This is a genomic window from Streptomyces sp. NPDC060194 (assembly GCF_042728285.1).
GTDB lineage: Bacteria > Actinomycetota > Actinomycetes > Streptomycetales > Streptomycetaceae > Streptomyces.
Genome location: NZ_JBHWZH010000041.1, coordinates 1 through 44,894, shown reverse-complemented (window position 1 = coordinate 44,894; position 44,894 = coordinate 1). Strand labels below are relative to the sequence as shown.

The window sequence follows — 44,894 nt, the reverse complement described above, 5'->3', positions numbered from 1 at the left end:
GATCTCGGCTGAGCGGGCGCGCGGCCCTCCGCAGCCTGTCGGCGATCTCTAGGTGTTGGTGCCCCACTCGTCCGTGCCGCGGTGGGCGCTGCGCTCCCGGAGCGACCGGACGCGTCCGGCCACGGACTCCGGCAGCCGGTCGCCCACCTTGTCGCTGACGACGCCGTACGCCTTGCCGGCCACCTGCCGGCCGTTCTGCGCCGCCGACTCGGCGGCGTTGCGCACGGCAGGGTTCTGCGCGACCTGCCGCGCGGACTTCCGGATCTGCTCGTAGCGCTCACGGCCGGCCTTCGTGCCGAGCACGTAGCCCAGGGCCAGTCCGACGACGAACGAAAGTCGGTACCGCATGCCTGCCACCCTTCGGTTCTTCTCCAGCGATCGTCTGCGGGTGCCGCCTACCCCCCCGGACACGAGATCACCCCTGTCCGGGGCGGCTCTCCGAGAGCCCGCGGCCCGCAGCGATACCGATTGGCGAAGCACCCCCCTGCTTGCGCTAATGTATGTGTCGCAGCCGCAGCACGCCGCCCGGGTTCACCCAGGCAGGTGTGTACCGGCCGCACCGCAGCAATCCCCTGTAGCTCAATTGGCAGAGCAGCCGGCTGTTAACCGGCAGGTTACTGGTTCGAGTCCAGTCGGGGGAGCGCGATCCTCTGTAGCTCAATTGGCAGAGCAGCCGGCTGTTAACCGGCAGGTTACTGGTTCGAGTCCAGTCGGAGGAGCAGAAACGGGAGGGCCCCCGCGGGGGCCCTCTTCTCGTGCCCCCGTTCGTCCCCGTTCGTGTGACTTCCGCCCCGCCCGGAACCACCCGCCCGCCCCCGCAGTCCTCCTGGTCATGGCGATGTCGACCATCCGAGGCAACAGATCGTATGAACGGCTATGCTGCGGCAGACGGCGCGCACATATGTACGCGCCACGCCGACACGGGGCGGTAGCTCAGCCGGTTAGAGCAGCGGACTCATAATCCGTCGGCCGTGGGTTCGAGTCCCACCCGCCCCACCCATGCAGAATCGATCTGACCTGCGAAAACAGGTCGTATCGAGGCATGCCTCCAGTGGTTTCGCCACACATTCGCCACACCGGCCCCCTCCTACGATGCTCGGTATGGCTTCGATCAAGACCTACAGCCGGGCCGACGGCGGCCTCACGTACTCGATCATCTGGCGCTCCGGCGGCTCCCGCACAGGGGACTGGCAGCGTGAGAGCTTCGATGACGAGGCGTCCGCCAAGCGCTTCCGCGACCTCGTCAACGGTCACGGACAGCAATGGCCGCCGGGGTGGGTCAAGGGCAAGGGCTTCGTCACGGCGGACGAGCCTCCGCTCCCGGACGCCGAGCGCTTCCCGGTCTTCGCCCACGCCTACGTGGACCTGCTGACCGATATATCGGAGCACACGCGGATCAACTACACGCGCTTCATTGACAACCACATGATCCCGTGGTTCGGCGAGCTTTCCGTCTCCGACCGAGGGGCCAAGCTCGGCCGTGACCACGTCAGCCGGTGGATCCGGGACCTGCAGAACGGGATACCCGGCCCAGGTCACCCGGTGGGTACGAAGCGACGGCCGTACGCCCCGAAGACGATCGCCAACCTCCACGGCCTGCTGTTCAGCATCCTGCAGTCGGCCGTCACCGCCGACCCCGCCCTGCGCGACGCGAACCCCTGCGCACACACCAGGCTGCCGAAGGGCAACGACACCGAGGACGACGAGGTGTTCCTCGAGCCGGAGGAGTACGCAGTCCTCCGGCAGCACGTGCGCGCGGACGCCGTCGACATCGTCGACGCGCTGGTGAGCACGGGGCTCCGCTGGGGCGAGGTCACCGCGTTGCAGCCGCGGGACTTCACCTTCGTCTCGAAGCGGCCGACCCTGCGCGTCCAGCGCGCCTGGAAGCGCCGCGGTGAGGGCGGCGGCACGTTCCTGGGCTCCCCGAAGACCAAGAAGTCTCGCCGCACCCTCGTCCTCACCCCCGAGCAGGTCCAACTCTTCCAACGCCGCTGCCTCGGCAAGCAGCCGACCGACCTGCTCTTCACCGCCCCCGAGGGCGGCGCCTGGCACTCCGGCGTCTTCTTCGCCCACCGCTGGAAGCCCGCCCTCGACGCCGCCAACACCGCCGGCCTGACCAAGCGCCCCCGCATCCACGACCTCCGCCACACGCACGCCTCGTGGCTCATCGCCGGGAAAGTCCCCCTGCCCGTCATTCAGGCCCGCCTGGGCCACGAGTCGATCACGACGACCGTCGACCGGTACGGGCACCTGTTGGAGTCCTCGGACGACGAGGTTGTGGCGGCTGTGAAGTGGGCGATGGGGGCGGCGGAGCCGCAGCGTGCCCTCTCCGAGGCGGCCTGACGGCCGGATTGTTCGTGGGCGGGTCTCACGGCGTTCAGCACTGAGCTGGGCAGTGCCGGGGTAGGCCGCTTCCATCAGAGCGGGGGAGGCGCGAAGTGGACGCGAGCATTGCAGCAATACTCGGTGCCGCGATCGGTGCGGTAGGCGGTCTCGGGGGAGGTCTTCTCACCGTCAGAGCGCAGCTTCGAACTGTTGCTGCCCAGCATCGTGCTGACGAGAAGCGCTGGCTCGCAGACGTGCGGCGCGGGACGTACACGGACTTCGTGACGTGCACGAAGCAGTTGTCCAACGCGATCTGGAAGGCGTCCGACTCGCTCCACGGAGATGAGGCGCCTGAAGCCTGGGAGGACAGCTTCCGCAGCGTGCACGATGCCTGGACGCAGTTCAGCGCGGCGTCTGCCGCCGTCACGATGGCCGGCCCCCATGCGGTATCGGCTGCTGCTGAGGAACTGCGTCGGTCCATGAGGAACTGGGAGATGCTGACCGGGTCCTGGATCCGCGCCTCGGTCGGACAGGGCATCGGGCAACTCGAGCACTACGACGAGCGGTTCATGGCGGCCTTCGAAGCAAAGAGGCCCCTGGAGGAGGCGTTCCAGTTGGCTGCGCGGCGGGCTCTCGGAACCGAAGGGGATGCCGTCACCACAGGCTGAGCGGTCGCCCGTCGGCGACGGCGGCGCTGACACGATCTGCCGTCTGCGTACTTGACTCGCTCCTAGCCAATCCGGCGCGGATGGCGGCACCGATCGTGCGGGATCGCCCGGCTGGGCCGCGCAGGTCGGCGAGGGGGCTGTTCGGGTCGCGGCGGCGGGTGAGCCATTCGGCGCGGTTATCCGCTGGTGTGCCGAGGCGGAGGTGGGTGGGCTGTTGGCAGGAGTGGTTGTCGCAGGTGTGGCAGACGGTGGGGTGATCGGTGCCCCAGCCGAGGCGGGGAATGATGCCGTGGGCGAGTTGGTAGCCGTAGAGGTGGTCGGGGACGGTACCGCGGCGGGTGCGGCCGGGGCGGGAGGCGGCGCGGAAGCTGGCGTGGCCGGTGCTGGAGATCGCGCCGAGGAAGAACCAACAGTCGTCCGGTGACGAGGTGCGGTAGACCTTGGCCCAGTAGCGGGCGCGGACGGAGTTGTCGGCCAGCCCGGCGGCCCATTCGACGGCCGGTATGCGCAACGGGGTTGGCTCGCCGATGAGGGCGAGCTGTTCGTCCACGGGATCGGAGCCCGTCACCACCACAAGCGGGAAGAGTCCAGGGCTCAGCTCGTCAGCCGGCATCGGCAGGGGGGCCGTCGGGCGTGAAGTCCGGGCGCTTCGATGGCGAAGGTGGCGCCGCCGCTCGTAGGGTGCGGGTGCGGGCAGGGCGGGGGCGCTCGACGCGAGTCCGGAGCGTCTCGATCGCCTCCTTCGCGCGGGCGGCGGTAACAGACTTCGCCTCGCGTTCGAGCTCCTCGGTCGGCACGCCCAGGAGTTCCGAGACCAGAGCGGCGTCGTTGCCGAACAGTCGCAGCGCCACGGCGGTGGCTTCCCGGGCCGCGACGTCCGCCGCTTCCTTCGCGCGCGCCGCCTTCGCCGCTGCCTTCCGCGTGGTCAGCACGTTCGCCGCCGCCGCCTCCCGGGTCTTCGCCTGGAGCGCTTCGACCGCGCGTACCCGCCGTCGGAGCTCTGCAGCGCTCACCGTTGCTGCCGGAGTTGTGCCCACCTGGGCCCCCAGTCTTGTCCATGATCGGTGTTTGTCGCGCGCACCATACGCACAAGTCCGCGGACATCTCGAATCGAGGGATTCCTCGTGGACTTGCGATCCGGACAGACGCTGGGCGGCTTGTCCGCTCAGCCTTCGATTTAGTGGGCGTACGCCGCGATTTTTCCCAAGAACGGCCAGTCCGCTAAGGCTTGAGAAGGGTCTCGACGTCGGTGAATGTGAAGTCAGTCAGATACTCGCCCGGGTAGACCGTCAGAGCCATCTCTTTGCTCTCCTCCGGAACAATGAATGTGCTGTACCAAATCACCTTGTTTCCTGGAGCTACCCGCGTCGGGGCATTTTCACTGGTCTCTGTGCACATCTCTATTTCACCACCGCTGAACCCGCAGTCTGTCTCGGTGGCTTCACGATTCGGGCCTACGAAGAGCTCGGGGCTGGGTCCTGTGACTTCAAGAGGTAGTGGTGCGGATTCCTCTGCCATCTCCATCGAAACGCCCACCCGTATTAGTTCGTGCCCCGCAATGACCCCCGGCTGGCAGTCGCCGTCATCTGTGCATGTCACGCCTGCAGAGTCTGGGAGACGCTCTACTTTATGTATGCGAACCGTCAGGCCGTCAGGATAGCGAACGAATGATTCATCCTTCGTCTTAACCGACCCTTCGTAGTCAATGTCCTCTTCAGTTGTCGGCATGTCATATCCGGGCTCGCTGGGGTCGGCGGCATTCAGGGAAATATGCTGCCTTGCAGCCGCCCCTTGAGAGCGGGACTGTTCCCTTTCGCTGGTTGCGGAGCAGGTAAGCAGGACGCCTAGCGCGGCTCCCGCAGAAATGACGGCGGCTCGATGGTGGCGATGCGAACTCACGAGCTTCTCCTGTCGGAAACAGATCCCCTTCCAGCGTGCATCCGATCCCCGATGCTCGCGATGCCAGGGATCGACCTTGAGGCGTGTGGCTGCTCTATCCCCGCCCCCCGGGTAGTCGCGGACCGCATACCTCCCCTGTGTTGGACACGCCTCCGGCGGGTCCTCCCTCGGAGGGGGCGGGGGCGGCTTGTTCGGGTGCGGGCGCGTCGTGGGCGCGGGTGGGGCGGAGTTCCCTCCTCGGCCGGACACCCAGGGGGCGTACCAGGAACCCGGGCGCGGCGTCCAGGCCGAGCCGCTGCGCGGTCGCTGCGCGAGCCAGGACACCGCGCCCGGAACCCTGGTACGGCGGAGCTGTCCGACCGAGGAGGGAACCCCGCCCGGCGTCGTGGTGGGCGCGGCCCGGCCGAGCGGGTGCGGGTCGTACGGGGAAAGTCGCAGGTCATAGGCGGTGAGAGGTTGCAACGCACGTCATAACATGGTTTAATTAAACATGTCGAGAGGGGAGGGCAACCCCCGACCGACACGGGCGGGCCGACCGGCCGCCGACAACCTCTCACCAGGAGAACGCGCATGGGCACCACACAGACGTCCGCGAAGCTCGAAACGATCCGCGCCCTTCTCGCCAAGGCCGAGGACCCGCGCGCCCCCGAGGCGGAAGCCGAACTCGCCCGCAAGCGCGCGTTCGAGATGATGGCGAAGTACGGCGTCGAACAGGCGATGGTCGGCGACGCGAACCCGTCCGGCGACGTGCCGACCGACCGCAAGATCGTGCTGGACAACCCCTGGGCCATGGAGCGGGTCCGGCTCATCCACCGCATCGCGACCGCGCTCGGCTGCGAGATGATCCACCTCGGGCGGAACGGCGACGGCCCGGCCCGCAGCGTCCACGTCTTCGGGTACGAGAGCGACCTCCAGCGCGTCGAGCTGCTCTACACCTCGCTCCTGCTCCAAATGAACGGCGGCCTCGCCGCCCAGACCGTCCCGCCGGGCCAGGGGGCCCGCGCATGGCGCCGTTCCTGGCTCCTCGGCTTCGTCAACCGGGTGGGCGACCGCATCGAGGAGGCCGAGCGCGGCGCCCGGGAGGCGGCGCGCGGCGCGACGACCGCGACCGGCCGCAGCGCGGCCCTGGTCCTCGCCGACCGCAAGGCCGTCGTCTCCCGCAACTACCACCAGGCGTACCCGCGTTCGCGGAAGAGCGGTAGCACCACGGTCACAGGCAACGGGTACGGGGCCGGGTGGTCCGCCGGTGGCCGCGCCGACATCGGCGGCAAGCGGATCGGCCGTACGGCGAGGTCCATCACCGCGTAGTCGCACACAGGCCGGGGGCAGCCGTCGCGCCGCCCCCGGCCAGCGAGCGCGCGAGTCGGAGGGGCGGCAGCTTCCCCTCCCCGGGCCGTAGCCGGCCCCCACCCCGGCCGTACGCGGAGGGCAACCCGCGCGGCCGGGCCCGCATCTCTCACCAGCAGGAGCACCCGCGATGACCAGCGCAGCCATGCAGTTTTCCGTCCCCGCCACGGCGGAGTCCCACGTCCGGCGGCTCGTCGAGGCGGCCAACGCCCGCGCCGCCGTCCACCACCTCAGCGCGTACGCGCTCGACGTCTCCGAGCCGTTCCTCTCCGACTACCGCGACGTTGACGGCCGTCTGATCGGGCAGCGTCCCACCGTCACCGTGACGATCGCCGGTGACGTTCCGCGTCACGACGGCTGGACCGTCGTCGCCCGGCTCGACCATGACGACGAGGGCGAGACGATCACCAGCCTGTTCCCTGGTCTGTCCGAGCGGGACGCCGAGGCCGCGAGCCGGTACCGCGCCGTCGCGAACCTCTGCCATGGGTGCGCCGTCGCCCGCCACCGCACCGCGACCTACCTCGCGCGCCACGAGAGCGGCGAGATGGCGCAGTTGGGCACGACGTGCGTCGAGCCGTACACCGGGCTGCCGATCAAGGGCCTTGAGGCGCTGTGGCGGTTCGGCAGGCTGAAGGACGCCGACTGGGACGAGGACGGCGGCGAGGGCGGTTATCCCGCCGACCTGCGGGTCGCCGTGCTCGAGGTGCTGCGGGTGACCGCCGCCATCGTGAAGGCCGAGGGCCGCTTCTACGCCCGCTCGGAGGAGTGGACGCACGCCATGCCGACCGCCGACGGCGTCGAGGCGTACTTCTTCGACCGCAAGGCGCCGCAGGAGTGGCGCGACGGACTCGACGCCGACCAGGACGCCCCGCGGACCGCTGCTGCGGTGAGGGCGTGGGCGGTCGAGGGGTACGGCAGCCTCTCCGACTACCGCCACAAGGTCGGCCAGCTGACCAAGGACGAGACCGTCGCCCCGCGCCACCTCCCGACCCTGGTGTCGGCCATCGCCGGGTGGCGCCGCGACCAGGGCAGGGAGGCCGCCGAGCAGGCGGCCCGGAGCAGCCGACCGCAGGGTGCGGTGGGGGAACGGCTTACCAGGAACGCGACTGTCACGACCGTGATCGAGTTGGAGGGCCGCACGTACGGCTACCAGTCGCAGCGGCGTCGGCTGGTGAAGTTCCAGGACGGCGACGGGAACGTGTTCATTTGGTTCAGCAGTGCCGCCGATGTTCCCGACCAGGGTGACGAGGTCGAGTTGACCGGCACGGTCAAGGACCACGGCGTGTACGGCGAGACGGCGCAGACCTTCCTTACCCGATGCCGCGTTGCCGAGCGCGGGCCGGTAGCGGCGTGAGGTGACGGTGGGGTGGCTGGGGAGTGCCCGGCCGCCCCACCGGCCGAGAGGCGCGTCGGCCGAGCCGCGGATGCGAGCCCCGGTGCTGACGTCGCGCATTGCCGGTTCGTGCATAACATGGTTTAATTAAATATGCCGGACGGGGAGGGTAATGCCCCGGACGGTCTCGAAGATCCATCTCTCACCAGGAGGGTGCAGCATGCCCCGCAAGCTGAAAATGACCGACGAAGAGCGCCGCGCCTACAGCGCCAGGATGCGCGGTGAGCTGGAAATGGTGATGGACCGCGCGTACGGCGCGATGGTCGCGAGCGAAGAGTTCTGGACGGGCGTGATGCGCACCGCCGCGACCCTGGCCGACCGGAGCGCCGTCAACTGCGTCGTCATCGCCGCGCAGTTGCCTGACGCCACGGACGTGCGGTCGTCCGGAGAGTGGCGCAAGGCCGGCCGATTCCCCGCGAAGGGGTCTACGTCCATCCGTATCTGGACGCCGATTCGGCGAAGGTCGGAAGCCGACCAGGCCGCGACGGCTGCGGGCGACGGCCGCCAGCAGTCGCAGCCCGAGGCCGCGCCCGTGGACGGTGAGCGCGAGGGTCGGCGGGTCTCCGGCTTCAAGGCCGGGCCCGTGTTCGACGTAAGCCAGACCGACGGCGAGGCGTACGAGCAGCCCGCTGCCGTCCCGCACGCGGCGGAGGTCGTGCGTGACCTCCTGGTCGACCAGTACCGGGAGGCGTACGGCGAGGACCCCGAGCGCTCCGGCGGGTACGACTTCGACCGTGTGACCGCGGAACACGCCGCGCGCGTCCTGCTGTACGGGCACGCGTGGCGGCGCATCGACGAGGAGGACGCCCTGATTCCCGGGCAGCGGGCCGCCGAGGTCGCCTCGGCGGCGCACGTTGCCGCGCTCATGCTCGGCGTCACGCCCGGTCCGGCCGACGTGCCGCAGTTGGCGGGCGTCGTCGCCGCGGGCAAGAAGCCCCCGATCCATGAATCCGCCGTGCGGGTCATCGAGGCGGGCCGGGACATCGCCCGGGTCGTGCTCGCAGCTGCGGAGCGTCGGGGTGAAGCTGTCGGCGCTTCCCCCGTCAGCTAAAACGTGGCTTAATTAATAGTGCCGCAAGGGGAGGGCAACCCCTGATCGGCGCGCCGCCGGGGTCGACCGGCCCCGGCGGAACTCTCACCAGACAGGACGCGAGATGTTCGGCATGCGCGAGACCCCCACCGTCAAGGACTTCACCACCGCCACGCTCGTCGTGGCCGGCCCGTGGCTCCGAGGCCGCCAACTCGACGCCCGCCCCGGGGTCGTCGTCGGCCCGTTCGGCGGGCCGGAGTCCGCGGACGAGGCCACCATGGCGCTCGTCTGGTACTTCACCCTCGGCGCACCGGAGCCGGGCGACACGGTCCAGGCGATGCTGCCGACCGAGTTGACCCTGCTGGACGACACGCTCGCCACGATGCACCCGGACGCGTTCCGGGACCTCGCCCGCGATCTGCGCCGCGGGTGGTTCGTCGGCGAGGACGGGGACGCGCTCCGGGGCGCCGTGCGGCGGGCCTGGCGGGAGCGTGCCGGGCTGGCCGAGGCGGACCCGGCCGGGCGCCACACGCTTCATCGCGGGTGATCATGAGGCCGCCGGTCCGGGGGGCAGAGGCTTCCCCCGGGCCGGCGGTGGGCGCCGCATCGACGCGAAGCGGGCCAGGTGCGCTCATCGCAGCCGGCCCCGATATCGACGGGTGGCCGCTGAGGACGCGCCCCGCGGGGGCGCGGCAGCCCATGTCGTCGCGCAGGCGCGACGACCCGCGAGCCGCTCGTCCCTCACGACCCGCGCCCGTGGTGCGGCCGCGTTGTCGAAGCGCGGACCGTCCTTTGGGCGGGTCCCGAGCCTGCTTCGGCGAGGACGGGTCTCGCGACCAGCGTGATCGTTCGTTCCGCTGAGAAAGTCCTGATCACAGGACACCGTCGACCACCGTCTGCTGCAATGGGCTCTGTAGTTGAGTTGTGTACTACGCATCAATCGGGGGGACGGATGCGCAACAGGGGATGTAGCCGTGCAGGCTGCGGAAACTCGCCGAAGAGGAAGCCGTTCGATGAGGGGGTCTTCTGCGGCCCATGCCATCGGGAGCTGCACGGCTCACCCTCGGCGCGAAGCTTCAGCGGCCATGTCGAGCGGCTGAAGGCCCAGATGAAGCGAGAGGCCGAGTGGAGGCCTCGACTTGGACCGGTCTCGCAGAAGACGGCGGACGCTGTCCGGAAGGGCACGGCACTGAAGTCGCCAGCCCCACTTCCGGGCCGAAGTGCCGCCTGGTGGGAGTTCGACGCCTGACCCTGGAATGTCAGGTTTGCTGGAGGCACTCGCCGAGTAGCGAAGTGGGACGCGCAGATCGGGAGCAAAGTGGTTTAATTAAAACCAAGGCAGGATGACGGCCAGCGCGCAAGGGGCAACAAGGCGCTGGCCGTCCGTGTTCTCTCACCAGAAAGAACATGTCCCATGCTACGACCGGTACGCAGCCAGCCGGGTCGTCGCGTCTGGAGACCTCGCGGTGCTCCATCGAGTGATCAGCACCCTAAACAGGAGTCGACCGTGGCCAGCGATGCCGACCGCACGCTCTACTCGAGAGCCGACCTGCGCAAGGTCCACGCGCTCAGCGAACCCACCCTCCAGAACCTCTGGAGCGACCGGGCGAACAACGGGCATCCGCCCGTCGCGAAGACCGTCAACGGCGTCATGCACTGGGACGCCGACGCCTGGGCGACCTGGCACCACGAACTCCAGCGCCGCCGCGCCGCCGCGAACACCACCAACCCGCCGAAGCTCGACGGCGACCCCGACGAGCTCGTCGGGCCGGCCGAAGCGGCGAAGGTCTGCGGTTTCGCCAACTCCGCCACTGTCTCCCACTACGTGCAGAACCCGCCCGAGGGCTGGCCCGAGCCCGACGACTGGGACGAGCTCCCCACCCGCCGGCGCCCGAAGTGGAAGCGCTGGCGGCTGTGGCGGTATGTGGCGGAGCGCAAGGGCCGCGGCCACGCCGGCGGCAGGCCTGCGGGCCGACGCGGGGTGGCCTACCCCTACCAGGGAGACGAGCGCTTGACCCTCGCACGGCAGGCGATCGCGGCGAACCCGGGTGCGACGAACGCCGAGCTGATCCCCCAGCTCCAGGAGCAGGCTGAGAAGGCCTACTCCCGGCCGACCTGGAACCTGATCCTCAAGTCTGCGCGTCAGCATCCTGACGGCTGATTGCGTGCTGCATCCGCACAGCAGTCAGCTCGTGCCCTCTCGCGAGCCTGTCTCATAAGAGAAGCGCGAGCAGGCCCGCCACGAACAGCAACACCACTCCGGCCAGTATGAAGTTCACGGCGATGCGGAGTTTTCGGAACTTGGCTTTCACGGCACGGGCTAGGAACGCGACACGCTCGGCCCGGAGATCGATGCGCATATGAGCTCGCAAAGCGGCGGGTTGCATGACCGCCCAGCGCGACCAGCCCTCGGCCGAGACATCGTCGATGTGCACAGGGCGGACCGTCATGAGCAGCACCACACTGGCGACCATCAGGCATGTGGCGCCGAGCGCTCCAATGATGAGCACGGCGAGAGCCTGATCGCTGTGGTCCCGAGTGACGACGAAACCCAGGCCGACGCTACTCAAAGCGAGGGCGATGTTCGCTTTCGCGTCGGCCCGAACCAGCTCACTGGTGACTGTTCCAAGAGCGTCGTTCAAATTTTCCGAGGTGCGATCGACAGCGCCGTTGGGCTCTCCGGTCATACGACCCCCGTTCGTCGTAGGTGAGACGTTCGAGAGCTCCTTGCGGTTCTACATGGAGAGCCATGCTGCGCGGAGACCGCAATTCAAGGACCAAGGTATCGTCACTTCGTGACGATACAATCGGCCAAGCTGGCTGAAACCAGTCCTCGTTGTGCGGGAGGTGCGCGGGCCTTTGGGCTGGGTGACCATGATCGGTCCGTCCGACGAGCAGGTTGAGTACCGCCTGACCGGCGGCCACGGCTGTGGGAAGCACACGACGGTCGACGTGGCCCCGCTCGTCGCAGCCGTCGAAGTCCAGGCCGAAGCGGCTGGTACGCCCGTCGCCACCTTGCTCGGCTCGCGCGAGGCCAAGCGCGCCTTCTTCCGCGCTCGTGGGCTCACCCGCAGCGCCGGCTCGGCGAGGCTCGCAGGGTTCGACGCCGTCGAGGTTGCCGCAGCGGCGGGGCTCGACGCCCGCGAGCTGTACGGCGAGCAGACGCTTCCGCGGGCGTCCGTTGACGGCCAGGTCGACTACCACCTGGACGCCGGCGAACGCCCCCTCGTATGGATCGGCGGCGGCCTCACCGAGTTCGGCATCGAGCCCGGAAGCCTCCTCGCCCCCGAGCAGTTCCAGGCCGCCCGTCGCATCATGCACGGCGAGGCCCCCCGAACCGGCCAGACCCTCGTCGAGCCCAAGCTCGCCATCGCGTCGGCCGCGAAGCTCCCCGCGGCCCCGATGGTCCGCGCGATTCGTCGCGCTGCCGCCGAGCGCAGCGTGGACCCCGCGTCGCTGCTGGACTCCCAGCGCAAGCGGGACGCGTTCCGGCGGATGGAAGGCCAGCTGAAGCGGTTCGGGGAGTCGCATCGCGTCCCGGCGTCCACGCTGCTCAAGCTCGCCGACGCCGTCGAAATCGATGCCGTCGACCTGTACGGCGAGGACGCGGTGGAGAAGGCCATGACCGCCGAGGCGGGTGGCCGCCTAGACGCGCGCCCACTCCTCCGAGCGATCGGGGATCGCGTCGCAGAGACCGGCCGAGAGCCCGCTGACCTGTTCGCCTCGGCGTCCATGAAGCGGCGCTACACCCAGACCACGCGCGAGGGCGAACGCCGCCTTCGCGACCTGCCCATGGACGTACGCGAGGCCGTCGCCATGGCCACCGCGGCCGGGCTCGTACCTGGGGACGTGTGGGACGCCGAGGAGATCAAGGCCGCCCTCCTCGAAGGCCGCGTCCAGGTCGGCAACCTCGGCGCCGACGTCACCCTGGACCTCGCGAAGTCGAAGTCCGCGTTCCTCGCCTACGCGCCGGAGGAGATAGCCACCCGCGTCGAGGGCATCTACACCTCCGCCGGCCGCGAGTCCATCACCGCGCTGGAGCGGTGGACGGCCTACGGCATGCGCGGTCGCCACGGTGACGGCGAGGAGGCGGCGACGGTCGGGACGAGCGGATTCTCCGGCTGGATGATGGTGCACCGCGCGGCCCGTCCCGTGGACGGCGCACCGTACGGTGACCCGCACTTCCATCTGCACTTCACCCTGGCCAACATGGTCAAGGGGACGGACGGCCAGTGGTCCACCGTCGCCGGTGGAGGCCGCGACCTCCACCGTCATGCCCGCGCGACGCAGTCCCTCATGAACGCGCGCATCCGCCGGGAGCTGACCGACGAGTTCGGCATCGGCTTCCGTCGCGAGGAGCGGACCGGCGCGTGGGAGATCGCGGCGATCCCCGAGGCCACGATCCGCCTGTTCAGCAAGCGCGACAGCCAGGTCCGGGACCTGCTGACAAAGCTCGGCATCGACTACGACAGCGCGACGACGCGCGAGCGCACCGCCGCGTCGACGGCGTCCAAGGCCGCGAAGAACGGCGAGGCCGCCGGGGTCGGGGACGACGTCCTGCGCTCGTACTGGCAGGCCGAGGGCCGCGCGGCCGGCGACGACCCCGACGCCATCGCGGCCGACGCGATGGAGCGGATTCGCGCGGACCAGAACCTCGGGCTCGACGAGCTGTGCGCCCACGTCTTCGACCCCAAGACTGGCCTGACCAGCCACTCCAAGGACTTCACGCACGCCGCCGCGATCGCCGCCGTCCTCGACGCGCTTCCGTACGGGGTCGCCACCGCCGAAGAGGGCGAGCAGCTCACCGACGCAGTCCTGCGGCACGCCGGATACGCGGTCCAGCTCACCCCGCGCGGTGCCCAGCACTTCGCGCACGCCGACCGGTACACGACGGCGGACGTCGTCGCTGCGGAGACCCGGATCGTCACCGAGGCCACGACCCGACTCGACGAGCGGACGGCCGTGGTCGGCCGCGACACGGTCGACATGGCCCTGTCCACCGTCGAGGCCCAGCACGGCGGCACGTTCGCGTTCTCCGACGAGCAGCGCGCGGTTCTCGAGCGGCTGCTGACCGCCGGACACGGGGTCGACGCCGTCGTGGGCGTCGCCGGCTCGGGCAAGACCACGATCATGAACACCGCCCGTCAGGCATGGGAGGCTGACGGACTCGTTGTCGCAGGCGCAAGCACGGCGGCCGTCGCCGCGGCGAACCTCAAGGCCGAGGCCGGCATCGAGTCCCGCACCCTCACGTCCTGGCTCACCGGCATCCGCGCGGGTGGCACCGGCCTCAACGGCGTCGACGTACTGGTCGTCGACGAGGCCGCGATGTGCGACGACCGCGACATCGCCGAGCTGCTCGCGCACGCCGCGACGACCGGCACGAAGGTCGTCGGCATCGGCGACCCCAAGCAACTGCACTCGCCCGGCATCGGCGGCTCCTTCGCCGCCGTGCACCACCTGGTCGACGGGCTCAGCCTCACCGAGAACTACCGGCAGAAGGACCTGGCCGAGCGCCGAGCGCTGGAGCTGTGGCGCGACGACAACCGCGTCGATGCCCTCCGCACCTTCGCCCGAACCGGCCGTGTCCACGCCCTCGCGGACAAGGACGAGACCCTCGCCGCCATGCTCGCCGTCTGGTCCGAGAAACGCGCTGCGCACACCGACGACCACACCGCCGTACGGCAACTCCTCATGCTCGCCGCCACCAACGACATCGTCGACGAGCTGAACCTCGGCGCCCGCGCCCTCCGGAAGGCCAACGGCGATCTCACCGGTCCCGAGTACGCGTACTCGCTGCCGGGCGGGGGCGAGCTGACGCTGTCCGTTGGCGACCAGGTGCTCCTCCGGGTGAACGACTACCGGGGCAAGCGGAGCCGAGGCGAGAGCGAGGACGTGCTCAACGGTCTCCGCGGCGTCGTGCGAGCCGTGGACGAGGACCGGCGGGTCCTGGTCGAGTGGCGCGAGAAGAATGCCGACGGCCACCGAGACGTCGCCGAGTGGGTCGCCCCCGACTACATCGCCCAGGGCGGACTGAGCCTCGGCTACGCGATCACCGGCCACAAGTCCCAGGGCCTCACCGTTGAGGACGCCCTGGTGTACGGCCCCGGCGCGCAGGCGAACGCCCTCTACACGATGATGTCGCGGGACAAGAAGGAGTCTCACCTCTTTCTGCCGCTGGCGGTATACGAAACCGACGCTGACCGGGCGCGTGGGGGAGAGGTTGTCTCAGAGCAGGAGCAACTGGACCGTGCGGTCGCGGGCCTTGTTCGCGAGATCGAGAACGGCACCGAAGAGCGCATGATCCTGACCGAACTTCCCGCAGGCGCGGTCCCCGCAGAGGTGCGTGGAGCTATAGAGGATCTGCCCGCCCCTCGAGCGTCGAGAGCTTCCGAGCCGCACGACGCGGACGCTCCGCGGCCGACCGACCTGCAGGCCCCGACGGAGCTCGAGAACCCGACACCGTCATCGGGGCGTGCGGCGACGACCACCCGTCCCTACGCTCACCTCTCCGACGCGGCGCTGCGGGACGCCATGCGCAAGTCCGCTGCAGCGGCGCGAGCCACCAGGACCGCCGCCGAGAAGTCGGAGGCGGCAGGTGACACCCAAGACGCGGTCCGCGATCGAGGCATTGCGGACAGGGCCGAGGCCCGCCTGCAGGGACTCCTTGCCGAGACCGACAGCCGCGCGAGCGGCGGATCAGACATGGAGACGTCGACGGAGCTGCGGCCGTCGCGTCGCCAACATGGCACTGCGCCTTCGTACTCAGATCCGAGTCCGTACGACGTGAGCCATGGAGCCCGCGAGATGGAGGGGCCACCGATCTCCCCGGCCCCGTAGCGTCACGCCGACTCATCGACCGTGACGAGCCCCACAGTGCGGAGCGGTATGCTGACATCGGCCGCGCGGGCCGCGTTCTTGGTCACACATGAATCGTCGCCCGCGCGGCTTCCGCGTTCCCGGCCCCCGCCCCCGCAGGGGTGAAGCCCGGACGAGGCGGCCGCCGCGCGGCCCTAGACTGGCGCGCGTGACCGAGAACTCTCAGCGCCCCGACAGCGGGCCGAACAGCGTCCCCGAACTGCCGACCCAGTACGCGCCGGCCGAGGTAGAGGTACCGCTGTACGAGCGCTGGGTAGAGCGGGGTTACTTCGAGGCGGACGCGAAGAGCGAGAAGCCGGCGTACACGGTCGTCATCCCGCCGCCGAACGTCACCGGGTCGCTGCATCTGGGGCACGCCTTCGAGCACACGCTGATCGACGCGCTGACGCGGCGCAAGCGCATGCAGGGCTTCGAGACGCTGTGGCAGCCGGGCATGGACCACGCCGGCATCGCGACGCAGAACGTCGTGGAGCGCGAGCTCGCCAAGGAGGGCAAGTCGCGCCACGACCTCGGGCGTGAGGCGTTCGTCGAGCGGGTGTGGAAGTGGAAGGCGGAGTCGGGCGGGCAGATCGCCGGGCAGATGCGCCGCCTGGGCGACGGCGTCGCGTGGAGCCGCGACCGATTCACCATGGACGAGGGGCTGTCCCGCGCTGTCCAGACGATCTTCAAGAAGCTGTACGACGACGAGCTGATCTACCGCGCCGAGCGGATCATCAACTGGTGCCCGCGCTGCCTGACGGCCATCTCGGACATCGAGGTGGACTACCAGGACGACGACGGCGAGCTCGTCTCGCTGAAGTACGGCGACGGCGACGAGACGCTGGTCGTCGCGACCACCCGCGCCGAGACGATGCTCGGCGACACCGCCGTCGCGGTGCACCCGGAGGACGAGCGGTACGCGCACCTGATCGGCAAGCGGATCAAGCTGCCGCTGACGGACCGGTCGATCCCGGTCGTCGCCGACGCCCACGTCGACCCCGAGTTCGGCACCGGCGCGGTCAAGGTGACCCCCGCCCACGACCCGAACGACTTCGCGATCGGTCAGCGCCACGGCCTGGATTCGATCGAGGTCCTCGACGAGCGCGGCGTCATCACCGTCCACGGCCCGTTCCAGGGCCTGGACCGCTTCGAGGCGCGCTCGGCGATCGTCGCGGCCCTGCGTGCCGACGGCCGGATCGTCGCGGAGAAGCGCCCGTACACGCACTCCGTCGGGCACTGCTCGCGGTGCAAGACGACGCTGGAGCCGCGGCTGTCGCTCCAGTGGTGGGTGAAGGTCGAGCCGCTGGCGAAGGCGGCGGGCGACGCGGTGCGGGACGGGCGGGTCGATATCCACCCGGCCGACCTGTCGCAGCGGTACTTCGACTGGGTCGACAACCTCAACGACTGGTGCATCTCACGGCAGTTGTGGTGGGGCCACCGCATCCCCGTCTGGCACGGCCCGAACGGCGAGACCGTGTGCGTCGGCCCCGACGAGCAGCCGCCGTCGGGCGAGGGCTGGACGCAGGACCCTGACGTCCTCGACACGTGGTTCTCGTCCGGGCTGTGGCCGTTCTCCACCATGGGGTGGCCGGAGCGGACGCCGGACCTGGCGAAGTTCTACCCGAACTCCGTCCTCGTCACCGGCTACGACCTGCTGTTCTTCTGGATCGCCCGGATGATGATGTTCGGTATCTACGCGATGGACGGCGAGGTCCCCTTCCGCACGATCGCGCTGCACGGCATGGTGCGCGACGAGCACGGCAAGAAGATGTCGAAGTCCTTCGGGAACGTCGTCAACCCGCTGGACTGGATGGACAAGTACGGCTCCGACGCCGTCCGCTTCACCCTGGCCAAGGGCGCCAACCCCGGTACCGACGTGCCGATCGGCGAGGACTGGGTGCAGGCGTCCCGGAACTTCGCCAACAAGATCTGGAACGCGACCCGCTTCGCGCTCATGAACGGCGCGACGGTCGAGGGCGAACTCCCGCCCGTCGAGGCGCAGTCGGCCACCGACCGGTGGATCCTGTCCCGCTTGAACACGGTCGTCGCCCAGGCGGACGCGTACTACGAGGACTACCAGTTCGCGAAGCTCGCCGACGCGCTCTACCACTTCGCGTGGGACGAGGTCTTCGACTGGTACGTCGAGCTGTCGAAGACCACGTTCTTCGCCGGCGGTGAGCAGGCGAAGGTGTCCAGCCGGGTCCTCGGCGAGGTCCTGGACGTCACCCTGCGGCTGCTGCACCCGATCGTCCCGTTCGTCACCGACACCCTGTGGACGACGCTCACCGGCGGAGAGTCGCTCGTCGTCGCCGACTGGCCCAAGGACAGCGGCTTCCGCGACGCGGCGGCCGAGGCGGAGATCGAGAACCTCCAGCAGGTCATCACCGAGGTCCGCCGCTTCCGCGCCGACCAGGGACTCCAGCCCGGCCAGAAGGTGCCGGCCCGCCTCGACCTGTCGGGCACCTCGCTCGCCGCGCACGAGGCCGCCATCCGCCAGCTGCTGCGTCTCCAGCCGGAGGGCGACGGCTTCCACGCGACGGCCACCCTGCCCGTCGCCGGCGCCACCGTCGCCCTGGACCTTTCCGGGACCATCGACGTCGCGGCCGAGCGCAAGCGCCTGACGAAGGACCTGGACGCGGCGCGCAAGGAGAAGGCCCAGGCGGAGGGCAAGCTCGGCAACGAGGCGTTCATCGGCAAGGCGCCGGACCACGTCGTCGAGAAGATCCGCGGCCGCCTGGCGAAGGCGGAAGCGGATATTGCCCGGCTGGGCAAGCAGATCGAGAGCCTGCCGGAGGCGTAGCGGCATGACGATGCGGGCCCCGGACGATCGCACGTCCGGGCCCGTTTCATGTCCTTGCTGTTCGCGACAAGCGCTTGGTCGGAGCGGTTGCGCTCTCATGTCCAGGCGACGTCGGTCTGGCGTGAGCGCGGTGGTGCGGTACCGGCAGACCGCAACCGCAGTGGCCGCCATCTGCCATGCAGCCTTCTGCCGACGAATGCCGTTCCCCCGGAGTAGGGCACGCCCATAACCGTCGTAGTTGCCAGGGCGCAGCCGGCCGACCACGACCCGAAACGGTTCTCATCCACGAGGTGCCCCAGCCAAGGCGGGCTGAGTATCCGCCCCGCTACCCTCGCTCCTGGCAAGCAGATTTCGGATTCCAAATCGGCTACATCACCCGGCGGGACGCCATCTGAGCCTGATGCCACGTGCCCAATACCGCCGCCAGGAAGCTGGCTTGAGTATCCCGCTGGTTCCACGTGAACAAAATGCTGCGCTCATTATTAACCCACGACTTTGAGTTGTCTCCAGTACTCAAGCGCAGGTGCGGCGGATCGTTCTCGGTGGCGAGATGTACATAGCCGTTGACAAGGGGGGTTGCTGGTTTTTCGTGGGGCTTGAGCACGCTGGAAAAATAAGTGGTGGAGTCCTTATGTCCGGCAAGTTTGGCGATTCTGCTGCGGCGGATCTCGACGCGATCTGAATGGAGTGTGGCGACAGCCATATAGCCCTTGAAGATCCCCAGTTCGACCGTCGAGGGCGGGTAGGGGGTAACCGGGCGCAAGGGGTGAGGCGCGAGCGCTGCACTCTGCGTGGGCGCGGCATGCACCGGCACTTCGGCAGCCGACTGCACGGGAACTCCGCCGCTGTTCCCACCGGTCGGTGAGCTGACGGCGCCGGATCCCCGGAGCGTGGGTGAGTACGCCTTGGGCGCCTGCAGGACTGGGCCGACTGCGAGGGAACCGTCGTTGGTCGGGCTGGCGCGATCGATATCCCGGACCATCGGCGGATGCGTCGCAGTCTTCGGCGGCACCGGGGTGATGAGGGCGCGGAGACGGTCGCGTACTTCTTCGGCGTTGGCGGGCCGGTGGTCGGGATCCTTGGCAAGCAGCTCGAGTACGAGTTGGTCCAGCGCCGGTGGAATGTCAGGGCGGTGGGTGCTGGGTGGGGCCGGTTCGCGGCTGACATGGGCGAACATCAGCGCCGCACTGTCCAGGTCGCCAAAGGGCCGCATGCTGGTCAGGAGCTCATGGAGCATGCAGCCGAGGGAGTACAGGTCGCCACGGCCGTCGCCAGCCTTTCCCATGAGTCGTTCGGGCGGCATGTAGTGGAGAGTGCCGATGATACGGCTGGCCTCGGTGGCAGCGGTGATGTAGCGGGCGATACCGAAGTCGAGAATTTTGACCGTACCGCTGTCGGTGAGCATGACATTCGCGGGCTTCAGGTCACGGTGGACGACGTGCGCGGCGTGGGCCACAGCTAGGGCGTCGGCAGCCTGGGAGGTCCATTCGATGACATCAGTTATCTTGAGCGGTGCGTTGGCGCGCAGCACCTGGGACAAATCGCGCCCTATTACGCGTTCCATGACCAGATAGAAGGTGCCGTCGTGGTCTTGGCCGAGGTCGTGAATGGTGACTACACCGACGTGGGTTAGTCCGCCTGCGGTGCGAGCCTCGCGCAGGAACAGCTCCGTCCCGTCCGTACCGGACTGAGGTGGCAGGAGTTTCACCGCTACCTCGCGTTCGATGCGGGTGTCGACAGCTGTCCACACCTCGCCCATGCCACCCCGGCCCAGCATGGTGTTCAGGATGTAGCGGTCGGCAATGATTCTGCCGTCCATGTCGGGTCCCCTCCGCAGGCAATGGCGCCCGCCGCGAGGTGGGCCCGAGATTGTTCCTCCTCGCAGAGGGGTGCCCGCCGTGCACAGATACGTCTGGTACGACGATGCGGAGGGCGCGCCCAGCCCGAGGATGCACACACAATATGTGAACGAGTCATGAAGACATCAGTGCATGGGCCGCCCTCAGCTGGGAGTCAGGCTCTACGGGATGCCCAAACCCTCGAAGGGGCTCGACAGGGAGAAGTCCCGCTGGCGGGCGACCGCCAGAGCCTGATCGAGGTCGTACTCCGCCATGCGCATCAGGTCGGCCAGCCGGGACGGCTTCGCGGCGAGGACGTCGAGGGTAATGGCCTCGGCGGAGTCGTCGCGGGCAAGACGGCTCCGGAAGAGGTCAAGGTTCTGCTCGACGACGAGCAGGGTCATGTCGAACTCGGACACCTCGGCGTTGGAGACTCGTCTGGTGCGGGCGTGGACCCGGTACTCGTACAGGGGCCCGGCGATGCAGACGATGTTGTTCGCGGCCCCGGCGCGGAAGCGGCCCGCGAGGAGGTTCACGGCGAACGCCCAGTCGCCCCACTTGAGCACGCGGGGGTCGTAGAGGCCGCCGCGGACGGCGTCCTCGCGGCGGTGGACGATCGAGGTGGGGACGTGGTGCTTGCGGAGGATCAGCTCCTCGCGGCAGGGATACGAGGAGATGGTGAGGCCGTCGAAGTCGCCGATCATCCGCGACATCGTGTGGACGAAGGCGACGTGCGGCTGCGACCGGAGGAACTTGACGGCGCGGTCGGGATAGCTGCCGGCCGTCAGCAGCGGCGGGTCGGTCGCGAGCCGGTCGTCGGCGTCGAGCTGCATGACGTACGCGAAGGCCGCGGCGTTGATGCCGGCGTTCCGCGCGGCGTGGTGCCCGCTGTGTTCCTGGCGGAGGACGCGGACCTCGTCGCGCTCGGCGCAGCGCGCGATCGCGGCGAGCGTGCTCGGGTCGTCGGAGCCGTCGTCCACGACGAGGATCTCGTACGGGAACTGGTGCGGCTGGTCGATCAGGGAGTCGACGGCCTCGACGAGGTAGTCCCCGGAGTTGTGGCAGGGGACGACGAAGCTGATGCCTTCCGGCAGGGGCGGGGTCACGGTGCTTCCTTCCTGGGCGCGGGGGCGGCGGCGCCGCGGCGGTGGGCGACGACGGTGGCGCGTACGGCCTCGAAGTAGTTGCGGTCGGTGCGGCTGTCGCGCTCGGCGTGCTCGCTCCACGTGATCGACACGTGCCAGCCCCGGTAGACGCGGTCGACGAGCCGGCGGAGGGACTCGGGGGAGAAGTCGGCCTCGCCCTCGATCCGCTGGATCTGGCCCGAGCTGTCCGTGCGGGAGATGGCCGTGAAGACGTCGAGGTAGTGGCAGCTGTGCGGGTGGGACACCGCCACGGCCCGGCCGAGGAGCGACTCGACCTCGTTCTGCGCGAGGTAGTGCAACACGTCCTTGGCGACGACCACCCCGAAGGCGTCGCGGATCGGGTAGCGCTCGATGAGCTCCTCGACGACCTCGACGCGATCCGTCGGCTCGATGTGGTCGCGCAGCCGCTGTCGGAACGGCGCGCTCGGCACCTGGTCGACGGCGACGACGCGGAAGCCCGCGCGGGCGAGGGCGATCGTGTACGCGCCCATGCCGTAGCCCAGGTCCAGCGCCGAACGGGGCGTGGAGGCGCCGACCGTCGACAGGAAGCGGTTGAAGGCCGCCGAGGTGGGAGAGCGGAGGCCCTCCGCGGTGCTCTTGCCGTGCTCGACGGCGTCGGCGTAGAAGGCGCGTACGGACTCCTTGGAGCGAGGGCGCATCACGGCCGTCACCACTTCCCGGAGCCGGCCAGGCACGACGACACGGGTCTCGCCGGCCGGACGCTGCGCGGCCAGCTGAACTCGACCGACCGCCCCGGCGTGCGGAGCGACGTCGCCAGGGCCTCCGTGAGCTTCATCGGCAGGAGGTGGTCGGCGAGGGTGCTACGCGTCTCGGTGCCGCGGAGCCAGTGCTCCATCAGGCTGCGGTTGCTGTCGCTGTGAAAGAGGCCGTCGAAGGTCTCGGTGGACACGTAGGTCTCGTCGGGGAACAGGGCGGCGTTCGCGCGGGTGGTGACGCGGGCGAAGGCGTCGATCCGGTCGGCGCTCTGGCCGCGCGGGATGTCGTAGCAGTGGACGTGGGTGGAGTAGAGCGTGGAGAGCCGCGCCTCCAGGTCGACGCTCGAGGTGCGGCCGTTCTTGTTGTAGAGGCTGGCGGGGAGCTCGGCCCAGTCGCGGATGGAGGGGGTCGTCTGCTCGAAGGCGAGGGTGCCCACGGTCAGGGTCCGGCCGGTGCCGGCGTCGCGGAGGCGGAACGTCGAGGTCACGTCGGTCTCGCCGAACAGGAAGGGGTCGGCGGGGGTCTCGTCCCATCGGGGCATGTCGTCACCCAACCTCTCCGCGGTCGGCTGGGAGAGACGGAGGTGCTGGTCGTACGGGAAGGCGCCGAAGGAGCTGATCTCCACCGTGAACTGACGCTCCGGGTGGACGAGTTCGTTCAACGAGAGGATCTGTGCGGCGAGGTCGACGTAGTGGTACGCGCCGTGCATCAGCATCCCGTAGCCGTGCTTGTACGGGTGGTCGTCGCGGGTCTCGTACTCGTGCTGGAGGTTCCAGACGCCGCCGGCGGCACGGAGGTGAAAGGACGTGAGTGGGGCGCTCCAGCGCTCGACGCGTTCGCGGAGGGCGGCGATGACCTCGTCGTTGTAGATCGAGTGGTACCTGCTCAGGGTCATCACCGAGTGCCGCGCGGCAGAGCGTGCCGCCGTCCGGATGAGGTCCTCCATGGTCGCGGTGATGCGCGACGGAGCGAACCGGCCGTCGACCATCGGCGCCAGCACCGGCTTCTCCACGAGCGAGTCGAGGTCGTTCTCCACGCAGTACCGGAGGTACGCCTCGTGCGCCTGGACCTCGGTCGCGATGTAGACCTTCGTCGGCAGGCCGGGGACGCGGAGTCGGCTGATCGCGGCGTCGATCACGTTCGCCTCGGCCTCGGGGCCGAGGTCTCGTACGTCGGGGAGGTAGATCGCCTGCGACGGCTTGGGTACGGCGGCGCGTACGCGTTCCTCGATGGTGGCGCGCGCCGACTCCAGGTCGATGACGGAGTACGAGTCGAGGCTGCCCTCCTCGATGGCCGTCGCGATGCAGGGGAGGTACTTGTTGGCGACGATCTCGTCGAAGCCGACGACGATCAGGTGGTGCTTGGGCATGGCGGAGTCACCTCTCGTAAGGGCTGGAGCGAACGAGGTCGCCGCGCTCGGCGGCTGGTTGCGTCAACACAGTCCGACAGGTGGGGTGTTGAAGCCCATTGCGCCGGTGATATCACTGCGGTGATACGGGCTTCGCGGGGGCCGTGGGCGCGCTTCGAGGGGAGGCCGGATGCCGCCGGGAACGGAACGACGCTGTGCGGGATGCGCGAGCAGACTCAGCCGGTACAACAACGGGAGCACGTGCGCGCCGTGCTCACGCAGCGCCCTCGACTCCGGGCGCGATCAGCCACGCGTTCCCGAGCGGGTCTGGCGGGACTTACAGGTCCGCGAGGCGCTCGCCTCGTGGGACTTAGGGCAGGTCAGCCGCCTGATCAGGCAGAAGAGCTCGCTCCGGCAGGAGGACATGTCAGCCCTGACCGGCCTTAGCCAGTCCTTCCTGTCAATGCTGGAAGCCGGCTCCCGGCAGCTGAACCACATCGACAAGATCGTCGACTTCCTGGCCGGCCTGGGAGCACCGAACGAGCTGGTGCGGCTGCCCCTCCCGGCACCGTCCCGCGGCACCGCCGGCGAGTGGCCGAGCACGGCAGGCGACTCCGACGACCCCGCCGACCCGTGGACCGCCAACCGTATGGTGGAAGTACTTGAACGGGCCACGAAAGGACGGGAGATGGAGCGCCGGAAGTTCCTGGCCGTCAGCGGTGCGACGCTCACCGCCTACGTGCACCACTGGGGCGTCGCGGACGCGGAGCCGCTCGAACGCGTACGGCCGGGCAGCGCCGTCACCCCTGGACTACTGCGGCAACTCCAGGCGACGACCGACCACCTTCGGACCATGGACGCCGGCTCGGGAAGCGGCAGTCTCGCTGATCTCGGCCGAGCGCATCTGGGTTTTCTGAGCAGTGTGTTGAAGCACGGCCGCTACAGCGAGGCCGAGGGAAGGCAGCTCGCCGCGATCACGGCCGACACCGCCACGCAGACCGGCTGGTTCACCTTCGACGCCGGGAAGCACGACCGCGCCCAGTCCTACTTTCTCGCCGCGCTGCGGGCCGCGCACGCCTCCGGTGACGTCAGGCTGGGTGCCGGTGCACTGTCGTACCTCGCCATCCACGGCTATTCGACGGGGCATCCGCGCGACGGCGTCGCGGCCACCCGTGCCGCACTGGAGAAGGTCAGCTCTCTGGAGACCCCGGCGCTCAAGGCGATGCTGCTCACACGGCAGGCACGCAGCCACGCCAAACTCGGCGAACGGCAGGCTGCGTTGAAGGCCCTCGGACGAGCGGGAGACCTCTACGCCAAGGGTCGCTCGGATCACGACCCCGAGTGGCTCTACTGGATCAACGAGGGCGAGATCCACGGACAGTCCGGGAGCTGCCACCTCGACCTCGACGACCCGGCAGGAGCACTCGCCTCCTTCCAGCAGGCACGGAGCACCCTCAACCCCGACGAGCGGCGCACGCGCGCCCTCGTCCTCACCCGCGAGGCCACCGCGCACTTCCGCACCGGCGACGCCGAGGCCGGCGCGGCCGCAGGCAACCAGGCGCTCGCGATGGCCCGCGACCTCCAGTCCGCCCGCCTCGACGAGCACCTCCACACCCTCGCCGCCGAGCTCGACGCCAACCCCGCCCCGTACGCTCAGGAACTCAAGGACGCCGTGTCGGATCTGGCGAGGACGGAGACATGACGTGAGTGGCCCGGTTCTCGTGCTGTGGGACATCGACCGTACGCTGCTGTACGTCGGGGACATCGACCGGCAGGTCTACCGGGAGACGTTCTACCAGGTCACCGGCCGTACCGCCGAGTCCCTCCCCAAGCGCGGCACCGGCACGACGATGCCGCTGGCGATCTTGAGCATGCTGGTAGAGAACGGCTTCTCCGAGGACGAGGCGGATGCTCTGCTTCCGGCCATGGTCGACCTTCTGCCGCAGGTCCAGCGCCGCCACATCGACGACATCCGCCGTGACGGTGTCCTGCTGCCTGGCGCCGTCGCCGCCCTGAGCGCGGTGCGCGACGATCCGCGGTTCCTGCCCACGGTCGTCACCGGAAACCTCAAGCCCAACGCGCTGCTCAAACTCGCCGCGTTCGACCTGACCCGCTACGTCCACCCTGACATCGGCGGCTATGCCTCGGACGACATGTACCGCCCGTCCCTGGTCGGCATTGCCCAGAAGAGGGCGGAGGCGCTCACGAGGCGGAGCTTTGGCCGGTCCAAGACGGTGATCATCGGCGACTCGCTCGAAGACGTTCTCACCGGCCGCAAGGGCGGTGCCCCGGTCATCGCGGTGGCGTCGGGGACGACCTCGGCCGACGAACTGGCTGCGGCCGGCGCCGATCTCGTGCTGGAGGATCTGACTGATCCGCGGCGGGTCGTCGAATCGATCCGAGGTCTGGCCTGCTGACATGAGCGATGCCATGCGACACGTCAGCAGGATCCACGATCACCCCGCACCCGAACGGCGCGACATTCGGTACACGAAGTGACCCTCACCTGACCGGCCAACCGTGACGGTCCATCCGGCAAGCCGATGGACCGTCACGAAAGACACGGATCAGAGAGCACCCAGGGCCTCCGCAGTCAAGATCGACAGCGTCACCGTGCCGCCGCATGCCACTCCTCCATTGCAGATGGCCACAGGCACGGGAGACCCACTCAGGCCAGCCAGTAGACCGGCAAGCAACCCGATGATCATGCCAAGAGCTACCGAGAGCGCCACGATCAGTGCTCGCGCTTCGAAAGAACATCCCATTTCTTCCCGCCTCGCATGATGAATACCCAGCGCCCGGTGGCGTGGTGTACGACTCCAGGTTCCTCATCCGAGACCTGCCTTCTTCCCAAGACTTCGCGGGGTTCTTACGCTGTCGACATGCCTCGGACGCCACCAAGTCGTACAGACCAGGACCTCATCAAAACGCTGGCCGAGCGAGGCGTGTCGATCACGGCAACACAGTTGGAGCGATGGCGTTCCAAGGGCTACTTGCCGCGACATGCTCGCCAGGGGCTAGGCCGGGGCGCCGGCTCTCGCTCTGCAGCGGTAGCTGGGCTTCCGGATTACGTCGAGAGCTTGGCTATTCGTACGGGGCAAGGTCGCTCGATCGATGACGCCCTTCTCACCCTATTCATGGCAGGGATTGTGCAGCCTAAGGGGGCTTTGGGCATAGATGGCCTCGAAGCCGCGCACATTGCTTCAGTTCGCCGGTCTCTCGGTAGGTGGATCAGCTCTGGCGACAGGGGTAGAGACCGAATCTATCACCTTGCAAATTCCGATAAAATCGACGTAAAGGCGATGGATTGCGCTTACGAAGAAGCGCATAAAATTTCGAAGCGAAGGGCGTCGAGAGTAAAAAGAGAGATTGATAGCGTAGGGGCCGAGCTGGCGGGGGGTCGTCCTATGACTAGAGATGAAATAAAAACCGGTGTTGAGCGAGCGCTCCTGAGTGCTGCCGAAGTCCCGGAGTTTGATTACTCAGTTGATGACGACGGGCGCACCTTTGGTGAAGTATGGGCTGTCAACTCCGCTCCGGCTGATGCACGAATATTTAGTGAAAAATGCTCGGTCTGCGCGTCTCGGACCACACATATGGCTGGTTCCAAAAATGGGCAGCGGGAAATTTTGGCGGCGACTTGTTTCTGTGAAATGAATCGCGCTCGTGCCATCGGCGGGGCTGCGTCGATGCTGGTAGATGGCGTGCGCGCCACAGCTCTCGCTGATCCGGATGATCCTTTCTCGCGCCGTGCGGTGGAACTCGTGTCGAGCACGGTATTCAAATTGCTGCTACGTGACCCGAGGAAGGTCTCTTCCGAGAAGCCGGCGTCGATCGCTGCGTGCACTCTCTTTTTCCTGCACGACTGCAGTTGGCAGAGGTCGGGGGCGTCGCTGATCTTACGGCTTGCGCTACTAAAGATGGATTTGGCAGACGATGTAGCAGGTGCAGCACGTATTTTTCGTGCCATGGATGAAGAGATCAATAGGGCATCTCTCTTGCGGTCGCCCGGGGGGATTGATTTACTGCTTACGATGGATGGAGTTTTACAGTCTGTGGAATTGCTGTCAAAAGAGTCTGCGCATTGTCAGGAATCGTGCGCTGTCCAAGCGCGTGACGTGCGGTGATCTCAATCATGATCTTGCTGTTCCGAATTCATTTCTTGAGTGGGCCACACCGCGAGTTGGAAGCGTGACGGGCGGTCCTCGTGCCGTCCGGCGCGGCATTCGTCACCGGACCTGCCCAGGGCCTTCTGGATCCGGATGAGGAATCGGCCGTACTGCTCGTGCCAGAGCACGGCTGAGCCCGCGTCCGGAAGGGCGTCCGCTCTGGCGAAGGCCAAGGCCACGATCTCGTATGCCAGGCCCTCGTGCTTCGCCCAGCAGGGCGGGATGACGTCGTGTGGCTGCCAGGCGTACCGACTGTTGAGCCAGCGGCAGACGGCGTCGAGCCAGGCGGGCATCGGCGCGGCGAGTTCCGGGGTGAGGGCTCCCAGGTCCCAGGGAGCGGGGCCGCCGGCCACGGATGGGTCTGCGCTTCGCGCTGCGATGTAGTCGAGGATCGGGGCGGGCGGTTCCGGGAACGGCTCGTAGGAGAGCAGGGGATGCGTCATGCGGCGGTCACTCCTTCACGGGCGCTCCAGGTGGCGGCGTGGGCCTTGGCCTGCTTCCTCATCTCGGAGGATCGCCGGGTGCGCTCGGCTTCGTTGGCTGCGCGCAGGTCGTGGACTTGGCGCTGGATCTTGGACCAGCAGTCCCAGGTCCACATGCCGTCGAGTCGGGTGATGATCGGCGGGAGGTTGTCCGCTAGGACGAGGGCGTGTCCCTCGGGCATGGTCCGGATCTTGTCGCCGCGAAGGACCGGTTCGAGCGCTATGTGAGTGGCGGTGGAGTGGCCGCCGCGGTCGCCGCCGGACATGGTCTTCGTCGTGCGCTCGCGTTCGACCTGGCCGCAGAGCTCGGACATGTCCTTGAGGAAGGCGGGGTCCTTGTCGCCGCCGAAGACGACGACGTTGTTGGTGAAGGCGGCCAGCTCCTTCGCGGTGTCCTCGCCGAAGCGGGCGCGGGCGGAGGCCCACGCCTGGAGGCCGTAGATGACGGTGATTCCCCGGCCTCGGCCGTCGGCGACGCGTTGGCGGAGGGAGGGGATCGGCGCGATGTTCGGGGCCTCGTCCAGGGCCGCGAGGAGCGGAGGGTCGAGGCGGCCGGCCGGGGAGGCGAGGGCGTGTGCCTCCGCGCGGTCGAGCAGGTCCTCGGCTATCGCGGTGGTCAGGGGCGCGACGCTGTTCACGGCGGAATCCTTGCCGAGGAGGTAGAGGGTGCCGCCGGCGTTGAGGAAGGCGCCGAAGTCGGTGGGAGCCTCGCTGGAACCTTGGAGGGCGGCGACGACCGACTGGTGCATGAAGGGTTCGAGGGCGGCGTCGAGGGTGGAGGCGGTGTTGCCGACGGTGCGGCTGTCGCCGGAGGTCGCCGTACGGAGTGCGTCCGCCCACCCGGGGCCGGCGCCGGGGTGGGCGTCGAGGATGCCGAGCGGGGCGGGGTCGGTGAGCTTGCGGCTCCAGCGCAGCACCCACTCCAGGGAGGCACCGTCGAGGGCGGCGGCGTGGAGGAAGGCGGCGAGGATCTTGGACGCCTGCCCCTTGTAGAAGGCGCTGCCCTCACTCGACTGCGCCGCGCTGTTGGGGGTGCGGGAGCCCGCGACGAACGCCTTGGCCCGCATCATCGCCACCTCGGTGTCGGACGCGCCGTCGATGGGCGTCCACCGGAAGTGGGGGAGGCTCGGGGCGATGTTCTGCGGGTCGAAGACCGCGACGGGGCGACCGTCCCGACGGCGCGCGTCGAGGGTCAGTTCGACGAGGTCGGGCTTGGTCGACGTGGCCAGGACGGGTCCGGCCCACCGGCGGACGGTGGGGGCGAAGAAGCGCAGGGTCTTGCCGCTGCCCATCGGGCCGATGACCCGGCATGCCTTGTCGGCGCGGGACCAGAGGTCGACGCCCTTGGGGCGTTGGGATGTACCGAGCGCATAGCCGAAGTCGTGCGGGTCGAGGGGGTGGTGCATGCGGTGCTCCGGGGCGACGTTGGGTGCGAGGTGCTTCAGTTGCGCGAGTGGCCGTCGGGTTGTGAGAAGCGGGTGGGTGAACGGGGAACCGGGTGCCCTCGCGCGACATGTACCGGGTATGACGACTTTCTTGTTCTTCGCGGCGGCCTTCGCACCATTCGTGGTGCCCCTTGTGCTCGTGGTGGTTGTCGCATTGCTCATCGGGCGGGTGGCGAAGTCGACACCTGGCCGGGGGTGGCGTTTGCCCAGAGCGTCTACGTGTGCGCTGTTCGCGGTCTTGGCCGGTACCGCGGCGTGGGGTGCGTACTGGGCAGGCGTGGTGGAGGGTTGGTCCGCCGATCCGAGCGAGGTGTGTTGGAGCAGCGCAGGAGGCGACGATCGCATCGTGACGCGGGAGTCCCTGCCCGTCAGCGTGCAGTGCGTCACGCCGGACGGTGCAACCACCGAACTGGTGGCGACCTGGGTCAACCCGGTGATCTTCATAGGACTCACTCTGTTCGTGCTCGCCCTTGCAGCTGGAGCCGTGCAGGTGCGTCGCCTACGGGCGGACGAAGGTGATCGCCTTCGTGGGAACGCTGAACCCTGTCGTCCGACCACGGGAGGCGGTCTTTCCAAGTAGAGAGTCCGTTCCGAGAAGACCATGTTCACTCGTCGTCACGCGTGAGGGAGGGCCGGATCTCGGTGGCGCGCAGGATGGCTTGCGCCGACATACGCCGCTTGAGCTGCGACTTGCTCGCGAAGCCGGCGTTGCGCCGTCCGCGGTTCATCAAGAGCCAGACCGTCACCAGGGTCACCGCGCACACGGCCGTGACGGCGTACAGCGCCAGGGAGACGCCGTTCAACACGAGGTCCATCAGACAGCCCTCCGCGCTCGGGCGGCGAGGTAGCGCATGCGCCGGCCGCACAGCCGCGACAGGGACGCCTCGGGGCCGGCGCAGCGTGGCGGGGCGGTGTGGAAGGCGTCGTGCAGGTCCTCGGCGGTGCGCCAGAGATGGGTGACGGCCGTACGAACACGGCCGCCGGCGGCGGCGTAGTCGCCATGGTCCAGGACTACGGCGAGCGTCTTCGTACGGCGGGCGAGGTCGAGCACGTCGGCGTGCAGCTGCTCGATGTCCTGTCGCACAGCGCGCTCGTCGGCCGCGGGTGCGGTGATGTCGGTGGTGAGGGGCATGGAGAGGTCGCGCTCCGAATCGTCGAGGTCGGGAAGGTGGCGGGGCCCGTTCAGGCGGGGTCCGGTGCGGTGCTGGTGAGGTCGGTCATCGAGCCGGAGGAGAAGCAGAGGTGCTGTTCGGCCTCGACCAAGAGGTGTTGGACGCCGGGGTAGATCACCTCGCCGACCTTCCACAGCGCGATCCCGCGGCGCAGGCGCATGACGTGCTCGGCCGTCCAGGAGGGCAGGCCGAGCCGGGCCACCGTCGCTTCGGCTTCGGCCTTCTTCTGGCTGTAGATGACGATGGTGTCGGCCATCTTCAGAGCGGCTTGGGTCTCCGGACTGTCGTCGATGTCCGACAGGTGGTGGACGATGAAGATGCAGCTCAGGCCGTAGCCCCGGGCGAACTTGAGGAACTTCTCCAGCAGGACTGCGAGTTGCGGGGTGCCGAGGATGTGCCACGCCTCCTCGCAGACCAGGATGCGCTTGCGCTGGGTGTAGCGGCGACAGCAGGCATCGAGGTTCGGCCCGAGCTCCCAGGCCCCGGAGTTCGCGTCGACCACAACGCGCTCGTGGCGCCCCGGCTCGGTGCCGCATTCGCAGAGCGGGCGCAGCCAGACCTCTTCGAGGAAGACGGAGATCACGGCGACGAGGATGGTCATGGCGACGCCGCCGGACGGGACCTTGGTCAGGTCGAAGACGATCATGTCGGCGTTGAGGTCGACGCCGAGGCTGGTGGGGCCGTCGAGCATGCCGGTGAGGTCGCCGGTCGCGTCGGTCTCGGTGCCGCAGAGCCGGTCGAGGACGTAGGACGCCTCCAGGCCGTCGCCGAGGAGTTCGTCCCGCGTGCGCTGCTTGGCCGCCGCGTCGGGCTCCGCGGGTGAGCGGAGCGCTGCGGCGACGTCCGCCAGGACCGGGGTGCGGCCGAGGTCGCCCGCGCGCTGGTGGGCGCGGCGGATCGCGATGCGGAGCGCGGAGCCGGCGAACTCATCCAGGGGCTTGCCGAGGCCGAGTTCGACGATCGTGCGGACGAGTTCGACCTGCCGCTTGCCTGCGATGGCCGGGTCCATCGGGTTGATGCACGACGCGTCCCTGCCGCCGCCAGGGGCGAACCGTACAGGGGCCTTGCCGGTGAGCGAGCGACCGAGCGCGGCCCACTCGCCCTCCTCGCGCTCCTTCTGCTCCTTGGTGTCGAGGACGACGACCTGACGGCCGAGCCGGATCTGCCGGGCCGCGTAGGTCTTGGTCAGGGCGGACTTCCCCCGGCCGGTGTCGCCCATCACGATCATGTTGCCGCCGGGCAGGCCGTCGCCGAACGCGGAGAACGGGCAGTAGATGAACGCCTTGCCGGAGTAGAGCTCCCGGCCGATGATCGCGCCCGCGGTGCCGAGGGTCGGTGGGGCGATCGGCAGGTAGAGGGCCTGGCTGGTGGTCGTCTCCGTGTAGAGCGGTCGGCTCACCGTCTCGTGCATCGGGGTGAGCGGGGCGAGGTCGAGGAGGTCGGTCACTTGATGCCTCCGGCGAGGGGCAGGGTGGTGGCGAAGGCGCGGGCGTGTTCGAGGTCGAGCCACATGATCCGCAGGTGGGCGTTGCGGGCACGGGGGGCGGTGGTGCGCTTGGTGCGCTCCAGCTCCTCGATGCTGCGCGCGGAGATGGTGATGTAGCCGACGACGGCGGAGCCGGCCGCGCCGGAGGAGGCCAGGGCCATGCCGCGCGATCCGGTGGCGGTGGCGGCGATCTGGTCGCGGGGGTCGATGTTCTTGCCGCGCTTGCGGTCGCGGTCCAGCTCGGCCTGGTTGTTGGTGTCCTCCGCGAGCATTCGCTCCACGGCCTTGTCGTTCGGTTCGAGCTGCTGCGTGATCGCGATGGTCCGGATGACGTCGGGCATCCCGATCAGCAGGGGGGAGAGGAAGTCGGGGCCGACCGGGGTGGTCGGCCACCCGATGACGGCGGCCGTGGCGTGGTACCAGCTGCCGGTGGAGCCCGCCGCGCGGGCAGAGAAGTGGGCGCCGTCGCGGATATCGACGTTGCGGGGGAAGGCGTGTGCGCGGGGGAGGTCGGTGTCCCAGATCGGGTGGTCGGGGTCGTAGGAATTGCGGATGAACGCGGTCATCCGGCCCTCGTCCAGCGGCGCGATCACGGAGAGGTCGGCGTCCTCCGCCCGCGACCACAGCTCGTCCAGGTAGACGGCCATCGCGGCGGCGACCCCCTCGTCACCGCCCCCGCGGGCGGCACCCTCGGAGGCGAGATCGCGGGTGAACTTCGCGTGCAGGGTGACGTAGTAGCGGTGCTCCTCCGCCGACGTCGAGACGGCGTCGGCCAGCACGTCGTACGAGTCCTTCAACCACCGCGGCGCGTCCGCCGTCGCGGCCGACTCGTCCCGCTGCGCGACGAACCGCTGGTGGGCGTAGGGGTCCGACTTCATCTGCCGGGCGAGGACCTGGATCCGCTTCACCGGGTGCTCCTCGACGTTGCCGAAGGCGTCCAGGAGTTCGCCCCAGCGCTCTAGGGCGACGACCTGCTCCCCGACCTCCTTGCCGCCGAGGCCGGGCGAGGCGATCTCGAGCGTGGCGGTGACGCACCCGGCCTCCGGCTGGAGGACGACGACGGCCTGCTGCCCGCGGACCGTGACCGGCACCCACGTCATGCCCGCGACGCCTTCCGGCTCGGCGAGCGCGGCGTCCGGCGGGCTGCCGTCGCGGCGCACGCCTGCCTCCACGGCGGGGGACACCCACACGCCGCCGGTGCGGCGGAGCGCGGCGCGGTGGTAGCGGTGGATGCGCCACCAGCGGTAGAGCGTGCGGCGCTGCGAGGTGCCCTTGGGGCGGTAGGGCGCGTACACGATGACCAGGGCGAGCAGGATCGGCACGGTCAGGCCGGTCAGCGCCAGGACCGTTGCGCCGTTGAAGACGTAGCCGAACAGGATGCCGGTGACGGCACCGCCGCCGAGGACGACCTGTTCGCCGAGGTCGCGGCGGCCCACCAGCCCGGTGGGGCGGTGCTTTCCGAACTGGTACGTGCGAGTCGACATGGGTCACTGGTCCTTGCTGGGGTTCGTTCGTCCGGGGGCCTGTCCGCTGTCGGGCCGAGTCGGCGGCGGGGGTGGCGCGGAGGGCTTGGACCCCGAGGCGGGAGAGGCGGGCGGCGTCGGTCCGGTGCCGCCCGGCGGATCTCCGGCGGAGGCGTGGTCACCTGCGGCGGACCAGTCCGGCGACGGTCCAGGTGGCGGGGCCGGCGTCGCTCCCTGGGGTCGAGCGGCTACCGGAGCATCGGACGTATCGCCGGTGGTGTGCTGGCCGCTGCCTGCTGCGTCGCTGCCCTGCGCGCCGGGAGAGCCGGCGGCCTTGCCCTTGGCAACGTCGGCGCCGGCCTTGGCTACCGTCGCCGCTGCGGCGACGGGCCCGGCTGCCGCCGTACCCCCGCCCATCCTGGCCCCGGCCGGCTTCGCGCCGGCGCTCGTGGAACCCCCGCCGACCAGCGAGTCCTGCACCCGTGCACCCATGGCCCGGTTGACGTGCTGCCCCGGGCCGTCGATCGCGGCGGCCGGACCCGAGGTCTGCACGCTCTTGCGGTCGTGGTGGAGCTGGGACATCTCGTCCCCGAACGCGGGGAGCCACTTGTAGAGCGTGGCGGAGGCGAAGACCGCGAGGAGCAGGATGAGCGCGCCGACCAGGGTCTTGGAGACCGCGTCGGACATGGTGCCCGAGGTGTCGCTGACGATCGCGCCGCCGAGCCCGAGCAGGGCGAAGAGCACCGGCTTGCTGAGCCCGATCGCGAAGACCGCGCCGAACCACTTCTTCGACTTGCCCCACAGGTCGCGGTCGACGAGCCCGGCGTTCACCACCGGCCCGAGCGCGACCGCCACGTAGATGGCCGCGCTGCGGATCAGCAGCTCGATCCACATCAGCAGCGCACCGCACAGCATGATCAGGTTGACGACGAGCAGCTGCCCCACGCCGTCGCCGGGGTCGGCGGCCATGGTCTTGAGGATGTTCTCCAGGAACGGCTTGAAGTTCGAGGTCGCGTACGGCTCGAAGACGGCCGTGACCTCGTCGATCGCCTTCATCAGCAGCGCGATCGCCCCGGGCGTCATCGCGTTGACCACGAACTGGAGGAGCAGGAAGCCGACCGCTTCGGAGCCGGCCGTCGTCACGGACACCCCGCGGACCGCCCGCTTGGCCACGGCGATCAGCCACAGGGCCACGGTCAGCAGGCTGGACGCGGCGAAGATGAGCGCGTACTGCTTCAGGAACCCCGACGACGTGAGGTCGATCTTCGTCGTGTTCTGGATCAGCTCCAGCATCTTCCGCAGGAACCAGATGTTCGCCTCGGTCAGCTTCTGGAGCAGGAACCCCAACGGATCCTGGGCGAAGTCGATCGCCCGCTTCGCTTCGCAGACCATCGGGATGTAGCAGAACGGGTTCGCCACCGCCGCAGGCACGAACACGAACGAGCCGAGCACGTTCAGCACCGTGACCACCTGAAGGCGGTGCCGCCAGCGACCCGACGTTCCGCGCTCGACGGTCACCAGGCCGGGGGCGTCGTCACGCAGTCGCAGTCGCAGGCGCACGGCCGGCACCTCCCACGTCCGCGAAGCCCTCGGCCGGGTCGGCCTCCTGCAGACCGGGAGCCGACGGCACGAGCGGGTCGGACGGCGTGACGGCAGTCGTCCGCCACGTGCCGTTCTCCCGGACCAGGTCCACGGTCATCCGCAGGAACGCGACCTGCGGGCGCTGCGTCTCGTCCTTCCCGGCCACGCCGCCCACCGACGCCGTCCACAGCTCGACGCTCGCCGCGTGGCCGGAGAACGCGATCGAGCGGGTGGCGAGGGTCGCGGTCCGCGTGAGCAGTTCGCTGCCGTCCGCGGTCTTCCCGTCCGCCCCGACCCCGCGGTTCTCCGCCACCAGGCGTGCCGTCGAGTCCGCGTCGGAGGTAACGGAGGACAGCACCTCCGACGACGCGGTGGCCGCGAGCATCCGGTGGCGCCAGACCTCGTCGGTGAAGAAGCGGCTGTCGCCGTAGAGCATCGCAGCGCTGACCGCAGCGGCTCGCGCGCCCTCCTCATCACGCGGGTACGGGGACGGGAAGCCATCGCGGGTCACGGCGCCGCTGAAGACGGGGTCCTTTGCCGCGGACGGGACGTAGTCGGCGAAGTCACCGGCCACGTTGGACGCCTGCCGCGTGTCGATCGGCGCGACCAGCCCCGACGACACCGAGCTGCCCTTCAGCTTCCAGTCGTCGGACTCCCAGGTGAGCGTGACCGTCACCGACTCGAAGCCCGCCTGCGGCGTCTCGTGCCCCGCCGCGCTGCCCCGCACCGTCGTCGTCCACAGCCGCACCATCGCCTCGCCGCCGTTGTAGCTGAGGATGTTTGCGGACAGGACGCCGGTCCGCGCGACAGCGTCCTTGGCGAACACCTCCCGGGCGTCGCCCCGCAGGGAGCCGGCCGCTGTGTCCGCCGCCTCGTCGGTCTTCCTCGTCAACGGCTCGACCGCGTCGTGGGCCGCCATGACGGATACGGCCTCATGGCGCGCATCCTGATCGGTCAGATAGCGAGAACTGCTGCTGATGATCGTGTAGTTCGCCGCAGCAGCCTTGGCGCCGGAGCGGGTGTGTGGGTGGCCGACGGGTACGCCGTGCAGCTCGCGCACGCCGTCCGCCGTCGACCGCGGCGTCGAGTGGGTGGGCGATTCAGCGGTGGGAGCGGGGCCGGGCGGAGTACCCGTCGCCATGCTGACCACGACGCCGGACGCGGTGACGAGGGCCGCGCCCCCGGCGGCGATGCCCCAGAGCTTGCGGTGGGCTCCGTCGCTGCGGGGAGGGGAAACGTTCCTGCGGGATCGGAGGGCCATGGGTCACACACCCATGCCGTAGGTGATCGTGAAGATCGTCCCGAAGGAGGCCACGAGGAAGACGCAGGCCAGCCCACCGACCATCATCCCCTTGCCGCGCGAGCTGTCCATCGTGGAATGCCCCTCGCCGAACCACCCCTTCGACTTGCCGACCCCGGCGAGGAACGCCCCCGCCCCGACGACGAGGACGACGGCCGCGATGACACCGAGGATCACCTTCGCGGTACCGCCCAGCTTCCCGAACGGCCCCCAGTCCGGCGTCACGCCGGACACGACGTCGGCGCCGGCGGCCAGGGTGGTGTGCAGGGAGGGATCGGCGGCGGACATGAGGGTGTGCATGGTCAGCTCCTTGGTGCTGAGGGGATGGTCTTGGTCGCGGTCAGGCGACGTGCCGCATGGCGACGATCTGCGGCTTCCAGTAGCCGAGCGGCTTGATCCGCACCTGGGTCCCGGTGCGCGGGGCGTCGATGACCTGGCCGTCGCCGACGTACATGCCGACGTGCTCGGGACCCGCTTCACCGGGGACGCTGAACAGCAGATCCCCGGGGACGAGTTGGGAGACGCTCCGTACGGCGGTCCCGGCGTGGACCTGGTCGTACGTGACCCGCGGCAGGTTCACGCCTGCCGCCGCCCAGGCCGTCTTGGTCAGCGACGAGCAGTCGCAGCCGCCGGCGCCCTTGTAGGGTGAAGTGCAGGTGCCGCCCCACCGGTACCAGGTCCCCAGCGCCGACCTCGCCGCCGAGATCGCGCGGGCCGCGCCCTGCCCGGCCGGGGCATCCGGCCGCACGGCGTCGGCCCACGAGGAGGCCAGTCGGCGGATCGTCCGCACGTAGTCGCGGGTCTCCGGATACGGCGGGACGCCCCCGTACTTGACCACCGCGCCGCCGCCCGCGTTGTAGGCCGCGAGCATGGCCTCTGTGGAGTCGCCGGGCACCTGCGCGACGTCCTCGGCGAGAGCGCAGTCGTACGCGGCCTGCGCGGCGACGGCGTCCGCCGGATTCCGGACGTCCCTGGCCCCGTCGGCGTCACCGTCCTTGCCGTGCTGAGCCCAGGTCGCCGGCATGAACTGCGCGATCCCGGTCGCACCGACAGGCGACGTCGCGCCGACGTCGAACTTGCTCTCCGTGTAGAGCTGCGCCGCCAGGAGCGAGGCCGTGACCTGCGGGCACTCGCCCGCGTGCCTGTTGACCAGCTCCCGGACCCATCCGGGCACCGGCGCGTCCGCCCGGATACCGCCGCCGGGCCCGGCCTCCCGCGCGGAGGCGCCGTCCGCACCACCGAGCACGGTCACCAGCCCGACCCCGGAGACGAGCCCTGCCGCAACGAGCCCGAGCCCGACTTGCGTGCCCTTGTTCATCGCCATGTCCGTCACGCCCACGGCAGATCGGTGACACGCCAGCCCTCGGAGGTGCGCTCCAGACGAAGCGCGAGCTGCTCGTTGCTGTGCCGGACGGGCCCGGACTTCGGTGTTGTGGTGAGGGTGTAGCCGACCCGGATGAGGGCGGCGGAAGACGTGGGGGCAGGAGCGCCGTCGGGGACGACCGTGGAGGTGATCTCGGCAGTCTGGCACGCCTGTTGAGCCCGCAGCGCCGACCAGACAGCATCCTGACTCGAGCGCCGATGGGCGAGTAGGCCGGCAAGCTCACCGTGGGCGAACCGGGACGCTCGAACACCGGCGTCCGCGTACGAGCCGTCGGCCCCATCGCGCGCGTCGTGCTCGGCGTAGGCCTTGGTGAAGAGACGAGCTGTGCGCTCAATTGCGGTCTTGCGATGGCCACTTGTCGAGCCGGCCTGGTCTGCATCGGCCGACGGGGCGGAGTCGGAGGCGCTGGCGGACGGGCGATACCCGTTTGTGGTCTTGGGCTGGCCTTCAACCGAACTGGAGCAGGCCGCCGACAGGACGGAGACGGAACACAGCAGAACCAATACGGAAGGCGTATGTATATGGCTCTTGGATTGGGTCATGCAGAATCTCGACCTTGGTGCAGAGAATTTGTGGCAGGGTTCTTAGCGCCCCAAGAAGGCGGCACAGAAGGCCATGTTGCTGCGGCCTACCCGAACTCTCGCAGAAGCCTGCAGGCAATTCCAATCAGCCGCAAGTCGGAAATTGCTTCCATGAATTTATTTCTGACTTGCGGCCGTTGCGGTCAGCCTGCCAACCCGTCACTGAAGGAGGAGTGAGAAGCAAGCGCCAAAATGGATCGCAAGGGATCGATGGATTCTTTGGTCATTTCCCTGGATTTTGACTGACGGATGATGGCTACAGCCAAAAAGGATCAGAGGCTGCCGTACATCCTGCCAAAGACGTGGCCCGGAACCTCGATCATCGCCTGCGCGCACTGGCCAAGGGTCTGCGACAGGTCTTCCGACAGGCTGGAACCGAACATCGTCGCGATGACCACAATCGGAACTCCCATCACAAGGATCACCGCCATCCAGAACAGCAGAAGCGCTTCGAGTGCGGCGGTTGCCACCAGGGCAACCGGAAGCATGAGCGCACCTGCAATCACCTTGACCAGCACAACTACCCCCCGGGGCCGACACTGCACCGAGCCCTCATCGTATGCGCAGAACAACACCCATGACTCGCATACTGAAATCTCCTTGGCCATATGGTGATTGCGCTACCTAAACTCGACCTTGCGTGACGGTCTGCCGATGGTGTCGGTGGGCCATTTCTGTTCTATGGCCGGTGGTGGGCACGGCGACGGCCTGAGTGCCGTCTCGGGTGGGCGCCGGTTTCACTGCTTCGGTGTCGGGTCGCTGTCGTACGGGCGGAAAACCTGCTGGTCAGTCGGGGTTTGGTAGGAGCTGGAGGCGTTCGAGGGCATCGGGGACCACGTGGGTCCAGGGCCAATGGCGGGCCAGACGGAGGATGTGTCGGCGGCTGGTGGTGACGAGCTGTCCGGCTGCGGTGAGCAGGCGGAGCCGTAGGTGGCGGGATTCCCAGTTGATCGTTGCCTACGACCCATCGGCTCCCAAGTACCGGCCGGGCGGCTCTACTGGGGCATGCGGCGCACGTGGTCGAGCGCCATGCCAAGCCAGTCCGCCGACTCTCCGCCAAGCCGCAGCGGCGCGCACGTCGTGTACGAGAGCACGACTTCGGACGAGCCGGGCGCGACGCTGGTCAGGAGGGCGTGGTCGAACGGCAGCCAAGCGGTCTCCCGGCACGGCATCACGCGAAGCCCGAGCGAGGTGAAGAGCACCCTCGCCGTGGTGTGGTCGCGCCACTGCGGCTCGGCGGCTGCCTCCGCCTCGCGGAGACGGCGGGCATCGAGTCCGCGGTTGGAAACCCAGCGTCGGCCGAAAGCCGGGTGGTCCTCGAAGAAGCCGGCCGGGCGCGGGCGGACGACGCCGGTGCCGTAGTAGCGGGACGCCCAGCATGTGACGTCCGCGAAGGCGACCTCCCCGTCTACGAGTGCGTAGCCGCCTACCTGGATCGGCGCAAGGCCGCCGTCGGCCTGGAGATGTTGGGCGAGCTCGAAGGCCGCCTGCGCGGCGCCTGCTTGGACCGTGGCTTCCACAGCGTGTCGTCGGCGAAGTCGCATCGTCGATCCTTCCTGCTCTGTGCCGAGCCGCGGTCTCCACCTCGAAGAACGTGGAGACCGCGGAGTCGTACTGCGATGAGATCACCCCGTGGGGCGCGAGGCGGGGGCGGGCTGATCCGCTGCCAGGGCCTCCTCCTCCCTCAGCTTGGCGAGGAGGACTCCCAAGCGGTCGTTGCCGATGGGCTGGTGTGCGCGGACGGCCTCCTTCACGGCGTCACGGCTAATCCGTCCGGCCTTCTCCGAAGCGGTCCGCGCGACGAGCAGCAGGTTCGTCAACCACTCGTCCTCGGTCCGGCGGTCCGCCGGGACGACGGCATCGTCCGGGACCGGAAGCCGTTCCTCGCCGGACGCAGTGCGGACCGGCTTTCGATCGGAGTCGGCGGCCGAGAGCGTCGCGTCGACTCCGTCCGTGGGAACGGGGGCCGGACCGTCCGCCTGGTCCCGGCCGTCGAAGGTGCCGTCCGCCCAAGCCGAAGGCAGGGTGGCCGACTCCCCCTCGCACTTTTCCGGCCTACGTTCTCCCAGGCCGACGGTGGTGTCGCGCACGGACGGACTAGCGAGAACCGCGAGCGCAGCAGCCACCCCCGGGGGACGGGTCCCTTCTGTGGCGTGCGTTCCGCCCCGCGGAGACAGGCGTTCGCGGACCGGTCCGGGGCCGCCGTCCTGACCGTCCCGGACCGACATCTCAGTGGTCCGCGCCATGAGGATGTACAGGTGGACCGAGCCGGCCAGCGCCAGCGGCGCCAGCGTTGACAGGGCTCCAACGACGCCGTCCGCGAGGTGCAGCGCGGACCGTCCGGCCTGCGGACCGTGGTTCAGCGTGACGGCGTGCAGGGCGTTCGCCCCGAGGCTCGCCCCCGTCGCCGCGAGGAAGAGGATCCAGGCGTACAGCCGGGCGCTGAATCGTTCATGCCGGAGAAGCACGATCGCCCGTACCCCGTAGGCGATGAATCCGTCGACGAACAGGGGGAACAGGTAGCTCAACGTCTCCCGGGCGTGGATCGCGATGGCGATCTGCCGCAGGGCGTCGTAGGAGAACGCGAAGCCGGCCGCGCCGAGCAGGACGATCGCGGAGCGGTCCCAGCTGGTCATGCCGCGGAGGGTGGAGCCGGTCCGGGCATGGTCCGGCGCCGTCGCCGCAGTGTGCTGAGACATCAGAGACCGCCTCCCTTCCGGGGCTCGTCGAGGTCGGGCTCTGCTCGGGCGAGTGGCTCCGCACATGGGCGGCCCACCGTGCATCGAAGGGTGACGGACAGGAGCTCAACGGCGTCCCCCGGTGGCCTGGGCGGGGACCAGGCGCCCACCGCGAACGGGCTCACGTCCCGGATCGACGATCCGATATACGCACAGGCTGTGGATAGCTCTTCGGCGTCGCGGGATGCTCCGCGCGGTCGGACGAGCATCAGGCTGCCCTCCCGCCGACACGGCGACGGTCGGCCCCGATCATCGGCACGAGGGTCGTCACCATCTCGGCCAGTCGGCTCGCTACCCGGGCCCCGACGAAGTCCGACAGGTCCGGCCCGTTCTCGTCGCGTGCCGGGAGGTTCGACGTGATGATCGTCGGCAGGCACTGGTTGTACCTGTAGTTGATCAGCCGGTACGTGACTTCCTCGGTCCACTCCGAGGTCTTCGCCGTGCCGAGGTCGTCGAGCAGCAGGTACTGCACCTCGCTGAGCCGCCGAAGCTCTCGCTCCGCCGCGCCGACGACCTGCGAGGGGCGCAGGTTGCCGTACATGTCCGCCGAGTTCACGGCCACCAGCTCGAACCTGGCCGGGCCGCCCGCGGCGATCCTCCGCAGAGCCCCGTACGCCTGGTGCGTCTTGCCGGTGCCGGTCTGGCCGGTGAGGAGAAGGGCACCGGCGTCGGCGTTGTCCGCGAAGGCGCGGTCGGCCCAGCTGGTGACCTCGGGCCTGGTCGCCTCGGCGTCGCTGAACCTCGGAGGGCTGGCCGCCCGCCAGCGGCGCAGCGCGTACTCGGCGCGAGCGCGGCGGTGCCACTTGAGGTCTCCAGGGTCGCCGTCCGACGGCTCCTCGGCGCGGCCGTCGGGTACGACGTGGATCCCCCTCGCGGCGAGGATCCGCTCCATGGCACGCATCGAGCTGGCGCCGCCCACGAGTTCCGGGTCGGGCATGGTCAGAATCCGTTCTGGTAGGCGCTGGGAGCGGCGGTGTCCTGGAAGGGGGCCCACGTCGAGGGGCGTCGCAGAGGCACGACGTTTCCCTCGGGAGCGACGGTGAAGGCATCCGAAGGGAGATCCGCCCAAATGCGGAGCAGGTAGCGGGCTGACTGCGGCGGTCGGTCGGAGTTCCACCGCGGAGCGACCATCTCGACCAGCCTCTCGTGGCCCCAGCGGGCCGCGAGAACTGTTACCCGATCCCACTCGGCCTCGCTCAGCCGCCATCCGACGAGCATTCCTGCCCGCGTTACGGCCGCTACCAGGTCCTTGGCCCCGTCCGGCACGTGAACCGAGTCCTGGCCGAGACTTCCGTCAAGTTCAAGCTGGCTGGCTTGCTTTTCTTGGGTGGTAGTACTCCCTACGGGAGTACTACCACCCTCTGTCGAGAGGGAAAAAACTTCCATATCTTCTGCGAGAAAGTTCCCACTTGGATCCGGGGAATCCGGATTGGTGGAAGCTGCTTCCGTGAAGTTCTCTCCCTCTTCAGACGCCTCGCGGGGCGGAGTGGGAAGTTCTGTCACCGTGACGTCGATCTCTGAGCTATCCGGGATCAGGAGAATCCGGTAGCTGCTCGGGTTCGCGACTCCGCCTCCGCGTTGGTGGCTAATCTCACCGAGTGTCGCCAGTTCCTTCAGACACGTCGTCACGGATCGGGCCGTGAGTCGTGTGAGCGCGGCGATGCGTTCCAAACTCAATGCCGCCCTTCCCGTTTCGTCGGCCTCGCGAGCGAGCGCGAGCATCACGATTCGCGCGCCTCGGCACGATTCGGAACGCGACCAGACGAGTTCGGTAGCGATGTCGCTCACCGGCGGTTCCCGTCGTACGTCGCGACGCGGTGAACGGTCGCGAGCCCGAAGGTCCGATCGTCTTCGGGTACATATCCGTTCTGATGCGGTTCGGGAGAGAGGTAGAGCGTCGCCGTAGGAAGGTGGAAATCGTGCGCAAGGCGCCAGTCCGCGGCGTCACCGAAGCCGCGCCTGATCATTCCTGCCACGTCCGCCTCGACCTGACGGCTGGTGAGAATGAGTTCGAAGTCCATATCGAACATCTGGGTAACAGACCGCCGCTTGGGGTAGACCCGGGCGAGGATTGCCGTCGGCACCTTCTCGCGGATGGCGATGCTGAGATTCGGGCATGGCGAAGCCATGGAGTCGTTCCGGGACATGGGGGATAACTCCCGAAGAATTGCTCTCGTGAGAGAGAAGGATGTTCTGGGCTGATCAGGCGGCCGCGCGGGGGCGGGCAGGCTGCCTGCGGGGCGGCAGAGCCCTCGGCCTCTGGCGGTGACGGCGCACGAGGTTCAGCAGGTACTCATGGGTGACGCCGAGCGCACGGGCGACGGTCGCGGCTTCCAACGAGGCATCCGACGCGAACTGCGCTATGACGGCGTCTCGTTCGGCCTTCGTGAGAACTGCGGTTCCACCTCGGAGAGCGCCTTGAACGGCTGCGTTGCTCGCGTGCTGCTGCCATGCCGTGCGCATGGCGGAGCGCTCCGAGGCGAGCAGGCCGGCACGGATACCGAACTCGTCGTCGTTGAGCGACTCGACCAGGCACCGGGCCGCCACCGCCACCGGGCACGCTCGGCAGAGCCCGCGCGGCCCCTCGGGGAAACCGCCGAGCCTCTTCTTGACGGTCTGGGGATCCAGGAAGGGGCTGTCTTCCGAGGGGAAGAACATCTCGGTGTCCTGGTCCGCGCACCTGGCTTCTTTGGCCCAGTACTTGCCTGGCGCGTTCTTCGCCTCGTCGATGAGGGGCGTGAAGTCGCCCTGTCGGGCAGCACTCACGAGGCTTTCCATGTCTGTGTTCATCGGTCTCCCGTGACGTCTGCGGCGTCGGCGGTGAATCACGCCGGCGAGGCAGGAGGGTTCAGAAGCGCTTGCGTGAACGGGAGGACGGCCGGAGGGAGGTCGCCATCGACTCGTCAGCCCGTCCGTTCGCCCCTCCGGGGCTCACGAAGTGCATGTCCGAGATGGCCTGGAGGTCCTCTTCCGCGAACTGCACGAACTTCCCGAACTTCCGGTGTGGGAGCGTCGAGATGCGCTCGCGCAACCACTTCTCGGGGATGTTGAGCCGCTCGGCGGCTTCGTTGTAGCCGATGTGGAGGCGGCTGGCTCCGGGTTCCGGTCGCCGCTCGCCCAGCAGCGCGTCCGCTCCGCCTGCTCGAGCCACGAGGTTCATCACTGCGGCGAGACCCTGCAGCTCGGCAGGGCCGAGAGCGGTGGAGGCCGTGTTCGGCTCCGCTATCGCCGCCGTCATGCGCTCAGCCCTCGGAGCTGGGCCGTCCGGAGGTCGAAGGCGTGGCCGTCCGTATCGGCCCATCCGGCGTGCGGAAACGAGCGGATGATCCACCGAGCCATCGTCAGCGCCTTGGCGCGGGGGACGCGGACGGCGTGACCGCACTCGGTCACGGCCGTCAGCCTCAGATGCGGCCACAGGGTGTGGGGGCCCAGAAGGCGGACCCGAACGACGGCGGCCTCGGCGGGCAGCAGGTGGGTCAGCTGCTGGACCAGCCTCTCGCCCGGCCCCGCAGCGATCGCCGATGTCGGCTTGCTGCCGGTGTCAGGGGACATGCGACACTCCTTGACGTGGTACGCCGCTCCGCAGCGCCGTGCGAATGGACGCGGAGTGGCTGTGTGAATGGTCCGCAGCCCTGCGAAGGCCGCGGATCGTGAGCTGTCCGGTGTCCGCGAGCTGCGAACTCGCGGACCCGATGGCGTGGCTGGTGGCCGCGCACGACCCGTGACCG

41 protein-coding genes, 3 tRNA genes and 1 pseudogene are annotated in these 44,894 nt (G+C 69.0%); 15 read left to right on the top strand and 30 right to left on the bottom strand.

Features of this window, described 5'->3' with window-relative positions:
• Positions 1 to 48: 48 nt before the first annotated feature.
• Positions 49 to 348, bottom strand: coding sequence for a YtxH domain-containing protein (locus ACFWEG_RS12110; RefSeq protein WP_387212702.1), 300 nt, complete (start codon positions 346 to 348; stop codon positions 49 to 51).
• 220 nt (positions 349 to 568) lie between these two features.
• On the opposite strand from ACFWEG_RS12110, the gene ACFWEG_RS12105 reads away from it, so the two are divergent.
• The 5 genes from ACFWEG_RS12105 to ACFWEG_RS12085 all read left to right on the top strand — a co-directional run bounded on the left by ACFWEG_RS12105 (position 569) and on the right by ACFWEG_RS12085 (position 2,993).
• Positions 569 to 641: transfer RNA gene (locus ACFWEG_RS12105), tRNA-Asn, on the top strand.
• 5 nt (positions 642 to 646) lie between these two features.
• A tRNA-Asn gene (locus ACFWEG_RS12100) sits at positions 647 to 719 on the top strand.
• 203 nt (positions 720 to 922) lie between these two features.
• Positions 923 to 996, top strand: a tRNA-Ile gene (locus tag ACFWEG_RS12095).
• A gap of 105 nt (positions 997 to 1,101) precedes the next feature.
• Positions 1,102 to 2,343, top strand: a complete 1,242-nt coding sequence (locus ACFWEG_RS12090; protein ID WP_387212699.1) for a tyrosine-type recombinase/integrase — start codon at positions 1,102 to 1,104, stop codon at positions 2,341 to 2,343.
• A 95-nt stretch (positions 2,344 to 2,438) separates the two neighbouring features.
• The gene (locus ACFWEG_RS12085; protein ID WP_387212696.1) at positions 2,439 to 2,993 is read left to right on the top strand and encodes a hypothetical protein; all 555 of its coding nucleotides are present in this window, start codon (positions 2,439 to 2,441) and stop codon (positions 2,991 to 2,993) included.
• On the opposite strand, the gene ACFWEG_RS12080 is transcribed toward ACFWEG_RS12085, so the two are convergent.
• From ACFWEG_RS12080 to ACFWEG_RS12070, 3 genes are all read right to left on the bottom strand, one after another.
• Positions 2,980 to 3,561 carry a hypothetical protein gene (locus ACFWEG_RS12080; RefSeq protein ID WP_387212693.1) on the bottom strand — a complete coding sequence of 194 codons (582 nt, stop codon included), beginning with the start codon at positions 3,559 to 3,561 and terminating at the stop codon, positions 2,980 to 2,982. The genes ACFWEG_RS12085 and ACFWEG_RS12080 overlap by 14 nt on opposite strands.
• A 34-nt stretch (positions 3,562 to 3,595) precedes the next feature.
• Positions 3,596 to 4,006: a hypothetical protein gene (locus ACFWEG_RS12075; protein ID WP_387212690.1), complete on the bottom strand. Its 411-nt coding sequence runs from the start codon at positions 4,004 to 4,006 to the stop codon at positions 3,596 to 3,598.
• A 208-nt stretch (positions 4,007 to 4,214) separates the two neighbouring features.
• Positions 4,215 to 4,721: a hypothetical protein gene (locus ACFWEG_RS12070; protein WP_387212687.1), complete on the bottom strand. Its 507-nt coding sequence runs from the start codon at positions 4,719 to 4,721 to the stop codon at positions 4,215 to 4,217.
• A gap of 741 nt (positions 4,722 to 5,462) precedes the next feature.
• Here ACFWEG_RS12070 and ACFWEG_RS12065 point away from each other — a divergent pair.
• From ACFWEG_RS12065 to ACFWEG_RS12045, 5 genes are all read left to right on the top strand, one after another.
• A complete protein-coding gene (locus ACFWEG_RS12065; protein ID WP_387212684.1) occupies positions 5,463 to 6,200 on the top strand; it encodes a DUF2786 domain-containing protein in 738 nt (245 codons plus the stop codon).
• Between the two features lie 169 nt (positions 6,201 to 6,369).
• Positions 6,370 to 7,593 carry a hypothetical protein gene (locus tag ACFWEG_RS12060; RefSeq protein WP_387212681.1) on the top strand — a complete coding sequence of 408 codons (1,224 nt, stop codon included), beginning with the start codon at positions 6,370 to 6,372 and terminating at the stop codon, positions 7,591 to 7,593.
• Positions 7,594 to 7,792: 199 nt separating this feature from the next.
• Positions 7,793 to 8,683: a hypothetical protein gene (locus ACFWEG_RS12055; RefSeq protein WP_387212678.1), complete on the top strand. Its 891-nt coding sequence runs from the start codon at positions 7,793 to 7,795 to the stop codon at positions 8,681 to 8,683.
• Positions 8,684 to 8,795: 112 nt separating this feature from the next.
• Positions 8,796 to 9,209: a DUF6409 family protein gene (locus tag ACFWEG_RS12050; protein WP_387212675.1), complete on the top strand. Its 414-nt coding sequence runs from the start codon at positions 8,796 to 8,798 to the stop codon at positions 9,207 to 9,209.
• A 960-nt stretch (positions 9,210 to 10,169) separates the two neighbouring features.
• Positions 10,170 to 10,823, top strand: coding sequence for a hypothetical protein (locus tag ACFWEG_RS12045; protein ID WP_387212672.1), 654 nt, complete (start codon positions 10,170 to 10,172; stop codon positions 10,821 to 10,823).
• A gap of 52 nt (positions 10,824 to 10,875) precedes the next feature.
• Here the strand turns inward: ACFWEG_RS12045 and ACFWEG_RS12040 are convergent, their stop codons facing one another.
• On the bottom strand, positions 10,876 to 11,349 hold the full coding sequence (locus tag ACFWEG_RS12040) for a Pycsar system effector family protein (protein ID WP_387212669.1): 474 nt from the start codon (positions 11,347 to 11,349) through the stop codon (positions 10,876 to 10,878).
• A gap of 187 nt (positions 11,350 to 11,536) precedes the next feature.
• Between ACFWEG_RS12040 and mobF the strand changes: the two genes are divergently transcribed.
• Positions 11,537 to 15,499 carry a MobF family relaxase gene (mobF, locus tag ACFWEG_RS12035; RefSeq protein WP_387212666.1) on the top strand — a complete coding sequence of 1,321 codons (3,963 nt, stop codon included), beginning with the start codon at positions 11,537 to 11,539 and terminating at the stop codon, positions 15,497 to 15,499.
• A 187-nt stretch (positions 15,500 to 15,686) separates the two neighbouring features.
• Entirely contained in the window at positions 15,687 to 18,317 is a 2,631-nt protein-coding gene (locus tag ACFWEG_RS12030; protein ID WP_387212663.1) for a valine--tRNA ligase, read from the top strand.
• Between the two features lie 367 nt (positions 18,318 to 18,684).
• Here the strand turns inward: ACFWEG_RS12030 and ACFWEG_RS12025 are convergent, their stop codons facing one another.
• The 4 genes from ACFWEG_RS12025 to ACFWEG_RS12010 all read right to left on the bottom strand — a co-directional run bounded on the left by ACFWEG_RS12025 (position 18,685) and on the right by ACFWEG_RS12010 (position 23,386).
• A complete protein-coding gene (locus ACFWEG_RS12025; RefSeq protein ID WP_387212660.1) occupies positions 18,685 to 20,136 on the bottom strand; it encodes a protein kinase in 1,452 nt (483 codons plus the stop codon).
• Positions 20,137 to 20,337: 201 nt separating this feature from the next.
• Positions 20,338 to 21,261 carry a glycosyltransferase family 2 protein gene (locus ACFWEG_RS12020; RefSeq protein ID WP_387212657.1) on the bottom strand — a complete coding sequence of 308 codons (924 nt, stop codon included), beginning with the start codon at positions 21,259 to 21,261 and terminating at the stop codon, positions 20,338 to 20,340.
• Positions 21,258 to 21,959 (bottom strand): class I SAM-dependent methyltransferase, encoded by a 702-nt coding sequence (locus ACFWEG_RS12015; RefSeq protein ID WP_387212705.1) that lies wholly within the window; start codon positions 21,957 to 21,959, stop codon positions 21,258 to 21,260. The genes ACFWEG_RS12020 and ACFWEG_RS12015 overlap by 4 nt, the downstream gene beginning before the upstream one ends.
• Before the next feature lie 8 nt (positions 21,960 to 21,967).
• Positions 21,968 to 23,386 (bottom strand): hypothetical protein, encoded by a 1,419-nt coding sequence (locus tag ACFWEG_RS12010; RefSeq protein WP_387212654.1) that lies wholly within the window; start codon positions 23,384 to 23,386, stop codon positions 21,968 to 21,970.
• A gap of 403 nt (positions 23,387 to 23,789) precedes the next feature.
• Here ACFWEG_RS12010 and ACFWEG_RS12005 point away from each other — a divergent pair, with 403 nt between their 5' ends.
• The 3 genes from ACFWEG_RS12005 (at position 23,790) to ACFWEG_RS11995 (ending at position 27,492) form a co-directional block, all read left to right on the top strand.
• Positions 23,790 to 25,067, top strand: a complete 1,278-nt coding sequence (locus tag ACFWEG_RS12005; RefSeq protein ID WP_387212651.1) for an XRE family transcriptional regulator — start codon at positions 23,790 to 23,792, stop codon at positions 25,065 to 25,067.
• A 1-nt stretch (position 25,068) separates the two neighbouring features.
• Positions 25,069 to 25,782: an HAD hydrolase-like protein gene (locus ACFWEG_RS12000; RefSeq protein WP_387212648.1), complete on the top strand. Its 714-nt coding sequence runs from the start codon at positions 25,069 to 25,071 to the stop codon at positions 25,780 to 25,782.
• A 990-nt stretch (positions 25,783 to 26,772) separates the two neighbouring features.
• Positions 26,773 to 27,492: a hypothetical protein gene (locus tag ACFWEG_RS11995; RefSeq protein ID WP_387212645.1), complete on the top strand. Its 720-nt coding sequence runs from the start codon at positions 26,773 to 26,775 to the stop codon at positions 27,490 to 27,492.
• Positions 27,493 to 27,494: 2 nt separating this feature from the next.
• On the opposite strand, the gene ACFWEG_RS11990 is transcribed toward ACFWEG_RS11995, so the two are convergent.
• From ACFWEG_RS11990 to ACFWEG_RS11890, 21 genes and pseudogenes are all read right to left on the bottom strand, one after another.
• Positions 27,495 to 27,977 carry a hypothetical protein gene (locus ACFWEG_RS11990; RefSeq protein WP_387212642.1) on the bottom strand — a complete coding sequence of 161 codons (483 nt, stop codon included), beginning with the start codon at positions 27,975 to 27,977 and terminating at the stop codon, positions 27,495 to 27,497.
• Positions 27,974 to 29,422 carry a type IV secretory system conjugative DNA transfer family protein gene (locus ACFWEG_RS11985; RefSeq protein ID WP_387212639.1) on the bottom strand — a complete coding sequence of 483 codons (1,449 nt, stop codon included), beginning with the start codon at positions 29,420 to 29,422 and terminating at the stop codon, positions 27,974 to 27,976. The genes ACFWEG_RS11990 and ACFWEG_RS11985 overlap by 4 nt, the downstream gene beginning before the upstream one ends.
• A 644-nt stretch (positions 29,423 to 30,066) precedes the next feature.
• Entirely contained in the window at positions 30,067 to 30,276 is a 210-nt protein-coding gene (locus tag ACFWEG_RS11980; RefSeq protein ID WP_387212636.1) for a hypothetical protein, read from the bottom strand.
• Positions 30,276 to 30,593 (bottom strand): DUF6238 family protein, encoded by a 318-nt coding sequence (locus ACFWEG_RS11975; RefSeq protein ID WP_387212633.1) that lies wholly within the window; start codon positions 30,591 to 30,593, stop codon positions 30,276 to 30,278. The genes ACFWEG_RS11980 and ACFWEG_RS11975 overlap by 1 nt, the downstream gene beginning before the upstream one ends.
• Positions 30,594 to 30,643: 50 nt before the next feature.
• Positions 30,644 to 32,080 (bottom strand): ATP/GTP-binding protein, encoded by a 1,437-nt coding sequence (locus tag ACFWEG_RS11970; protein WP_387212630.1) that lies wholly within the window; start codon positions 32,078 to 32,080, stop codon positions 30,644 to 30,646.
• The gene (locus ACFWEG_RS11965) at positions 32,077 to 33,603 is read right to left on the bottom strand and encodes an SCO6880 family protein (RefSeq protein ID WP_387212627.1); all 1,527 of its coding nucleotides are present in this window, start codon (positions 33,601 to 33,603) and stop codon (positions 32,077 to 32,079) included. The genes ACFWEG_RS11970 and ACFWEG_RS11965 overlap by 4 nt, the downstream gene beginning before the upstream one ends.
• A 3-nt stretch (positions 33,604 to 33,606) precedes the next feature.
• Positions 33,607 to 35,142, bottom strand: a complete 1,536-nt coding sequence (locus ACFWEG_RS11960) for a hypothetical protein (protein ID WP_387212624.1) — start codon at positions 35,140 to 35,142, stop codon at positions 33,607 to 33,609.
• The gene (locus ACFWEG_RS11955) at positions 35,117 to 36,424 is read right to left on the bottom strand and encodes a hypothetical protein (protein ID WP_387212621.1); all 1,308 of its coding nucleotides are present in this window, start codon (positions 36,422 to 36,424) and stop codon (positions 35,117 to 35,119) included. The genes ACFWEG_RS11960 and ACFWEG_RS11955 overlap by 26 nt, the downstream gene beginning before the upstream one ends.
• 3 nt (positions 36,425 to 36,427) lie before the next feature.
• Positions 36,428 to 36,763: a hypothetical protein gene (locus ACFWEG_RS11950; RefSeq protein ID WP_387212618.1), complete on the bottom strand. Its 336-nt coding sequence runs from the start codon at positions 36,761 to 36,763 to the stop codon at positions 36,428 to 36,430.
• 40 nt (positions 36,764 to 36,803) lie between these two features.
• A complete protein-coding gene (locus ACFWEG_RS11945) occupies positions 36,804 to 37,802 on the bottom strand; it encodes an NlpC/P60 family protein (RefSeq protein WP_387212615.1) in 999 nt (332 codons plus the stop codon).
• Positions 37,793 to 38,389 (bottom strand): hypothetical protein, encoded by a 597-nt coding sequence (locus ACFWEG_RS11940; RefSeq protein ID WP_387212612.1) that lies wholly within the window; start codon positions 38,387 to 38,389, stop codon positions 37,793 to 37,795. Before ACFWEG_RS11940 ends, ACFWEG_RS11945 begins: the two co-directional genes overlap by 10 nt.
• A 311-nt stretch (positions 38,390 to 38,700) precedes the next feature.
• Positions 38,701 to 38,946, bottom strand: coding sequence for a hypothetical protein (locus tag ACFWEG_RS11935; RefSeq protein WP_387212610.1), 246 nt, complete (start codon positions 38,944 to 38,946; stop codon positions 38,701 to 38,703).
• A gap of 268 nt (positions 38,947 to 39,214) precedes the next feature.
• A pseudogene (locus ACFWEG_RS11930) lies at positions 39,215 to 39,373 on the bottom strand (transposase); the annotation flags it as partial.
• 50 nt (positions 39,374 to 39,423) lie between these two features.
• The gene (locus ACFWEG_RS11925) at positions 39,424 to 39,948 is read right to left on the bottom strand and encodes a hypothetical protein (RefSeq protein ID WP_387212608.1); all 525 of its coding nucleotides are present in this window, start codon (positions 39,946 to 39,948) and stop codon (positions 39,424 to 39,426) included.
• A 105-nt stretch (positions 39,949 to 40,053) separates the two neighbouring features.
• Positions 40,054 to 41,064 carry a DUF2637 domain-containing protein gene (locus tag ACFWEG_RS11920; RefSeq protein ID WP_387212605.1) on the bottom strand — a complete coding sequence of 337 codons (1,011 nt, stop codon included), beginning with the start codon at positions 41,062 to 41,064 and terminating at the stop codon, positions 40,054 to 40,056.
• Between the two features lie 310 nt (positions 41,065 to 41,374).
• Complete coding sequence (locus ACFWEG_RS11915) at positions 41,375 to 42,103, bottom strand: ATP-binding protein (protein ID WP_387212602.1); 729 nt, start codon at positions 42,101 to 42,103, stop codon at positions 41,375 to 41,377.
• Positions 42,104 to 42,105: 2 nt separating this feature from the next.
• Positions 42,106 to 42,891 (bottom strand): hypothetical protein, encoded by a 786-nt coding sequence (locus ACFWEG_RS11910; RefSeq protein WP_387212599.1) that lies wholly within the window; start codon positions 42,889 to 42,891, stop codon positions 42,106 to 42,108.
• A gap of 59 nt (positions 42,892 to 42,950) precedes the next feature.
• Positions 42,951 to 43,313, bottom strand: a complete 363-nt coding sequence (locus ACFWEG_RS11905; RefSeq protein ID WP_387212596.1) for a hypothetical protein — start codon at positions 43,311 to 43,313, stop codon at positions 42,951 to 42,953.
• 55 nt (positions 43,314 to 43,368) lie between these two features.
• Positions 43,369 to 43,956, bottom strand: coding sequence for a WhiB family transcriptional regulator (locus ACFWEG_RS11900; protein ID WP_387212593.1), 588 nt, complete (start codon positions 43,954 to 43,956; stop codon positions 43,369 to 43,371).
• A 58-nt stretch (positions 43,957 to 44,014) separates the two neighbouring features.
• Positions 44,015 to 44,404, bottom strand: a complete 390-nt coding sequence (locus tag ACFWEG_RS11895; RefSeq protein WP_387212590.1) for a hypothetical protein — start codon at positions 44,402 to 44,404, stop codon at positions 44,015 to 44,017.
• Positions 44,401 to 44,718 (bottom strand): transcriptional regulator, encoded by a 318-nt coding sequence (locus tag ACFWEG_RS11890; RefSeq protein ID WP_387212587.1) that lies wholly within the window; start codon positions 44,716 to 44,718, stop codon positions 44,401 to 44,403. Before ACFWEG_RS11890 ends, ACFWEG_RS11895 begins: the two co-directional genes overlap by 4 nt.
• Between the last annotated feature and the right edge of the window lie 176 nt (positions 44,719 to 44,894).

Excerpts from the sequence above, each read along its gene's own strand:
- ACFWEG_RS11985 (WP_387212639.1), bottom strand. The coding sequence starts at position 29,422 with ATGCACCACCCCCTCGACCCGCACGACTTCGGCTATGCGCTCGGTACA.
- mobF (WP_387212666.1), top strand. The coding sequence starts at position 11,537 with ATGATCGGTCCGTCCGACGAGCAGGTTGAGTACCGCCTGACCGGCGGC.
- ACFWEG_RS11900 (WP_387212593.1), bottom strand. The coding sequence starts at position 43,956 with ATGAACACAGACATGGAAAGCCTCGTGAGTGCTGCCCGACAGGGCGAC.
- ACFWEG_RS11905 (WP_387212596.1), bottom strand. The coding sequence starts at position 43,313 with ATGTCCCGGAACGACTCCATGGCTTCGCCATGCCCGAATCTCAGCATC.
- ACFWEG_RS12005 (WP_387212651.1), top strand. The coding sequence starts at position 23,790 with ATGTCAGCCCTGACCGGCCTTAGCCAGTCCTTCCTGTCAATGCTGGAA.
- ACFWEG_RS11940 (WP_387212612.1), bottom strand. The coding sequence starts at position 38,389 with ATGACCCAATCCAAGAGCCATATACATACGCCTTCCGTATTGGTTCTG.
- ACFWEG_RS11950 (WP_387212618.1), bottom strand. The coding sequence starts at position 36,763 with ATGCACACCCTCATGTCCGCCGCCGATCCCTCCCTGCACACCACCCTG.
- ACFWEG_RS12070 (WP_387212687.1), bottom strand. The coding sequence starts at position 4,721 with ATGCCGACAACTGAAGAGGACATTGACTACGAAGGGTCGGTTAAGACG.
- ACFWEG_RS12015 (WP_387212705.1), bottom strand. The coding sequence starts at position 21,959 with ATGCGCCCTCGCTCCAAGGAGTCCGTACGCGCCTTCTACGCCGACGCC.
- ACFWEG_RS12010 (WP_387212654.1), bottom strand. The coding sequence starts at position 23,386 with ATGCCCAAGCACCACCTGATCGTCGTCGGCTTCGACGAGATCGTCGCC.
- ACFWEG_RS11965 (WP_387212627.1), bottom strand. The coding sequence starts at position 33,603 with ATGTCGACTCGCACGTACCAGTTCGGAAAGCACCGCCCCACCGGGCTG.
- ACFWEG_RS12025 (WP_387212660.1), bottom strand. The coding sequence starts at position 20,136 with ATGGACGGCAGAATCATTGCCGACCGCTACATCCTGAACACCATGCTG.
- ACFWEG_RS12055 (WP_387212678.1), top strand. The coding sequence starts at position 7,793 with ATGCCCCGCAAGCTGAAAATGACCGACGAAGAGCGCCGCGCCTACAGC.
- ACFWEG_RS12065 (WP_387212684.1), top strand. The coding sequence starts at position 5,463 with ATGGGCACCACACAGACGTCCGCGAAGCTCGAAACGATCCGCGCCCTT.
- ACFWEG_RS11915 (WP_387212602.1), bottom strand. The coding sequence starts at position 42,103 with ATGCCCGACCCGGAACTCGTGGGCGGCGCCAGCTCGATGCGTGCCATG.
- ACFWEG_RS11920 (WP_387212605.1), bottom strand. The coding sequence starts at position 41,064 with ATGACCAGCTGGGACCGCTCCGCGATCGTCCTGCTCGGCGCGGCCGGC.
- ACFWEG_RS11890 (WP_387212587.1), bottom strand. The coding sequence starts at position 44,718 with ATGTCCCCTGACACCGGCAGCAAGCCGACATCGGCGATCGCTGCGGGG.
- ACFWEG_RS11895 (WP_387212590.1), bottom strand. The coding sequence starts at position 44,404 with ATGACGGCGGCGATAGCGGAGCCGAACACGGCCTCCACCGCTCTCGGC.
- ACFWEG_RS11995 (WP_387212645.1), top strand. The coding sequence starts at position 26,773 with ATGACTAGAGATGAAATAAAAACCGGTGTTGAGCGAGCGCTCCTGAGT.
- ACFWEG_RS12040 (WP_387212669.1), bottom strand. The coding sequence starts at position 11,349 with ATGACCGGAGAGCCCAACGGCGCTGTCGATCGCACCTCGGAAAATTTG.
- ACFWEG_RS11990 (WP_387212642.1), bottom strand. The coding sequence starts at position 27,977 with ATGACGCATCCCCTGCTCTCCTACGAGCCGTTCCCGGAACCGCCCGCC.
- ACFWEG_RS11975 (WP_387212633.1), bottom strand. The coding sequence starts at position 30,593 with ATGCCCCTCACCACCGACATCACCGCACCCGCGGCCGACGAGCGCGCT.
- ACFWEG_RS12110 (WP_387212702.1), bottom strand. The coding sequence starts at position 348 with ATGCGGTACCGACTTTCGTTCGTCGTCGGACTGGCCCTGGGCTACGTG.
- ACFWEG_RS12060 (WP_387212681.1), top strand. The coding sequence starts at position 6,370 with ATGACCAGCGCAGCCATGCAGTTTTCCGTCCCCGCCACGGCGGAGTCC.
- ACFWEG_RS12090 (WP_387212699.1), top strand. The coding sequence starts at position 1,102 with ATGGCTTCGATCAAGACCTACAGCCGGGCCGACGGCGGCCTCACGTAC.
- ACFWEG_RS11955 (WP_387212621.1), bottom strand. The coding sequence starts at position 36,424 with ATGGCCCTCCGATCCCGCAGGAACGTTTCCCCTCCCCGCAGCGACGGA.
- ACFWEG_RS12050 (WP_387212675.1), top strand. The coding sequence starts at position 8,796 with ATGCGCGAGACCCCCACCGTCAAGGACTTCACCACCGCCACGCTCGTC.
- ACFWEG_RS11980 (WP_387212636.1), bottom strand. The coding sequence starts at position 30,276 with ATGGACCTCGTGTTGAACGGCGTCTCCCTGGCGCTGTACGCCGTCACG.